We start from the raw sequence: 56,409 nt of genomic DNA, 5'->3' as shown, positions 1-56,409 counted from the left end.
CGACTCCAGGAACGGCACGTCGTGGCTCGCCACCACGAGCGCGCCCTGGTACGACTCCAGCGCGTCGGTCAGCTGCCGCACGCTCGACAGGTCGAGGTTGTTCGTCGGCTCGTCCAGCATGAGGAGCTGCGGGGCGGGCTCCGCCAGAAGCAGCGCCGCCAGTGCCGCCCGGAACCGCTCGCCGCCCGACAGGGTGCCGGCCGGCCGGTCCGCCCGCCCGCCCCGGAAGAGGAAGTGCGCGAGCCGGGCCCGGATCAGGTTGTTGGTGGCCTGCGGGGCGAACCGCGCCACGTTCTCCACGACCGAGCGGTCCTCGTCCAGCACGTCCAGCCGCTGCGGCAGGAACCGCGTGGTCACATGGGTCTCGGCCGTCCCGGACTCCGGTGCTAGCTGCCCCGCGATCGTGCGGAGCAGCGTGGTCTTCCCCGAGCCGTTGCGGCCCACCAGCGCGATCCGCTCCGGGCCCCGGAGCTCCCACTCGCCCCGTACGCGGCCCCCGTGCGGCAGGTGCACATCGCTGAGAGTCAGGACGCGCCGCCCCGGCGGGACCAGGGTCGCGGGCAGTTCGATGCGGATCTCGGCGTCGTCGCGGACCGCCTCCACCGCCTGGTCCAGCCGCTCCTTCGCCTGGGCCAGCTTCTCGGTGTGCATGATCCGGTGCTTGCCGGCCGATTCCTGTGCCGCACGCTTGCGGGCGCCCATCACGATCTTCGGCTCGCGCTTGTTCTCGTACATCTTCTGGCCGTACCGCTTGCGCCGGGCCAATTTGACCTGTGCGTCGGCCAGTTCGCGCTTCTGCCGCTGTACGTCGGCCTCCGCGACCCGGACCATGCGCTCGGCCGCGTCCTGCTCGGCGGCGAGCATCTCCTCGTAGTCGGTGAAGTTCCCTCCGTACCAGCGGACTTCACCGTCGCGCAGGTCGGCGATCTGGTCGACCCGCTCCAGCAGCTCGCGGTCGTGGCTGACCAGGAGCATCACCCCGGACCAGGACTCGACGGCCGCGTACAGGCGGCCCCGGGCGCGCAGGTCAAGGTTGTTGGTCGGCTCGTCCAGCAGCAGGACGTCGGGACGGTCCAGCAGCAGTGCGGCCAGGCGCAGCAGGACGGACTCGCCGCCGGAGAGCTCGCCGACGGTGCGGTCCAGGCCGATCCGGGCGAGACCGAGCTGGTCGAGCGTGGCCAGGGCCCGCTCCTCCACGTCCCAGTCGTCGCCGACGGCGGCGAAGTTCGCCTCCGTGGCCTCGCCCGCCTCGATGGCGTGCAGCGCGGCGCGGGCGGTGCGGATGCCGAGCGCCTCGTCCACGCGCAGCGCGGTGTCGAGGGTGACGGTCTGGGGGAGGTAGCCGACCGAGCCGGCTACGGACGACTGGCCCTCGGACGGGGTAAGTTCACCGGCGATCAGCTTCAACAGGGTGGACTTGCCACTCCCGTTGAGTCCGATCAGGCCGGTACGGCCGGGGCCGACGGCCAGCTGGAACCCGTCGAACACGGGGGTTCCGTCGGGCCAGTCGAAGGACAGGGCGGAACAGGTGATGAATGCAGGGGCGTGGCTCATGGAGGCCTCCAGGTTGCGTGAGTGGTGCGTGCAACGCGGGGAGACAGCCGACGCTCGGATCGCGAACGCGATCACGACAGGGGCGGGACGGCGACCGTGGCCGTGATGTCGATGATCACGGGGGGTTCTTGACGGTCGCGGTGACCGCGGTGGTCGCGGTGGTCGCGCTGGTCGGTGTCTCGGACCTCAGAAGAGCAACGTCCTGCTCCGTTCGACGGCAATGGGGCGTCAACGAAGCTACGGGCGGCCCCCGGCCGCCCGCAAACGATTTACGGCGGGGACAGGGGGGTTCAGCAGGTGTCGCGCATCAGCTCGGCCAGGCTGTGGTCCATGTCGAGGTAGAGGTGCTCCAGGCCGGGCGGGACCACGGCCGCGGCCCGCTCCAGGAATCGGTGCAGCTCGGCCGTCAGCATCAGGACGATCGCGACGCCCTCCACCGCGTGGAACTCGATCGTGGTCCGGTCTCCGTCGTACGGCCGCACGCGCACGTCGCCGCAGCCGGACGGGCGGTCCAGCCCGGACTCCAGCAGCTCGCGCGAGAACGTCCACGAGACCTCGACACCTTCCAGCGTGGCCGGGGCGGGGAAGGCCATGCGAACGGCGAAGGGATCCGCCCGGTCGTAACAGAGGGTGACGGGAACGGTCTCGACCTTCGGCGCGGTGGCGACCAGACGGGCCTGCGCGGCCTGCTCGATGACAGTGATCAAGGCTCACTCCCTTGCGGCGGATCTGCTGCCGGACTGTGGGGTGTGGCCCGGCAACCCGATAGACGCCGGAATCGGCGAATGCGTGCATGGGCGTTTGAGTGAGCTGTGTCACCGACTGGCCGGAACCTGCCTGTGTGATCGCACAGAGTGACCGGGTGGGCGGAAGTGCGCGAAGGTGGGACGGTGTGCCGCGCAGGGCCACGGGGCTCTTCAGAAGGGCCGGTTGTCGCTCACTCCACAGGCGCAACGCACGGGCTGAAGCGCGGGTGCGGCGGTCGGCGGCCGGGCGCCCGGGGGCGGCGGCGAGGCCCCCCGGGGCGGCGGCCGGGCGACCCGGAAGGCGGCGGGGACGCCCTCTGGACGGGCGGATCCGCGGTGCGTTAGCTTCCGGCGCCATGAGACTTCTGGATGTTGGAATTGGCATGTGCGCGGCAATCCTTGCGGTCGGGGTGCTCGCAGGCCCCGCGCACGCCGAAGAGCAGGACCGGGGACAGGACTTACGCGCGAGCGGCTGGGCCCTCAAGGACACCGGGCAGACCTCCCGCTTCCGGGGGCTCGCCGCGGTCAGCCGTTCCACGGCCTGGGTCGCCGGCTCCAAGGGGACCGTGCTGCGCACGCTCGACGGCGGTCGCAGCTGGCAGGACGTCTCGCCGCCCGGCGCGGTCGCGGAGCAACTGGAGCTGCGCGACATCGAGGCCTTCGACGCGCGACGCGCCGTGGCCCTGTCCATCGGCGAGGGCGAGGCCTCCAGGGTGTTGCGCACCGAGGACGGCGGCGCCACCTGGACCGAGACCTTCCGCAACCCCGACCCGCGTGCCTTCTACGACTGCCTCACGTTCTTCGACGCCCGCCACGGGCTGGCCATGAGCGATCCGGTGGACGGCAAGTTCCGCATCCTGTCCACGGACGACGGCGGCCGCCACTGGCGGGTGCTGCCCAGTGAGGGCATGCCCGGGGCGCTGCCGGGCGAGGCGGGCTTCGCCGCGAGCGGCCAGTGCCTGGTCAGCGCCGGCCCGCGCGACGTCTGGCTGGCCACCGGCGGCGCAGCGACCGCGCGGGTCCTGCACTCCGCGGACCGCGGCCGGACCTGGCGGGTGGCCGAATCCACCGTTCCGGCGGGAGATCCCGCACGGGGGGTCTTCGCCCTCGCCTTCCGGGACCGTACGAGGGGCCTCGCCGTGGGCGGCGACTACCGCACCGGGCAGGCCTCCCCGCGAGCCGCGGCGGTGTCCGCGGACGGGGGACGCACCTGGCGCCAGGCGACGACCCCGCCGCCGGCCTACCGGTCGGGCGCGGCCTGGTACCCGTACAGCGGGGGGACGGCCCTCGCGGTCGGGCCCACGGGCACGGACGTGACCACGGACGGGGGCCGCAGCTGGCGGCCGCTGGACGCGGGATCCTTCGACACGGTCGACTGCGCGGCCGACACAGGCTGCTGGGCGGCGGGGGAGAAGGGCCGGGTGGCACGGCTGGAACGCCGCTGACCCCCGGCCGTCCCCGGCCGGAGGTCCGGCCGCGGGCCTCGCCGCAGGCGGTCCCCAGGACGACGCGAGCCCGGCAAGTCCGGACGAGGCGGCCTAGGTGACCGGGTTCTCCCGGACCGTCGCCAGGTCCGCCGAGGTCTTCGTGGCGATGAACTCGGTGATGCGGTAGGCGCAGACGCCCGCGACCACGAAGGGGTCCTCGGCCGCGATCTTCTCGATCTCGGCCCGGGACACCCCTCCGGCCAGGACGACGCCCCCGTCGCGCGGCACCTTGCGTCCCGACGCGAGGAAGACGCCGGTGGCGTAGTAGCCGTCCAGCCAGGCGATGTGGGCGTCCATCTCGTCCTCGACGGCTTCGAGGGGCGCGGTGTAGGTGAGCTCCATGACGAACATGATCGCCAGGCTACTCTCGGTCCATCATGACGAGTGTGAAGACCCCCGCCGACGAGGCCGAGGCCCGGGCGATACAGGACGAACTGCGCCATCACGTCGTGCTCGACGAGCCCGGCCCCCCGCCCGGCCGCGGGCTCGTGGCCGGCGTGGACGTCGCCTACGACGACACGCGCGACCTGGTAGCCGCCGCGGCCGTGGTGCTCGACGCCGCCACCCTGGAGGTCGTCGAGGAGGCCACCGCCGTCGGGCACGTCAGCTTCCCCTACGTGCCGGGGCTGCTCGCCTTCCGCGAGCTGCCGACCGTACTGGCCGCCCTGGACGCCCTGACCGCCGAGCCCGGCCTCGTGGTCTGCGACGGCTACGGCCTCGCCCACCCCCGCGGCTTCGGCCTCGCGTGCCACCTCGGGGTGGTCACCGGGCTCCCGTCCATCGGCGTCGCGAAGAACCCGTTCACCTTCACCTACGAGGAGCCGGGCACCCGGCGGGGCGACGCCTCCACGCTGGTCGCCGCCGACGGCGCCGAGGTCGGGCGGGCACTGCGCACTCAGGACGCGATCAAGCCGGTGTACGTCTCCGTCGGGCACAGGGTCTCGCTCGACAACGCCTGCGCGCACGCCCTGGCCCTGAGCCCTCGCTTCCGGATCCCGGAGACCACCCGCCACGCCGACTCGCTGTGCCGCAGGGCGCTGCGGGAGGCCTCCTGAGCCGGTCCGTCAGCGGGCATCGGCCACCCGGAAGGTGATCCCCGCCTTCTGCAGGCGGTGGATGAGGGCGTCGCCCATCGCCACGGCGGTCGTCACCTGCCCGGCCGTCTCCGGCAGGGCGTCGAGGGCCAGGCAGAGCGCCGACTCCGCCAGCATCTTCGCCGTCTCGCCGTAGCCCGGGTCGCCGCCCGACACCTCGGTGAGCACGCGCCGGCCGCCGCCCTCGCCCACGAACCGCACGGTGAACCAGCTGCGCGCCCGCCGCTCCGCGTCCGGCCCCCGGCCGGGCTCCCAGCGGTTCATGAGCCACCGCCGGGCCGGCGGTACCTGTGCCAGGGCCGCCGTCGCGCCGACCGCCGCCGTGCCGCCCAGTGCGACGGGCAGGTGCTTGACGGAGGCGTAGTGCCGGTAGCGGAAGTCCGGGCCGTAGCGCTCCAGCGCGGCCGCCGACCGGGTCACGATCCGCGGGTCCAGCGAGGGCAGCGGGAGCGCCCAGGTGCCGGTCTCACGGCTGAACCGCGGCACGCCCAGCGGGCCGCGTGCCCGCCGCCCCCGCAGCCGGGGCTCGTGCAGGCGGCGGGCGTGCGCGGCCGCCAGGGTCTGGGGGCCGCGGCCCAGCGCGGTCAGCGCGGAGGCCAGGGTCCCGCCGGAGAAGAAGGCGTTGGACCGCATGAACCCGTCGACCGTCAGCGGGACCCCCTCCGGCAGCTGCCGGACCGTGAAGTACGCGCCGAGGTCGGCCGGGATCGAGTCGAAGCCGCAGGCGTGCACGAGCCGGGCGCCGGTCTCGCGGGCCCGCGCGTCGTGCTCCACGTACATCCGGTCCACGAACTCCGGCTCGCCGGTGAGGTCCACGTAGTCCGTGCCCGCCTCGGTGCAGGCGGCCACGAGCCCGGCCCCGTACCAGACGTACGGTCCCACGGTCGTGGCCAGCACCCGGGTGGACGCGGCCAGTTCGCGTACGGCGGCGGCGTCCTGGGCGTCGGCCCGCAGCAGCGGCAGCGTGGCGCACGCCGGATCGATCGAGGCCAGCCGTTCGCGCAGCCGCTCCAGCTTCGCGAGGTCCCGGCCGGCGAGGGCCCACCGGCAGCCGGCGGGCGCGTGCGCGGCGAGGTATTCCGCGGTCAGCGCCCCCACGAACCCGGTGGCGCCGAAGAGCACGACGTCGTAGGCCCGTTCCGGTCGGTCCTGCGGGACCCCTGCGTTCATGAGAGCTCCTCCGAGTGGGTGGTGTGGGTGGCCGAGGCTAGCGCGGTGCTCCGGCGTCCGCGCGGGCAGGTGCCGGACGGGTGCGGCGGATGACCCGCCACGAAGGGACGGCACGACGACGGCGCCCCGGGAACGGCCGTGCGGCCGCGCCCGGGGCGCCGTGGGGTTCACCTGCCGGTGGATCAGCCCTGCTGGTACAGGCCGAAGAGGTCGACGATCAGGTCGACGTCGTCCCAGCCCCGGTTCCAGAGGTCGATGATGCCGTTGCTTCCGGTGCTCGCCTGGACCAGGTTCGGGACGGTGGCGCCCTTCGTCCAGTTCAGGTTCGAGGAGTTCGGCGGCGTCGGCCAGCTCGCCGTCTCGTTGATGTAGTCGTCGATCGAGTTCGGGTCCGGGGTGACCGTGAGGTACCCGTCGCCCTCCGGGTTGGTGACCGTGCTGTTCAGCACGAAGCCCGTGATGCTCGGGTCGTCGAAGGACATCGGCATGTAGATGTAGCTCTGGCCCCACAGCTTCCCGTAGACCGGGTCCTGGGGGTCGCGGGTGTCCAGCAGACGCTCGGGCGAGAGCGGCAGGAAGGCGCTCTTGCTGTCGGCGCTGTAGTAGCCGACGACGTCGACGACGACGTCGGTGCCCGCCCAGGCGCCGTTGAAGACGCTGATCTTGCCGTCCGCGCTGACGGGGACGATCACCGAGTTGGCGATGGTCTGGCCCGGGGTGAAGTTCAGGTTGGACGCGGTCGGGGTGGCGCCGCCGCCCGGGAAGACCGACAGGTGGCCGGCCTCCTTCGGGTTGGTGACCGTCACGTTCAGCGCGACGGCGCTGATGCCCTGGGGCACGCCGCGCAGGCCGCTGATCTGGGTGGAGAAGGTCTTCCGGCCGCCGAGCTGGCCCTGCGCCGTGCCGAGGCCCTCGCGGGTGTCGACGAAGCGCGACGGGGTGACCGGCGTGTAACCGCTGGACGCGGTCTTGGAGAAGTAGCCGGTGACGTCGGCGATCAGGTCGACCGGGGCGCCGCCGCGGTTGGCGATCTCGACGTAGCCGTTCTTGCCGACCTTCACGATGACCAGGTTCGGGACGCTCTGGCGGGCCTTGTAGTTGACGTTCGACGTGGTCGGACGCTCGGTGCCCTCGGGGAAGGCGGTGATGTGGCCTTCGGTGGAGGTGTTGGTGACCGTGATGTTGAGGACCACGGCGGTGACGCCGGCCGGGATCCCGCCGTTGCCGCCGACCTTCACGCGGGTCGAGCTGTACGGCTGGACCATGCCCATCGGTGCGCCGGTCCCGTTGCGGGTGTCCAGCAGGCGGGTGGGGGCGTACGGGGTGAAGTCCGCGCCGGCGGTGACGAAGACGACCTCGTTGACGGCCGAGACGGCGTTCGCGGCGTCCGTCACGGTGACCTTGACCGTGTAGGAGCCGACCTCGGCGTAGGTGTGGGCCGTGGTCCGGCTGTCGGAGCCGTAGGCGTCGAAGACGTCCGACTTCCCGTCGCCCCAGTTGATGGTGACCTTGAGCGCCGTGTCCACGCTCGTGATGGTGGTGTCCACCTCGGTGCCGTGCGCCGTGACGCCGTACGCGGTCAGGCCGACCGCGAGGTCCGGGTTGGCGGAGGCGACGGACTGCGCCGCGGCCGCTCCGGTCTTGGCAGACGGGGCGGTGGCCTTGCGGACCGTGCGGTCAGCGGGGCTGGTGAAGGTGTTGCTCTTGGACTTGGCGTCCTTGCCGAGACCCAGGTCCAGGTCCGGCGCGGTGGTGCCGCGTGCGTCCGGCTTGGCCGGGTCGGCCTGGGCCACGCCCGGGATGAGACCAACGCCCGCCGCGATGGCGGCAGCGGAAATTACAAGACGGCGACGGCGCACCGATCCCCCACTTATCTGATTGAAAGCTTGATCAGCTCGAAAGCTCGTTCAGAGTACATAGTCGCGGGACGATCTATCAGGGGGGTGCGCCCCTGGATCTCGCGCTCTTCTCGAGGGGTGGAACCTCCCCTTCCGGACGATCCCGCCGGAGCGCGGCCCGGGGGCTTGTGCTCGGTGGAACACGTTCCTAGCATCACCGGTGTTACATCAGTTGTGTCACACAGTCCGCACACCAGGCACACCAGACACACCAGGCACACCACCCACACCGCAGACGCTGGGGGCTCGATGGCAGTGACAGGGAACGGGACCGGCACCGGCACCGGCACCGGGACGGCGAGCGGCAGCGGCCCGCTCGCCGGAGTGCGCGTCGTGGAGCTGGCCGGCATCGGCCCGGGACCGTTCGCCGCCATGCTCCTCGCCGACCTGGGGGCGGACGTCGTACGCGTGGACCGGCCCGGCGGCGGCGGGCTCGCCGTCGACCCCGCCTACGACATCACCAACCGCGGCAAGCGCTCCGTCCTGGTCGACCTCAAGTCCCCCGACGGGCCCGCACGCGTCCTGGACCTGGTCGAGCGGGCCGACGTCCTCGTCGAGGGCTTCCGCCCCGGGGTCGCCGAGCGGCTCGGCGTGGGCCCGGCCGAGTGCCACGCCCGCAACCCCCGCCTCGTCTACGGGCGGATGACCGGCTGGGGCCAGGAGGGCCCGCTCGCGCACACCGCGGGCCACGACATCGCCTACATCGCCGTCACCGGGGCCCTTGGCATGATCGGCAACCCGGGAGAGCCCCCGGCGGTTCCGGCCAACCTGGTCGGGGACTACGCGGGAGGCTCGCTCTACCTGGTGATCGGCGTCCTCGCCGCCCTCCAGCACGCCCGGGCCACCGGCACCGGCCAGGTCGTCGACGCGGCCATCGTCGACGGCACCGCCCACCTCACCGCCATGATCCACGGGATGATGGCGGCGGGCGGCTGGCAGGACCGGCGCGGAGCCAACCTCCTCGACGGCGGCTGCCCCTTCTACGGCACCTACGAGACCTCCGACGGCGGGTACATGGCGGTCGGCGCGCTGGAGCAGCAGTTCTACGACACCTTCACGGAGCTCCTCGGCATCGGGGACCGGGCGCCGGCCCGCAAGGACATCGCCCGCTGGGGCGAACTGCGCGAGGCCGTCGCCGCACGCTTCCGGACCCGTACGCGCGAGGAGTGGACGGCGGTCTTCGAGGGCACCGACGCCTGCGTGGCCCCGGTGCTGTCGCTGCGCGAGGCTCCCGGCCACCCCCACCTCGCCTCCCGGGGCACCTTCACGGACTTCGGCGGGATCGTGCAGCCCGCGCCCGCTCCGCGGTTCTCCGCGACCCCGGTCGCCGTCACCGCGGGCCCCGCCCGGCCGGGCGCCCACACCGAGTCGGTGGCCGCCGACTGGGACGTCCCGGCCCTGCTCCCGAAAGAGGCCTGATGGAACTGTCGATGATGCTCGACTACGCGGGGGACCCGCGCCGGGCCGCCGACGAGGCGGCCGCGCTGGAGTCCGCCGGCCTCGACGCCGTGTGGGTGGCCGAGGCCTGGGGCTTCGACTCGCCGACGATCATGGGCTACCTCGCCGCCCGCACCGAGCGGCTGAAGATCGGCTCGGCGATCATGAACGTCTACTCGCGCACCCCCGGCCTGATCGCGCAGACGGCCGCCGGCCTGGACGCCCTCTCGGGGGGCCGGGCGCTCCTCGGCCTCGGCGCCTCCGGCCCGCAGGTCGTCGAGGGCTGGCACGGGAAGCCGTACGACAAGCCGCTCGGCCGCACCCGGGAGACGGTCGAGCTCTGCCGGCGCATCTGGCGCCGCGAGACGATCGACCACCACGGCATCACGGACATGCCGCTGCCGCCGGACAAGGGCGGCCGGCACGGCAAGCCGCTGAAGATCCTCACCCGGCCCGTGCGCGACGCGATCCCCGTCTACATCGCCTCGCTCGGCCCGGCCAACGTACGGCTGACCGCCGAGATCGCGGACGGCTGGCTGCCCACGCTCTTCATCCCCGAGAAGGCCGCCGCGGTGTGGGGCGGCCCGCTCGCGCAGGGCGCGGCCGGGCGCGCCCCCGGGCTCGGCCCCCTGCAGACCGTGGCGGGCGGCCTGCTCGCCATCGGCGAGGACGCGGCCGCCGTACGAGAACGCGCCCGCCCGCAGATCGCGCTGTACGTCGGCGGCATGGGCGCGGTCGGCAAGAACTTCTACAACGACCTCGCGGTCGCCTACGGCTACGAGGAGGAGGCCCGGAAGATCCAGGAGCTCTACCTCGCCGGACGCACGCGCGACGCCGCGGCCGCCGTGCCGGACGAGTTCTGCGAGCTGATGACCCTGTGCGGGCCTGAGGGCTACGTGCGCGAGCGTGTCGAGGCCTTCCGCGAGGCGGGCGTCACCATGCTCAACGTCACACCCGTCGGCCCCGAGCCGGCCCGTCTGATCGAAACCGTCAAGAACTGGCTTTGAGGAGCCCTTCCGATGAAGCGAGCCGCCCGATGAAGCGAGCCGTCCGATGAAGCGCCTTGTCTTCGACGCCGACCACGAGGCGTTCCGTGAGACCGTCCGCACCTTCCTCACCAAGGAGGTGCTGCCGCACTACGAGCAGTGGGAGAAGGACGGCATCGTCAGCCGCGAGGCGTGGCGGGCCGCCGGCCGCCAGGGGCTGCTCGGGCTGGCCGTCCCGGAGGAGTACGGGGGCGGCGGGAACACCGACTTCCGCTACGCCGCCGTGATCGCCGAGGAGTTCACCAGGGCGGGCACGCCCGGGATCGCCATCGGCCTGCACAACGACATCATCGGGCCGTACCTGACCTCGCTCGCCACCGAGGAGCAGAAGCGCCGCTGGCTGCCCGGCTTCTGCTCCGGCGAGACCATCACCGCCATAGCGATGACCGAGCCGGGCGCGGGCTCCGACCTCCAGGGGATCCGGACCACCGCCGAGGACCGCGGCGACCACTGGCTGCTGAACGGCTCCAAGACCTTCATCTCCAACGGCATCCTCGCCGACCTGGTGATCGTGGTCGCCAAGACCACCCCCGAGGGCGGGGCGCACGGCCTGTCGCTGCTGGTCGTCGAGCGCGGTGCGGAGGGCTTCGAGCGCGGCCGCAACCTCGACAAGATCGGCCAGAAGGCGCAGGACACCGCCGAGCTGTTCTTCCACGACGTGCGCGTCCCGAAGGAGAACCTGCTCGGCGAACCGAACGGCGCCTTCGTCCACCTGATGACCAATCTCGCGCAGGAGCGGATGGGCATCGCGATGGCCGGGATCGCCGCCGCCGAGTACCTGCTGGAGATCACCACGCAGTACGTGAAGGAGCGCGAGGCCTTCGGGCGTCCGCTGTCCAAGCTCCAGCACATCCGTTTCGAGATCGCGGAGATGGCCACCGAGGTCGCCGTCACCCGGACCTTCCTCGACCGGTGCATCACCGACCACTCGAACGGCGAACTGGACCACGTGCACGCCTCGATGGCCAAGTGGTGGGCCACCGAGCTGCAGAAGCGCGTGGCGGACCGCTGCCTGCAACTCCACGGCGGGTACGGGTACATGACCGAGTACCGGGTGGCGCGGGCCTTCACCGACGGCCGGATCCAGACGATCTACGGCGGTACGACCGAGATCATGAAGGAGATCATCGGCCGGTCCCTCCTCAGCTGAACCTCCTCAGCCGAACCTCCTCGTCCCAGCCTCCTCGTCCCGCCCTCCTCGTCCCACCAGGACCTTCCAGCACACCGAAAGGCTTGACCAGTGAGCACCGAAGCTTACGTATACGACGCGATCCGCACCCCGCGCGGCCGCGGCAAGGCCAATGGCTCCCTGCACGGCACCAAGCCGATCGACCTGGTCGTCGGACTCATCGACGCGCTGCGCGAGCGCAACCCGGGCCTGGACCCGGCCACCATCGACGACATCGTGCTCGGCGTCGTCGGCCCGGTCGGCGACCAGGGCTCCGACATCGCCCGTATCGCGGCCATCGCCGCCGGGCTCCCGGACACGGTGGCCGGCGTACAGGAGAACCGGTTCTGCGCCTCCGGCCTGGAAGCCGTCAACCTGGCCGCGGCGAAGGTCCGTTCCGGTTGGGAGGACCTGGTCCTCGCGGGCGGCGTGGAGTCCATGTCCCGCGTCCCGATGGCCTCGGACGGCGGCGCCTGGTTCGCCGACCCGATGACCAACTGGGACACCGGCTTCGTGCCGCAGGGCATCGGCGCCGACCTGATCGCCACCATCGAGGGCTTCTCCCGGCGCGACGTCGACGAGTACGCGGCCCTCTCGCAGGAGCGCGCCGCCGCCGCGATCAAGGACGGCCGCTTCGCGAAGTCCGTCGTCCCGGTCACCGACCGCAACGGCCTCGTCGTCCTGGACCACGACGAGTTCGTCCGCCCCGGGACCACCGCCGACACCCTCGCCAAGCTGAAGCCGTCCTTCGCGGACATCGGCGAGCTCGGCGGCTTCGACGCCGTCGCGCTCCAGAAGTACCACTGGATCGAGAAGATCGACCACGTCCACCACGCGGGCAACTCCTCCGGCATCGTCGACGGCGCCTCGCTCGTCGCGATCGGCTCCCGCGAGGCGGGGGAGCGAAACGGCCTCACCCCGCGCGCCCGCATCGTCTCGGCGGCCGTCTCCGGCTCCGAGCCCACCATCATGCTCACCGGCCCCGCCCCGGCCACCCGCAAGGCCCTCGCCAAGGCCGGCCTGACCATCGACGACATCGACCTGGTCGAGATCAACGAGGCCTTCGCCGGCGTCGTCCTGCGCTTCGTCAAGGACATGGGCCTCTCCCTCGACAAGGTCAACGTCAACGGCGGCGCCATCGCCCTGGGCCACCCGCTCGGCGCCACCGGCGCGATGATCCTCGGCACGATCGTCGACGAGCTGGAGCGCCAGGACAAGCGCTACGGGCTCGTCACCCTCTGCGTCGGCGGCGGCATGGGCGTCGCCACCATCGTCGAACGCCTCTGAACCGTCCTGTATCCCCCGACCCCTCCGACACGGAAGTAGCGAACATGAGCGAGTCCACCACGATCCGCTGGGAACAGGACGAGACCGGCGTCGTCACCCTGATCCTCGACGACCCGGGCCAGTCCGCCAACACGATGAACCAGGCCTTCAAGGACTCCATCGCCGCGGTCGCCGACCGCGCCGAGGCCGAGAAGGACTCCATCCGCGGCATCATCTACACCTCCGCCAAGAAGACCTTCTTCGCCGGCGGCGACCTCAAGGACATGATCCGGCTGCGCCCCGAGCACGCGCAGCTCGCCTTCGACACCGGCACCGAGATCAAGCGGTCCCTGCGCCGCATCGAGACCCTCGGCAAGCCCGTCGTCGCCGCCGTCAACGGTGCCGCGCTGGGCGGCGGTTACGAGATCGCCCTCGCCTCCCACCACCGCGTGGCCCTCGACGCGCCCGGCTCCAAGATCGGCCTGCCCGAGGTCACCCTCGGCCTCCTCCCGGCGGGCGGCGGCGTCACCCGCACCGTGCGCCTGATGGGCATCGCCGACGCGCTGCTGAAGGTGCTGCTCCAGGGCACCCAGTACACCCCCCAGCGCGCCCTGGACAACGGCCTCGTGCACGAACTGGCCGCCACGCCCGAGGAGATGCTGGCCAAGGCCCGCGCCTTCATCGACGCCAACCCCCAGTCGCAGCAGCCCTGGGACGTGCCCGGCTACAAGATCCCCGGCGGCACGCCGTCCAACCCGCGCTTCGCCGCGAACCTCCCGGCCTTCCCGGCCAACCTGAAGAAGCAGCTCAACGGGGCCCCGTACCCGGCGCCGCGCAACATCCTGGCCTGCGCCGTCGAGGGCTCCCAGGTGGACTTCGAGACCGCGCTGACCATCGAGGCCCGCTACTTCACCGAGCTGGTCACCGGACAGACCGCCAAGAACATGATCCAGGCGTTCTTCTTCGACCTCCAGGCCGTCAACGCCGGCCGCAGCCGCCCGCAGGGCATCGAGCCGCGGCGGGTCCGCAAGGTCGCCGTCCTCGGCGCCGGCATGATGGGCGCCGGCATCGCCTACTCCTGCGCCCGCGCGGGCATCGAGGTGGTACTCAAGGACGTCACCGCCGAGGCCGCCGCGAAGGGCAAGGCGTACTCCGAGAAGCTGCTCGACAAGGCGCTGTCCCGCGGCCGGACCACCGAGGCGGGGCGCGCCGAGCTGCTCGCCCGGATCACCCCGACCGCCGACGCGGCCGACCTAGCGGGCTGCGACGCCGTCATCGAGGCCGTCTTCGAGGACACGGCCCTCAAGCACAAGGTGTTCCAGGAGGTCCAGGACGTCATCGCGCCCGACGCCCTCCTGTGCTCCAACACCTCGACCCTGCCCATCACCGGGCTGGCCGAGGGCGTCGAGCGGCCCGCCGACTTCATCGGACTGCACTTCTTCTCGCCCGTCGACAAGATGCCGCTCGTCGAGATCATCAAGGGGGCGCAGACCGGCGACGAGGCCATCGCCCGCGCCTTCGACCTGGTCCGCCAGATCAACAAGACCCCGATCGTGGTCAACGACTCGCGCGGCTTCTTCACCTCGCGCGTCATCGGCCAGTTCATCAACGAGGGCGTGGCGATGGTCGGCGAGGGCGTCGAGCCCGCCTCGATCGAGCAGGCCGCCGCCCAGGCCGGCTACCCGGCCAAGGTCCTCTCCCTGATGGACGAGCTCACCCTGACGCTGCCGCGCAAGATCCGCAACGAGAGCCGCAAGGCCTTCGAGGCGGAGGGCCGGACGTGGACCGAGCACCCCGCCGACACCGTCATCGACCGGATGGTCGACGAGTTCGGCCGCCCCGGCCGCAGTGGCGGCGCCGGCTTCTACGAGTACGACGAGTCAGGCAAGCGCGCCCGCATCTGGCCGGGCCTGCGCGAGCACTTCGCCAAGCCGGGCCACGAGGTCCCCTTCGAGGACATGAAGGAGCGGATGCTCTTCTCCGAGGCCCTGGACACCGTCCGCTGCCTCGACGAGGGCGTCCTCACCTCGGTCGCCGACGCCAACATCGGCTCCATCATGGGCATCGGCTTCCCGGCCTGGACCGGCGGCGTGATCCAGTACATCAACGGCTACGAGGGCGGCCTCGCCGGCTTCGTGGACCGCGCCCGTGAGCTCGCCGGGAAGTACGGCGAGCGGTTCACCCCGCCCGCCTCCCTCGTGGAGAAGGCCGAGCGCGGCGAGACGTACGCCGACTGACCCCGAACGGACGCCCCGGGCCCCTGGGAGGGGGCCCGGGGCGTCTCGGTCAGCGCTCGAAGGCGGCCAGGTGGGCGAACGGCCCGTGCTGCCGGGCGCCGTCCGGGTCGGACCAGTCGGCCAGCACCCGTCCCGCCGCGCCGTCACCCTCCGGGGCGGGACCAGGCCGGAGCACCCGGTACACCGTCAGGGTGGACACCGGGCCCTCCGCCGCCGGCGGGCCCACCGTGACGAGGCTCGCGTCGGCGGATTCCGTCACGGTCCCGGGGCCGGTCAGGCCCTGCGGCACCCCGGACCCCTCGGTACGGACCTCGACCGTCGGGTCGGGCGAGTCGCTCGTGTTCTGGTCCTGGGCGGTCGTACGGCCCGCCAGCAGGGCGAGCAACTGCTCCACCAGGACCACGTCATGGGTTCCGTCGTAGATCCAGCGACGACCCAGCACACCGTGCTCGGAGGTGCCGATCAGGCCGTCCGCGGCGGACGCCAGCGGCATCCCGCGGTACGTCATCGGGACCTGGTAGGTGACGGGGGAGTCCCCCGAGGTGTCGGTGACCACCATGAACTCGATGCCCACCTCGCCCGCCGGGTCGTCGAGCCGGAAACCGCCGGCCTTGGCGAGCAGCGGCGCGTCCCCGCCCCGGTACCAGGGCTTCGACGGCATCCAGGCGGCGAGCAGTTCGAGCTTGCCGGGTGACATGGTGGTGCGGTGAATGACTGCCATGATCCATAAACTACCCGGGCGGCACGGGTGTTGACCGGTGACCCGGCCCGGGTCACGCGGGCGCGGTCACGGGGTGTTCCCGGACGGCGATCCTGGCCAGTTTCGTCAGCATCATGCCGTTGCGCACGGCGACGAGGTAGTCCACCGGCAGCCCGTGCATGCGGGTGCCCGGACCCCGCAGCGGATGCCAGTCGAGGGTGAAGAGCGTGCTCCTGCCCCAGGGGCCAGGTTCATGGCGATGCGCGCCGCGCCGAACGTCCAGCGGCGGACCGGGACCCGTCACCCGGGATCCGAGACGAAGGCTGCCCGCAGCTCCTCCCGCAGCGACCGCTGGAAGGCCGTCACCAGCGCCTGCACCACCATCGGCTGCATGTGCGCCGACAGCGCCTTCATCGACTCCACCCGCTCCGGATCGCTCTCGCCCTCCGTGAACGGCCCCCACACCTCGTCCCGGAAGAGTGCCGTCAGCTCGTGCGCCGCCGACCGCGTGTGCTCCACCAGCACCTTGCGCGCCGCCAGGATCGTCTCGTGGGCGATCGGCACGTCGAGCAGCGCGACCCCCAGCCGCAGCAGCCCCACGTCCACCCGGAACCCGTCGCCCGAGGCGGCGAGCACGTTCATGGCCGTCAGCCGCCGCACGTCGGTGTCCGACAGGCTCCGCCCCGCCCGCTTCTCCAGCTCCTCCCGCGAGACCTCCCGGGCCGCGTCCGGAGCCCAACTGGCCACCATCGCCCGGTGGATCGCGAGATCGTGCGCGCTGAGGTCGTCGGGCAGCGCGTCCAGGTAGCGCTCGATGGCGGACAGCGTCATGCCCTGGTGCTGGAGTTCCTCGATCAGGGCCAGCCGCGACAGGTGCTCCGGCCCGTAGTGCCCCACCCGACGCGGACCGATCACGGGAGGGGGCAAAAGGCCGCGGGTGCTGTAGAACCGTACCGTGCGCACGGTGACGCCCGCCCGGGCCGCCAGCTCGTCGACGGTGAGCATCGGCTCGGGTGCCTGGTCGGCCATCGTCTGCGCCTCGCTCTCTGCTCCACAGCTTGGGTTCAACAGTATTGCTGTCGCACCAACGATGTGAAACGGCCAGGAGCTGCCCATGACCACGAACCTGCGACTGCCCGGACGACCCGAAGAGATCACCTTCTCGACCCTGCTGGCCCGCAACGCCGCCGAGCACGGGGACCTCCCCGCCCTCTCCTGGCGCGCCGGCCCCGACGCGGCCGGGTGGACGACGCTCACCTGGAGCGAGGTCCGCCACAAGGTCGCCGTCCTCGCCGCCGGCTACGCCGCCCTCGGCGTCGAGCGCGGGGAGCACGTCCTGCTGATGATGGGCAACCGCCCCGAGCACTGGCTCAGCGACCTCGCCCTCTTCCACCTCGGCGCCGTGCCCGTCACCGTGTACGGGACCTCCGCGCCCGAGCAGATCGCGCACATCGCCCGCCACAGCCGGGCCCGGGTCGCCGTCGTCGAGGGCGCCCGCGAACTCGCCCGGTGGGAGCCGCTGCTGGCCGCCGAGGACCTCCCCCTGGAGCGCCTCGTCGTCGCCGAGGCCGCCGAAGCCGGCCGGCACGGCACCTACGGCTCCCTGTACGCGAGCGGCGCCCGGATCCACCGCGCCGACGCCTTCGAGAAGGCCTGGCAGGAGACCCGCCCCGAGGACCCGCTCACCGTCGTCTACACCTCGGGCACCACCGGCGACCCCAAGGGCGTGCGCCTGACCCACCGCAACCTGATCCTCCAGGCGGTCCGCCTCGACCGCGGCGTGGACCTGCCCGAGCACGCCGAGCACATCTGCTACCTGCCCTTTGCGCACATCGCCGAACGGGTCCTCGGCATCTACCTGCCCCTGTTGCGGGCCTCGCACGTCAGGCTGTGCGCCGATCCCACCGCCGTCTCGGCGGCCGTCCGCGAACTGCGCCCGGTGCAGTTCTTCGGCGTGCCCCGGGTGTGGGAGAAGTTCGCCGCCTCCGTCCGCGCGGTCCTCGCCCAGCTCCCCGAGGACCAGAGGAACGCCATAGAGGCCGCCAACGACCTCGCCCGGGCCCGGGCCGGCCACCACGAGCGGGGCGAAGGGGTGCCGGCCGAGCTCGAAGCCTCGTACGCCTCGGCCAAGGAACGGACGCTGGACCCGCTGTTGCGCCTGGCGGGCATGGACCGGCTCGCCTGGACGGCCAGTGCCACCGCGCCCATGCCCATCGACGTCGTCCGCTTCTGGGCCGGCTGGGGCATCACGATCATGGACGCCTGGGGGCTCACCGAGACGTCGGGCGTGTGCACGCTCAACAGCGCCGAGGGCTTCCGGCTGGGCTCGGTGGGCCGGCCGATCGAGGGACTGGAGCTGAGGATCGCCGAGGACGGGGAGGTCCTCACCCGCGGTGCGACCGTCTTCGGCGGCTACCTGCGGCCGGACGGCTCGGTGGAGAGCGCCTCCGACGCGGAGGGCTGGTTCCCCACGGGGGACGTCGGCCGGATCGACGAGGACGGCTTCCTCTGGATCACCGACCGCAAGAAAGAACTGATCATCACGTCTACGGGCAAGAACGTCTCGCCGGCGCTGGTGGAGAACACGGTCAAGGAGCACCCCCTGATCGGCCAGGCGCTGGTGCACGGCGACGGCCGCTCCTACCTCGTCGCCCTGCTCGTCCTGGACGCCGAGCTCGCCCCGGTCTGGGCGGCCGCCCGGGGCATCGAGGCCGGTTCGGCGAGCGCCCTCGCCGAACACCCCGCGGTGCGGGAGGAGATCGCCCGCGCGGTCGAGGCGGCCAACGCCCGGCTCAACCGGACCGAGCAGATCAAGCGCTACCGGCTGCTGACGCAGGAGTGGGGCCCCGAGACGGGCGAGCTCACCCCCTCCCTCAAGCTCCGCCGCCGGATCGTCCGTGACAAGTACGGCGCCCTGATCGACGGCCTGTACGAGGAGCCGTACGACGCGGTCTGACCCGAACGCCCCTGCCGGTCAGCGGATAGCGGTCGCTCGATTCCCGTCCTGAGCATGCGTAGGGCCAGGCGAATGCGGCGACGCCTCGACCAGCGTCCTTGCGGGGACGAGGGTCGGGGCGTCGCTGCGGCCGGGCGTGGGCGGGGCGGGCTCAGATCAGCGCGTGACAATGAACCCGCGCTCGGCCCGCTGCGCACGCGCTGCGGCAACCCTGGCGAGGGCGGCAGCCGTCACGTCCCGGCCGCCCGCATCGAGAACGATCCACGTGCTCTCCGGATCGTCCGGCGTCACGGGGGTGACGGTCCCCGCAATGCCGTGCTGACGCATTGCGGCGTACACCTCGAAAGCTGTGTCCGTGTTCATGTCCTCGCCTCTCTGCCGTACGGGGCGCCGAGCCTATTCCCCGCCGCCGTGGGTCGCGCAGTTCCCGGGATTGATCGGGCCGCAGCCGCCGGGGACCGGGGTGTGGCTGCAGTTCGCTGCCACCGTGACGAGCGAACTGTCCGGGCCCACCCACAGCTCGGCGTCCGGCGTGTACCCGGTCCGCTCGATCAGGGCGACCGTGCGGGTCAGGACGTCTGGGTCGTGTCGGGAGGCGTCCGGCCGCTCCGGGTAGTGGTGGACGGACCGGCCGAGCCGGCTGCACAGGGTGGCGTACAGGTGCGTGTGCAGGATGAGCGCATGCCAGCCCTCATCGACCTCGCGGGTCGGAGCGATCCGCACCGACGGGAACCGGGCCGCCGATACGACGAACTTCAGGGCCTCGATGAGGAGCCGGCCGGCCATTTCCGGTTCCATCCCCGTGTTGTTGTCCAGGATGGTTGCCCGGACGTCGTTGAACTGGGCGTCGGTGAGGAGGGTGCGGGGCGGCGGGGGCTTCTGCGGGCCGGTGGCGCATGCAGCGGTCATGATGTGCTCCTCGGTGATGAGTTCCGATGGTGCGGGACCGGCACAGCGCGCGGCGGTGCCGGACGGGAGTCTGATCGGGATCAGCGGATCCCATTACGGCCACCCGCTGTGCAGCCCTGTTTGTGGATCGTGGCGCCACCTTCCGGGCCGCCGCCTGGTACCGGGATGGCCCCGCACTTCGCGCAGCTGCGGGCGGCGAGCGGCGAGGCGTCGGACACTAGGTCGTGTCGTCAAAGTCCCGTCTGGCCGGCGGGGCCGCCGGCCCCGCCCTTCGGGCGGCCGACGCTACTGTGACGACACTCCCTAGAGGGCCTCGACGTTTGCGACGGCTGTGGACAGCTCGACGCCCCCGCCATCCGGGCGGATGTAGGCGATCTCCGCCCAGCGCTCCGGGAAGCCGGCGCTTGAGGTGTTCTCGACGAGCACCGCCATGAGCGTGCCCTCGGTGCCGGACGCGATGTCGCGGACCGGCCGCCGGAGGAGCAGGTGCGGCACCTCGGTAAGTGCGTCGTGCGGGGTGGCCATGCAGGGCTCCTTCTACCGTCGTCAGCGGGTGATGGAGACGAGCCTAGGTAGGCGGAGGAGCGCCGCGAAGTGACCCCGAGTACCAGTAGTTTGGGCTCTCGGCAGGTAGAGGAGGCGCCATGGGCATCAACGGCCAAACCACCCTGACCCACAGTCAGGGAACCCCCCGGCGAAGCCGCACCGGCATGGTGTCCGGCTACGTGTTCCGCGTGATCCGAGAACAGCTCGACCACACCCAGGACTCCCTCGCCGAGGCCTTCGGGGTGTCTGCGGACACCGTCGCCGGCTGGGAGTCCGGGCGGCGTCCCCTCACCTCGCTCGCGGTCGGGCAGATGCTGGCTCACCGGCACCGCCTGATGCGCATGGGCGTCACACCGGCCCTGCTCCACGCCCTCGACAAGGCCCTCGAAGCGGACGTTCTCCTCTCCGGCGCCCTCAGCGACGACGAGCCCACCGGCCACAGCCCGCTCGGTGCCTGGGTGATGCAGCGCGACCTCGTCGAAGTACTGGCCTGGCCACTTAACGGCGTTGCCCCCGAACCGATGCGAGGCCTGGACAGTCCGCTCGCGCCCGCCGCGGCCCCGCCCCCGTCCGGCCCGAGTTACCGGCCGAAGACCGGCGCCGCTTCTTCCACCGGATGCGACGCACCGCCGAGGAGGCCCGCGGCGGAGACTTCCTCGTACGCCGCCAGGCCCTCTACCTCGCCGGGTACGACGACGCACCCGACACCCCGGCCTGGCTGACCCACGAGCAGCGTGCGGAAAGGCGAGGAGACTGGCTCACCGAATGGCTCACCGCCCGCTCCGTCGCAACCGTCGCCGCTCGCCGCGGGGACCGCGACCGCATGCAGCACTTCATCACGACCACCCTCGACGGTGACGACGCCGGCGAAGCCGCGAACCTGAACTACTGGGCCTACTGGATCGGAGAGAGCCCGCACCTCCAGCCCACGGACGACTTCATCGCCACCACCGGGACGCCTACCTGGCACGGCCACAAGCTGCTCCACCACCTCGTTGCCGGCCTCGCGCCCGACCGCGGGTTCTTCGATCTGAACACCCACACTCTCTGGGCGTTGCTCGCCGCACGCCCCGGCCTCCTGCGTACCGCCCCCGCCGGACGTGCTCTGCGGGACCGGCTGCCCGTGCTGTTGGATGGCACAGAGCCCTCGACGCGTGCGCGCCGAGAACTCGAAGGCATCCGGTACGCAATCCGCCTCGCAGAGGCGTGAAGGAGACACGCAGTGGCTGACGACCTGTCCGCGGTAGCCCGGTTCCTCTACGAGGTGGGCACCCTCAAGAACACAGCCCGTACGGGCTGGTGGATGGCGGGCGTCAAGCAGCCCGAGAGCGTCGCCGAACACTCGTGGCGGACGTCGCTCATCGCGTCGATCATCGCGAAGCTGGAAGGTGCCGACCCGGCGCGGGCCGCGTTCCTGGCGGTGTGGCACGACACCCAGGAGAGCCGCACCGGAGACGTCAACCACCTCGGCAAGCGGTACTCGCCCGCAGCCGACCCGGAGGCAGTGACCGCCGACCAGACGGCGGGGATGCCTGAACTGCTGGCGTCCACGCTGCAGGAGCTGGTGGCCGAGTACGAGGGCAAGGACTCCGCCGAGGCAGTCTGCGCTCGCGACGCGGACAAGCTGGAGTGCATGCTGCAGGGCCTGGAGTACAAGGCGCAGGGCTACGCCGGCGCCCAACGGTGGATCGACAACAGCCGGGCCCGGCTCACGACCGAGACCGGCCGGAGGCTGGCTGAGGAACTGCTGGGGCAGGGCCCTCTCGACTGGCTGCGGGCCGCCCTGGGAGAGAAGGGCTGAGGGTACGCACGAAAACGCCCCCTTCCGACCCCGTTGGGCCGGAAGGGGGCATCGACTGCCCGGCAGGTCCCCCGCAGACGCTGCCCCGCCCTCGGCGAGCGGCCTTGGCGACGAGTCGAGGATCAGGACCAGCGCCCGCCGGGTTCAGGAGACGCCGGCTGATCTCGCCCGGCCGTCCTGCGGGACGGGGAGCCCGTGGGTCAGCGGCCGATCAGCGGGTAGTGGTCGGAGAGGTTGGTGTAGGTGTAGGAGGTGCCCCAGCTGGAGACCGTCCAGGGCGCCGACTCCTCCTTGACCACGTTGTTCTCCCAGCCCGCCGGGCGGGCGTTGCCCTTGCGGTAGAGCACGTAGTCCAGGTCCTCGCGCGGGTCCGTCGGATAGCGGTACTTCGCTATCGAGTTCAGCGCGGTGTCGAAGGAGTACGGGTGGCCCGTGCGCGTGTCGGAGTCCGCCAGGTCGGCGTTGGCGAGCATGCTCGCGTACTCGGGGGTGCGCGAGTCGACGTTGAGGTCGCCCGCCAGGATGACCTGCTCGTTCGCCGGGATGTTCTTGCCGTCAAGGAAGGCGTCGACGGCCCGGAACTGGCGGGCGCGCATCTGGGCCGCCTCGCCCGCACCGCAGCCCGGGTCGGTGGACTGCGCGTGCGTGCCGACGACGTGCACCTTCGTGCCGTTCACGTTCAGCACGACGTAGGCGAAGCCCTTGTTGGACCACCAGTCCGCCCCGCAGGCGTCCTTGAAGACGAACTGCTCCTTGCGGACGATCGGCCACTTGCTGAGGATCGTGACGCCGCCGTCCTCCGGGGTGGTGGAGGAGTAGGCGCCGCCCGTGGCGTCCCAGCCGCTCTTGCTGCGGCCGACGACCGGGGTCTGGTACGGGTACTGCGCGGCGGAGTTCGCCTTCAGCGCGTCCGAGGAGCTGTTGTCGAAGGCCTCCTGGAGCACGACCACGTCGTGGCCCTTGTAGAAGGAGGTCTTGGGGATCTCCGCGGCCCGGTGGTCCTGGCCCCAGTTCGGGTAGAGGTTCTTGCTCATCAGGAACACGTTGTACGACAGGACGCTGAGCCGGGGGGCGGCGGCGTTCTCCGCGGCCGTGGCGGCGGGCGCGGTGGTGGCGGCCAGTGCGCCTGCGGCGACCGCGGCGACGGCCGTGGCGGCGGCGCGGCGCGAGCGGGTCGTGGAAAGCAGCATGAAGGTCTCCGTCATTCCTGCGGGGGAAGATCGACGCCGTCATACAAGCAGCAGCAGTTACCTCTGGGTAACACCCGTGCAGAGACTTTCTGTCCGTGAGACGGCCGTCCGGTGCTCGCATACTTGTCATATGACGAAGACGGACCCGGCACACCCCACCGGACCTGCGGCCACGCGCCGCACCGACCCCGAGCCTCCCCCGCCGGGCGGGGTGCTGTGGACCATCGCCGGCGACGTCCGCGCGCTGCTGATGCTGCCCGCCGCCTTCACGATGCAGGTCGCGCACCCGGCCATCGCGGCCGGCGTCGACGAGTACTCCGTCTTCCGCACCGACCCCTGGGGCCGCGGCGAGCGCTCCCTGCGCTCGGTCCAGCTGTGGGTGTACGGCGGGGAGGACGCCGCCGAGGAGGGCCGCCGGGTCCGCCGCCTGCACAAGGACATCCAGGGCACCGACACCCGCGGCCGGCGCTACCACTCCCTCGACCCCGCCTGCTACGCGTGGGTCCACGCCACCGGCTTCCCGGTCTACCTCTACGCCGGGCGCTACCTGCTGCGCCGCTTCACCCCCGCCCAGGAGCAGCAGCTCTACCGGGAGTGGCTCCAGGTCGGACGGATCCTCGGCCTGCACGACCGGGACATGCCGCAGACCATCGAGGAGTACTGGACGTACTGGGCCCGGATGCTGGCCGAGGAGATCGAGCCGACCGCGGTCGCCCGCGAGCTGGTCGCCACCGACGTGCCGCTGCCCCGGCCCGAGGTCGGCCCCCTGCCCGTACGGCTGCTGCTGCGGCTGACCTGGCCCGCGCTGCGGGCGGCCTTCCTGCGCCTGCGGGCCTTCGTCACCGCCGGGTACATGCCGCCCGAGGCGCGGGCCGCGATCGGGCTGGAGTGGAGCCCGGCCCAGGAGCGCAGGCTCCGCCGGTTCAGCACCGCCGTACGGCTCCTCGTACCGCTGCTGCCCGAGCGGCTGCGCTACCTGCCGATCGCCTACCGGGCGCGCGCCGCGTGGCGTGCGGGCCGCCGCTGACACCAGCGCACGCGGCCCCCGCGGGGATCGGGAGCCGCGTGCGGGAGCCGCGTGCGGGGGTCGGCGGGCGGCGCGGACTCAGTGCCGGTGGCCGGGCCCGGAACCGTGCTCGGTGTCGTGGATCGTGTCGGTCTGCGCGATCTTCTTCCAGGACTTCGGCTCCGCTGCGGCCCTCGCCGGCACGGACTGCGCCGGGGCCGACGGGGCCGAGCGGGCCGCCGGCTTCGCGGCCGCCGGGTTCAGCGCCGACGCGTCGGGCTTGCCCGGGGTGTAGAGCCAGGTCTCGAACAGCTGGGCCAGCGGCTTGCGGGAGACCTTCTCCGCGTAGCGGACGAAGTCCCCGACCTTGGCGTTGCCGTAGGCCCGCTCGGTCGGCCAGCCCTTGAGGATCTGGAAGAACTTCTCGTCGCCGATCTCGTTGCGCAGCGCCTGCAGGGCGATCGCGCCGCGGTCGTAGACGGCACCGTGGAACTGGTTCTCCGGACCGGGGTCACCCGGCTTGACCTGCCAGAAGGCGTCCTCCGCCGGGCGCAGCGAGTAGGCCCAGTCGGCGAGCTCCTGAGCGGTGCCCTCGCCCTCCTTCTCCGACCACAGCCACTGGCTGTAGCGGGCGAAGCCCTCGTTGATCCAGATGTCCTTCCAGCCCTCCACGGACACGCTGTCGCCGTACCACTGGTGGGCCAGCTCGTGCACGACCACCGAGACGTTCGCGCCGTTCTGGAACTGGCGCGGGCCGTAGAACGGCCGCGTCTGGGTCTCCAGGGCGAAGCCGGCGTTCACGTTCGGCACGTAGCCGCCCAGCGCGTTGAAGGGGTACGGCCCGAAGACCCCTTCCAGCCACTCGGTGACCTCGCCGGTCCGCTCCACGCTCGCGCGCGCCGCCCCCGCGTTGTCGCCGAGGTCCTTGCTGTAGGCGTTGACGATCGGCAGGCCGCTCGCCGTCCGGTCGGTGGTGATGTCGAACTTGCCGACGGCGAGGGTGGCCAGGTAGGTGGCCTGCGGCTTGTTGGAGCGCCAGTTGTACCGGGTCCAGCCGAGCCGCGAGGTCTGTGACTGGAGCACGCCGTTGCTGATGGCCTGGGTGCCGTCGGGAACGTTGACGGAGACGTCGAAGGTGGCCTTGTCCAGCGGGTGGTCGTTGCTGGGGAACCACCAGACCGCAGAGTCGGGCTCCTGCGCCGCCACACCGCCGTCCGGGGTGCGGTGCCAGGCCGTCCAGCCGTCGACCTTCAGCTCCGACGGCTTGCCGGCGTACGTGACGACGACGGTCAGCGGGGTGTTGCGCGCCAGCGGCTTCGCCGGGGTCACCTCCACCTCGTGGGCGCCGGACGTGGCGAACTTCGCCTTGGCGCCGTTGACCCGGATCTCGCTGACCTTCAGGCCGAAGTCGAGGTTGAAGCGCGACAGGTCCTGCTTGGCGGTGGCGATCAGCGTCGCGGTGCCCTCCAGCAGGTCCGTCGTCGGCTGGTACTTCAGGCGCAGGTCGTAGTGCGACACGTCGTATCCGCCGTTGCCGCTGGCCGGGTAGTAGGGATCGCCGATACCCGGGGCGCCCGGACCGGAACTCGCCGCCGACGCCGGGATCACCAGCAGGAGGGAGGCGGCGAGCACGCTCGGGACGATGACTTTGCGGTGCACGAATGACTCCAAGTGGTAGGGGAGACAGCTCGGTTCAAGGTCGTCGCTCGACCGTATTCACCCCTGGCCGCTCAGGTCATGTCCATGGCCCCTGCTGTCACACGATCGCCATTCGGCCGTCACGCGGACGCGCGCGGAACGCTGCCGACGCGCCCGCGCGGGCCTGCCCGCTCCCGCCCGCACCCGCTCCGGCCTGCGGCCCGACCACCCGGCGGCCCGACCCCGCCACCCCCGCCGACCGCCCCGCCCCCACCGCCGGATCGTCCGGATCGGACCACCGGCCCGTGGTCGGCCGGGGCGGCGGGGGCCGGGCTCGGGGACCGCCCTACCCGGCGTACCGAACAGTCGGTACCGTGCCGCGCATGACCCTTCACCCTCGCGCCGCGCGGCGCTGTTGGCACTCCGCCGTCAACCCGCTGCACTCCACCGTCTACTTCTCGCCGGAGATCGCCGAGGAGTTCGCCGCGCTCGGGATAGCCGACCCGGTCGCCGTCAACCTGGCGCACCGCTCCGCCGCGATGGGCGCCGTCGGTGCCGGCGCGGTCACCGCCGCCTTCTACAACTACCGGCACGACCTCGTCGCCCGGCACCTGCCCGCCGTCTGGAACACCGTCACGCCCGAGCAGGCCCTCGCCGCCCGGCTGCGCGCCGCCGACGCCGCCCTGACCCGGCTCCTCGGCGCCGACACGGTGAAGTCCCCCGAGGTGGCGGAAGCCGCCGACCTGGCGATGCGCGCCACCGAGGGCTGCACCCGGCACGCCCGCACCCTGTACGCGGCCCACGCCGACCTCCCCGTACCCGAGGAGCCGCACCTGCGGCTGTGGCACGCCACCACCCTGCTGCGCGAGCACCGCGGCGACGGCCACCTCGCCGCCCTGCTCCTCGCGGGCCTGGACCCGGTCGAGGCGCTGGTCAGCCACACCGCCACCGGCAAGGGCATGACCCCGAAGTGGCTCAAGGGAATGCGCGGCTGGACGCAGGACGAGCTCGACGCCGCGACCGGCCGGCTGCGCGAGCGCGGTGTCCTCGACGCCGCGGGCGGGCTGACCGAGGAGGGCACGGCCCTGCGCGAGCGGCTGGAGAGCGACACCGACCGCCTCGACGCCGCCCCCTACGAGCACCTCGGCGCGGACGGCCTGGCCCGCCTCACCGAGCTCGGCGGCGCCCTCGTCGTCAAGGCCGTGACCGCCGGGGCCTTCCCGAGGGACCTCATGGGCAGGGCCTGACGGGCAGGGCTCCCGCGGTCCGTCACGACCACCTGCCACAATTGGCAGCCTTCCAGTGCAAACGAAGGCAGGCGGGACCCGATCGTGACGATGTCCATCGAAGGCAGGATCGCCGAGGAGCTCGGCGTACGGGAGCGGCAGGTCGAGGCCGCCGTCGAGCTGCTCGACGGCGGCTCCACCGTGCCGTTCATCGCGCGCTACCGCAAGGAAGCGACCGAGATGCTCGACGACGCCCAGCTGCGCACCCTGGAGGAGCGGCTGAGGTATCTGCGCGAGCTGGAGGACCGGCGCGCGGCGATCCTGGACTCCGTACGGGAGCAGGGCAAGCTCGACGCCGAGCTGGAGGCCCGGATCAACGCGGCCGACACCAAGGCGCGCCTGGAGGACATCTACCTCCCCTTCAAGCCCAAGCGCCGCACCAAGGCGCAGATCGCCCGCGAGGCCGGCCTGGAACCGCTCGCGGACGGCCTGCTGGCCGATCCGTCGGTGGACCCGGCCGCCGCGGCGGCCGCGTTCGTCGACGCCGACAAGGGCGTCGCCGACCCGGCGGCCGCCCTGGAGGGCGCCCGCGCCATCCTCACCGAGCGGTTCGCCGAGGACGCCGACCTGATCGGCGAGCTCCGCGAGCGCATGTGGGGCCGCGGCCGGCTCGCCGCGAAGGTCCGCGAGGGCAAGGAGGAGGCGGGCGCCAAGTTCGCCGACTACTTCGACTTCGCCGAGCCGTTCACCGCACTGCCCTCCCACCGGGTCCTCGCCATGCTGCGCGGCGAGAAGGAGGACGTCCTCGACCTCAACCTGGAGCCCGAGGCCCCCGAGGACGCCGACGCCCCCGGCCCCTCCACGTACGAGGGCATGATCGCGCGCCGCTTCGGCGTCGCGGACCGCGGCCGGCCCGGCGACAAGTGGCTCGCCGACACGGTCCGCTGGTGCTGGCGCACCAAGGTCCAGGTGCACCTCGGCATCGACCTGCGGATGCGGCTGCGCCAGGCCGCCGAGGACGAGGCCGTACGCGTCTTCGCGTCGAACCTGCGCGACCTGCTGCTCGCGGCGCCCGCGGGCACCCGGGCCACCCTCGGCCTCGACCCGGGCTTCCGCACCGGTGTGAAGGTCGCCGTCGTGGACGCCACCGGCAAGGTCGTGGCGACCGACGTGATCTACCCGCACGTGCCCGCCAACAAGTGGGACGAGTCCCTCGCCAAGCTGGCCCGCCTCGCGAAGGAGCACGCGGTCGAGCTGGTCGCCATCGGCAACGGCACCGCCTCCCGGGAGACCGACAAGCTGGCCGGGGACCTGATCTCCCGCCACCCCGACCTCGGGCTCACCAAGGTGATGGTCTCGGAGGCGGGCGCCTCCGTGTACTCGGCCTCCGCCTTCGCCTCGCAGGAACTGCCCGGCATGGACGTGTCGCTGCGCGGCGCCGTCTCCATCGCCCGCCGCCTCCAGGACCCGCTCGCCGAGCTCGTCAAGATCGACCCGAAGTCCATCGGCGTCGGCCAGTACCAGCACGACCTGTCCGAGGTGAAGCTGTCGCGCTCCCTCGACGCGGTGGTCGAGGACTGCGTGAACGGCGTCGGCGTGGACGTCAACACCGCCTCCGCGCCGCTGCTGTCGCGGGTCTCCGGCATCAGCGGGACCCTCGCCGAGAACATCGTCGCCCACCGCGACGCCAACGGCCCCTTCCGCAACCGCAAGGGCCTCAAGGACGTGGCCCGCCTCGGCCCCAAGGCGTACGAGCAGTGCGCGGGCTTCCTGCGGATCCGCGGCGGGGACGACCCGCTGGACGCCTCGTCCGTGCACCCCGAGGCCTACCCGGTGGTCCGGGCGATGGGGAAGACGGCGGGCGGCGAGGTGGCCGCGCTGATCGGCAACACCGGAATCCTGCGCTCCCTGCGGCCCGAGCAGTTCGTCACCGAGGCCTTCGGCCTGCCCACGGTCACCGACATCCTGCGCGAGCTGGAGAAGCCGGGCCGTGACCCGCGTCCGGCGTTCAAGACGGCGACCTTCAAGGAGGGCGTCGAGAAGATCGGCGACCTGGCCCCCGGGATGATCCTGGAGGGCGTGGTCACCAACGTGGCCGCCTTCGGCGCCTTCATCGACATCGGCGTCCACCAGGACGGCCTCGCGCACGTCTCGGCACTGTCGAAGAACTTCGTCAAGGACCCCCGGGACGTGGTCAAGCCGGGAGACATCGTCCGCGTCAAGGTCATGGACGTGGACATCCCGCGCAAGCGGATCTCGCTGACCCTGCGCCTGGAGGACGAGGCCGGGGCAGAGCGCGGCGCCGGTGCCCCGCGCCAGCGCGAGGAGCGGCGCGGCGGCGGCCGTCCCCCGCAGCAGCGCGGCGGAGCGGGCGGCCAGGGCGCAGGCCGGAACCAGGGCGACCGAGGCCAGGGCGCAGGCCGGAACCAGGGCGACCGAGGCCAGGGCCAGGGCGGCGGCCAGGGCCGGCGGCAGGGCGGCGCGGCCCCCGCGCCCGCGAACAGCGCGATGGCCGACGCCCTGCGGCGGGCCGGGCTCACCGGACCCGAGGAGCGCCGGGGGCGCTGACCCCCGGCGTCGGGGCCGTGCGGGAGGGATCCCGCAATCCCGCACGGCCAGGGGCGGCCCCCGGCCACCCGGCGCGTGAAGGTCCTCGTACGTGATGGCCGAATAGGTTCCCCACCTGGGGACTTTCCTTGCCAACTCCCGTACAAGATCTGTAGGCATGGTGGAACGCCCGTTCGTCACCCGGCGGACGGGCTTCCGCGTTTCCCCCCTCAGGACTGCATTCCCCGAGGCCGCCTTGAAGGCACAGGACGTCATGCCCATGCCCACACACGCCTACCGACGCTGCCCCGGAAAGGGTCCGAAGAGGGATCACATGCCCCACCGGCAACTCAGCATTCGCAAAAGGTGCGAGAACATTCTCGGCCATCTGGATCTGACCCACCCGTTCTCCCTCGACGTCCTGTGCGGGCGGATAGCCGAGCAGCGCGGCCGCCCCATCCGGCTCCACCCGCTCCCCAAGGAGGCGGCGGAATCCGGGGTCTGCGGCCTGTGGGTGGGCACCGCCAGCGTCGACTACGTCTTCTACGAGGCCCAGACCACCCCGCTGCACCGGGAGCACATCGTCCTCCACGAGCTCGGCCACATCCTCTTCGGGCACAACTCGCTGGAGGGCGAGGAGACCGGCGGCGACGCCCCCGTCGTCCTCGGCCGCACCAACTACACGACCCGCCAGGAGCAGGAGGCGGAGATGCTCGCGAGCATGATCCGCATCCGTACCGCGAACGCCGGCCCGCGCACCCCCGCCCGGGACCGGGGCACCCTGGCCCGGCTGGAGTCCGCCATGGGGTACGAGCGGGGCACCGATGGCGGCTGACCTGACCGACTTCGGCAACTGGCTCGCCGTCCCGAGCGTGGTCTGCCTGTGGCTCGCCGTCCTGCTGCGCGCCCCGGGCGCCCTGCGCTCGCCCCAACAGCGCGGCCTGTGGCTGGCCGTCGCGACCGCCGCCGCCGCGATGACCCTGAACCTGCCGGACGTCGTCACCTACGCGATGACCCGAGGCGCCGCCTACGCCCACACCATCGGCCTCGTCCGCAACCTCATCGGAGTGCTGTCGGCGGGCGCCGTGCTCTACTTCGTCGCCGCCACCACCCGCGGCCGCCGCCTCCAGCTCGCCTCCTGCGCCGCCACCGCGGCCTGGCTGAGCGCACTCGTGGCCCTGGACGCCGCGGCAGCCGGCCACGGCACCCACGCCATGCCCCCGGTCGGCGACCCGGTGCCGTCCCTCGCGTACTGGCTCGTGCTGATCTCGGCCCACGTGGTCGCCAACACCGTCTGCGTGTCCCTGTGCTGGCGCTACAGCCGGCGCACCGAGAGCCGCGGACTGGCCGCCGGCCTGCGCCTCTTCGGCCTGGGCACCGCGCTCGCCGGACTGTTCTGGCTGGCCTACCTGCTCAAGGCCCTGTTCGCCAGCACCTGGGCGATGCCCGCCCTCCCGCTGCTGATGAACCTGCACGGCCTGCTGCGCGCCGCCGCGATCCTCGTTCCCACCCTGTTCACCCTCCGCCGCACCTGCGCCGACATCGCCACCGCCTGGCGGCTGTGGCCGCTGTGGCGCGACCTCGTCGAGGCGGTCCCGCACGTCGCCCTCAACGAGCCGCGCTCGGGCCGGGTGATGGAGCTGCTGTGGCCGCCGGTCCCGCGCAACCTGCTGGTCTACCGCAAGGTCATCGAGACGCGCGACGCCATCCTGATCCTGGGGGAGTACGTCCGCCCGGGCGCAATGGAGCAGGCCCGCAGCCATGTCGCCGGCCACGGGATCCCCGAGCAGCGGCGCACCGCGGCCGCGCTGGCCCGCGTACTGAAGGACGCGCGGCGGGCCAAGCTCGCCGGCCTGCCCGGGCAGACGGGTGAGGCGGCCGGGCTGGAACTGCCCGAGGCCATCCAGAGTTCGAACGCAGGCGGGGACCTGGCGGACGAGGCCCGGTTCCTCGTCGACGTCGCCGAGGCCTACACCTCGCCGGCCACCACCGAGGAAGTGAAAGTGCCGTGACCACCGTACTGATCACCGGAGCCAGCACCGGACTGGGCGCCGCCTTCGCCCGAGGATTCGCCGCCAAGGGCTGCGACCTGGTCCTCGTCGCCCGCGACAAGGACCGGCTCGACGACGTCGCAGGGGCGCTGGCCCGCGAGTACGGCACCGCCTCCGAGGTGCTGCCCGCCGACCTGCTGGACGCGGGCGGCCTCGCGGTGGTCACCGAGCGGCTCGCCGCCCGCGCCCGGCCCGTGGACATCCTGGTCAACAACGCGGGCTTCGGGCTCCCCGCACCCTTCCCGTACAACCCGGTCGAGGACGAGGAGCGGATGCTCGACCTCCTGGTGAAGGTCCCGCTGCGGCTCACCCACGCCGCGCTGCCCGGCCTGCGCGAGCGCCGCCGCGGAGCCGTCGTCAACGTCTCCTCGGTGGCCGGACTGCTGCCCACGGGTACCTACGGGGCCGCCAAGGCCTGGGTCACCGCGTTCAGCGAATCCCTCCGGGTGGACATGGAGCCGTACAACGTACGGGTGCTGGCCGTCGTCCCCGGCTTCACCCGCACCGAGTTCCAGGAACGCGCCGGGATGGACGTCAGCGCGCTGCGCGACGCGGTCTGGCTGGAGCCGGAAGCCGTCGTCGAGCAGGCGCTCAAAGACCTGGCCCTGCGCCGCCCGGTCAGCATCACCGGCCGCCGCTACCAGGCCTACGCCCTCGCCGCCCGCCACCTCCCGCGCGCCTTCGTCGCCCGGAAGATGGCCCGCAAGCGCCGGCCGCCGGCCGACCCGGACGCATGACGGGCACCGTGGAGCGGGCCCGCGAGGCCCTGCGGTCCGGCCTGCGGCCCGTCGACGTGTACGTCGAACTCGCGGCCGGCACGTCCGACCTGCGGGGCGTCGCCCTCGCGGTCTGCGACGCGCTCGGCATCCCGCGCCCGGACGCGGAGCAGCGGCTGCGCGGCAGCGAGGAGCTGTGGGACGGGTTCGGCCCCGGCGAGGAGGGGCTCGTCGGGGAACTCCTCGACCTCGCCGGGCTGTTCGACGTGCACGCCACCCTGGACGAGCGCGGCGAGCGGATCTGCGGACTGATGCACCGGGCCGTGGGCGCGCTGGGCGGCATCGCCGGCGGAGTCGCCTTCAACCTCCACCGGAAGCTGGCCACAGGCCGGCTGCCCGAGGCGTACGCCCTGCTCGTACGGGCACCGGTCCGCGAGCGAGGGGACCCGGCCCGCTACTGGGCGCTGTTGACCACGGTCGGCGAGGAGTTGGCGGCGTGGCTGCCGCCCGGCGACGACGAGGCCGCCGGGCGGGTGGGCGAGGCGCGCGCACGCTGCGCCCGGGAGGCCGCGGCAGCCGCTAGAGCTCGGTGACCTTGCCGTCCGAGACCTGCAGGCGGCGGGTCACCTGGACCGCGTCGAGCATCCGGCGGTCGTGCGTGACCAGCAGGAGGGTGCCCTCGTAGGACTCCAGGGCGGCCTCCAACTGCTCGATCGCCGGCAGGTCGAGGTGGTTGGTCGGCTCGTCCAGGACCAGCAGGTTGACCCCGCGGCCCTGGAGCAGCGCGAGCGCGGCACGGGTGCGCTCACCGGGGGAGAGGGTCGCCGCCGGGCGCAGGACGTGGGCCGCCCTGAGGCCGAACTTCGCCAGCAGGGTGCGCACTTCGGCGGGCTCGGTGTCGGGAACGGCCGCGCAGAACGCCTCCAGCAGCGGTTCGTCCCCCAGGAACAGGCCGCGGGCCTGGTCGACCTCGCCGACCAGAACGCCGGAGCCGAGGGTCGCGGAGCCGGAGTCCGGGGCCAGCCGCCCCAGGAGCACGGCGAGGAGGGTGGACTTGCCGGCGCCGTTGGCCCCGGTGATCGCCACCCGGTCCGCCCAGTCGATCTGCAGGCTGGCCGGGCCGAAGGAGAAGTCCCCGCGCTTGACGGCCGCCTCGCGCAGGGTCGCCACCACGGAGCCCGAGCGCGGGGCCGCCGCGATCTCCATGCGCAGCTCCCACTCCTTGCGGGGCTCGTCGACGACCTCCAGCCGTTCGATCGCGCGCTGCGTCTGGCGGGCCTTGGCGGCCTGCTTCTCGCTGGACTCGCCGCGCAGGTTCTTGCCGATCTTGTCGTTGTCGGTGGCCTTGCGGCGGGCGTTGCGCACGCCCTTGTCCATCCAGTTGCGCTGCATCTGGGCCCGGCCCTCGAGCGCGGCCCTCTTGTCCGCGTACTCCTCGAACTCCTCGCGCGCATGGCTGCGGGCCCGTGCGCGCTCCTCCAGGTAGGAGTCGTAGCCGCCGCCGTAGAGGTTGATCTGCTGCTGCGCCAGGTCGAGTTCGAGCACCTTGGTGACGGTCCGCGTCAGGAACTCGCGGTCGTGGCTGATCACGACGGTTCCGGCGCGCAGCCCCTTGACGAACCGCTCCAGCCGTTCCAGACCGTCCAGGTCCAGGTCGTTGGTGGGCTCGTCGAGCAGGAAGACGTCGTAGCGGGAGAGGAGGAGCGAGGCCAGGCCCGCACGGGCCGCCTGGCCGCCGGACAGCGCCGTCATCGGCAGGTCGAGGCCCACCGCCAGGCCCAGGTCGTCGGCGACCTCCTCGGCGCGCTCGTCGAGGTCGGCGCCGCCGAGGTCCAGCCACCGGTCGAGCGCGGTCGCGTACGCGTCGTCCGCGCCCGGCGTCCCGTCCACCAGGCCCTGCGTCGCCGCGTCGAGCTCCGCCTGGGCGGCGGCCACGCCGGTGCGCCGGGCCAGGAACTCCCGGACCGACTCCTCGGGCCGGCGCTCCGGCTCCTGCGGGAGGTGGCCGACGGCGGCGGTGGGCGGCGAGAGCCGCAGCTCCCCGGTCTCGGGGGTGTCCAGCCCGGCGAGCAGGCGCAGCAGGGTCGACTTCCCGGCGCCGTTCACGCCGACGAGGCCGATGACGTCGCCGGGCGCGACGACGAGGTCGAGATCGGCGAACAGCGTGCGCTCACCATGAGCGGCGGTGAGCTTCTTGGCGACGAGGGTTGCAGTCATGATGTGCCGATCCTATCGGCGCGCGGGCCCGACCCCGACGTGGCCGGATAGGTGGGAAGCACGTCATTGCGGCCACCGCGGGGGCGGCACACCATGAAGCCATGGGGTCATCGCCGCGCAACGTACTCGTCCTCCTCTACGACGGGGTCCAGAGCCTGGACGTGACCGGCCCGGTGGAGGTGTTCGCCGCGCTCGCCCACTTTCCCGGGCGGGCAGGCTACGCGATCCGGACGGTGTCGCCGGGAGGGGAGCACGTCCGTACCGGCAGCGGGCTGACGCTGCTGCCGGACGGGGAGCTGGAGGGCGCCCGGCCGGGGCCCGGGACCACGGTGCTCGTGCCCGGGGGACGCTTCACCGCGGACTTCGAGCCCAGGCTCACCGACTGGCTCCGTACCCACGGGGGTGGCGCGGAGCGGCTGGTCTCCGTGTGCACGGGAGGACTGCTCCTGGCCGAGGCGGGGCTGCTGGACGGGCGGCGGGCGACGACGCACTGGAACGCCTGCGAGCGGATGGCGCAGGACTACCCGGCCGTCGCCGTCGAGCCGGACCCGATCTACGTACGGGACGGGCCGGTGGCCACCTCGGCCGGGGTGACGGCGGGCATCGACCTCGCGCTGGCGCTGGTGGAGGAGGACCACGGGCAGGACGTCGCCCTGACGATCGCCCGGCACCTGGTGGTCTTCCTGCGCAGGCCCGGAAACCAGGCGCAGTTCAGCGCCCAGCTCGCGGCCCAGACGGCCCGGCGGGACCCGCTGCGGGACGTGCAGCAGTGGATCACCGAGCACCCGGGGGAGGAGCTGGGCGTCGAGCACCTCGCCGCCCGTGCCCGGCTGTCGCCGAGGCACTTCGCCCGGGCCTTCCGGGCGGAGACCGGGGTCACGCCCGGAAGGTACGTCGAACGGGTGCGGGTGGACCACGCCCGGCGGCTGCTGGAGGAGAGCGGGGAAGGGATCGCACAGATCGCCCGGGCCTGCGGGTACGGGAACCCGGAGGCGCTGCGCCGGGCCTTCGTGCGCACCCTCGGCCAGCCGCCCGCCGAGTACCGGCGCCGTTTCGGCACGTCCCGCTCCTGAGGGCAGGACCCGGCCCGCGCAGCCGGGCACCCCGAAGAAGGCTCCGCCCCGCCGGGGCGTAGCCGTGTTCCGACCGACGCTTGCGGAGTAGCCATGCAGATCGCCGTACTTCTCTACGACCACTTCACCGCCCTCGACGCCATCGGCCCCTTCGACACCCTCGGCCGGCTGACCGACGCCGAGGTCGTCTTCGTCTCCGAGCGGCCCGGGCCGGTGCGCACCGACAACGGGGCGCTGGCGCTCGTCGCCGACAAGGGGCTCGACGAGGTCACGCGGCCCGACATCGTCATCGTGCCGGGCGGGCCGCATCCCGAGCGGGAGATGGCCAATCCCGTGGTCATGGACTGGCTGCGCACGGTCGACGCCACCACCACCTGGACCACTTCCGTGTGCACCGGATCCCTGTTGCTGGCCGCCGCCGGGCTGCTCGACGGCCGGAAGGCCACCAGCCACTGGCTGTACCTGGAACAGCTGCCCGAGCACGGGGCCCGGCCCACCGGAGAGCGCGTGGTGTTCGACGGGAAGTACGTCACCGCCGCGGGGGTGTCCTCCGGGATCGACATGGGGCTCACCCTGCTCGGCCGGATCGCCGGCGACGACTTCGCCAGGGCGGTGCAGCTGATGACCGAGTACGATCCCCAGCCGCCCTACGACGCGGGCTCGCCCCAGAAGGCCCCGGCCGCCCTCGTCGAGATGCTGCGGGGGAACAACCTGCCCGCCTGAGGGCCGTCCGTCACGGGGTCCAGGTGAAGCGGGGCGCCCGGCGCTCCAGGAACGCGGCGACGCCCTCGGCGGTGTCGTCGCTTCCGGCCGCCTGCTCCTCCCAGTACCCGTCCCGGTCCGTGCGGCCGTCGGCGAATTCCTTGGCCGCCGCCTGCGTCAGCTGCGAGCGGGCGGCGAGGACCCTCGTGAACTCGGCCACGCGCTTGTCCAGCTGACCGGCCGGCAGCAGCTCGTTCAGGAACCCGGCGCGCAGCGCCTGCTCCGCCCCTATCAGCTCCGCGGAGAAGAGGAGGTACTTGGCCCAGGCCGGGCCGACCAGGGAGGCGAGCCTGCGGGTGGAGGACGCCGGGTAGACGATGCCCAGCTTCGCCGGGGTGACCCCGAAGGACGCCCCCTCCTCGGCGAAACGCAGGTCGCAGGCGGCCGCCAGCTGGCTGCCGCCGCCGACGCAGAACCCGCGGATCGCCGCCAGCGTCGGCTTCGGGAAGGCCGCCAGGGCCTCCTCGGCCGCCACGGCGAGGGCCCGCGGGTCCTCGCCGCCGGTGAGGGAGGAGATGTCGGCGCCCGCGCAGAACGTCGGCCCGGCTCCGGTGAGGACGAGCACCCGTACGGCCGGGTCGCCCGCCAGGCCGTCCAGCAGCCCGGGCAGCGCCCGCCACATCGCGGCGGTCATGGCGTTGCGCTTGGCGGGGTGCGAGACGACGACGGTGGCGACCCCGTCGGAGACCGTGTGCAGGAGGGTTGCTTCCAGGGCTGCGTCCATGCGCCGGATGCTATCCCGGGTGGTGAAACCTATGATCAAGGGAGTCCGTCGGGGTGCGAGGAGGTGGCACGTCCATGGGCGCAGACCGTCAGGAGAAGAAGAAGGTCAACCGCAGCTTCGGGCTGATGGCCGTGCTCGGGGTGCTCCTCGTGCTCGCCGGCCTGGTCGGTCTGGTCTACACGGGCCTCGCCACGCTCACCTCGATGTTCCTCTTCGGCTGGCTGCTGCTCATCGGCGGCGTGGTCGGGCTGGTGCAGGCGGTGCAGTCGCGGGGGAGCAGCTACTTCTGGCTCGCCGTCATCGTCGCTGCGATCAACATCGCGGCGGGCTTCGTGATCCTGCGGCGCCCCGAGGCGAGCGCCGAGGCGCTGACCATGTTCGCGGCCCTGCTCTTCCTCACCGGGGGACTGTTCCGGCTGGTCGGCGCGCTGGTGGTGCGCGGAGCCAACTTCGGGCTCGCGCTCGTCCAGGGTGCCTTCGGCGTGCTGCTGGGCTTCCTGATCCTCTCCAACTGGCCCGGCAACAGTCTGTACGTGATCGGAACCTTCTTCTCGCTCGCCCTGCTGTTCGACGGCCTGAGCCTCATCGCGATGGGCATGGGAGCTCGGCGCATCCTGGGGTTGGTCAGGGAAGACGAGCCGGGGACGGAAGCCGGCGCCGCGCAGGGGACGCGCGAGGCGGACGAGAAGCGTCCGGCAGAAGATCAGGAACAGACCAACAACTGACGCTGTCATACGCCAGCGGTCAGAAAGCGTCCGATTGACGCTGACTTCTGGTCAGCAGTCCGGTCCGGACCTACCCCTTCCCCACTCTTGTCGCGTGGAGACGATCGAGCGTGAAGACGGGGGCCGGAAGATGGACGCCAGCGGGAGCGGCCCACGAGCCAGGGAAGGTCTGCCGGAGGCCCCGGCAGACCCCCTCGCCTACGAGGGCGTGTGGAGGTTCACCGCTCCCGCCGTAGAAGAATCCGTTCCGCAGGCCCGCCGGGCCGTCCGGGACCTGCTCGGGCGCCAGGGGGTGCCGGCCCATCAGGACCTCGTGTACTCCCTGCTCCTGATCGTCTCCGAACTGGTGACGAACTCGGTCCGGCACGCCGCCCTGCTCTCGCCCGAGGTCGCGGTCGAGGTCGCGATCGGCCGCGAGTGGGTACGGGTCGCCGTCGAGGACAACCACCCCTACCGCCCCAAGGCGCTGGAGGCCGACTTCGGCCAGACCGGCGGCCGCGGCCTGCTGCTCGTCCGGGAGATCACCCTGGAGGCCGGCGGGGTCTGCGACGTCGAGCACACCTCGACCGGCGGCAAGGTCATCTGGGCGGCCCTCCCGCTCGCCACCCCGCCGACCGTCCGCTGAGCGGCGGACGGCTGCGGACGGCGGGGGAGCGGCGAGGGCGGCGTACGGGGCTACCAGCCCGCCGCGTCGCCGGTCAGCTCGCGGATCGCGGGCCGCGCCGCGTCCAGCACGGTCATGAACCAGGCCGAGAACGGCACCTCGGCGTGCCGCTTCGCCAGCTCCTCGGAGGTGACGAAGGCGGTGTCCTCGACCTCCTCCGGGTCCGGCCGCACGGCAGCCTGAGCAAGTCCCACGAACAGGTGATTGAACTCCTGCTCCACGAGGCCCGACGCGGGGTCCGGGTGGTTGTAGCGAACCGTTCCCGCCTGCGCGAGCAGCGAGGGCGACAGCCCCAGCTCCTCGTGGGTCCGCCGGGCCGCGGCCGCGAACGGCGACTCCCCGGGATACGGGTGACCGCAACAGGTGTTCGACCAGACGCCCGGCGAGTGGTACTTGCCGAGGGCCCGCTGCTGGAGCAGCAGACGGCCCTGCTCGTCGAACAGGAACACGGAGAACGCCCGGTGCAGCTGCCCGGGCGCCTGATGGGCGGAGAGCTTCTCCGCCGTGCCGATGGTGTTGCCGGACTCGTCGACCAGTTCGAGCATGATCGGTTCTTGAGTACCGGTGCCGTTGGACGCGCTGTTCGCGGCGGTGGCTGGTGTGGTCGGCATACCCATCCTTCGCTTCGGACTTCGGCCTTCAGTCTGCCGTACAAAAGAGGCTTGTCCCCACTTCGGACATCCGTGCATGTCCGCCCCCCGCCGCGTGCTAGGCGGGGGGGCGGACCACTGCGGATCACCTCACACGGCGCTCACGCGCGTCAGACTCCGAACGGAGCCGGATACGTGATCGTTCCCGCCGGGACCGGGACGGAACCGTCCAGCACCAGCGCCATCATCGCCTCGTCCGGAACCTCGAAGGGCGCCCGGATCCCGAAGCGCGACGCCGCCGTGAAGCCGAAGCGCGGGTAGTACGACGGGTGCCCCAGGACCAGCACCAGCGACTCCCCCCGCTCCCGGGCCGCCGCGAGCAGCGCACGCACGACGGAGCTCCCCGCCCCCGAGCGCTGGTACGCCGGATCGACGGCCACCGGGGCGAGCGCCAGTGCCGGGGCGCCGCCGACCTCGCACCGGGTGAGCAGGGCGTGCGCCGCGACCGACCCGTCGGGGGCCTCGGCCACGTACGACAGCCCGGCCAGCCAGGAGCCGTCCGCGCGGAGCGCGTCCACGAGATCCGCCTCCAGCGGGGTCTCGAAGGCGGCCAGGTTGACCGCCCGTACCGCGGCGGTGTCCGCCGCGGTCTCCGGCCGGGCCGGCCAGGCGGCGCCGTCGCCGGCCTCCACCGGCCGCAGGACATAGCCGGTGTAGCCGTACTCGTGCCCGTGGCGGGCCCGTACGCCGAGCTCCTCGCGGGTGGCGGCCAGCGCCCGCGCCATGGCGGGGGAGCCGTCCCCGGCGCGGTCGCGGACCCGCTCGGCGAGCGGGCCGTAGTACTCGTCCCAGTCGGAGTCGGGCAGCGGGTGCACGCCGAGGACCCGGTAGCCGGCGGACTGGGCGGCCGCGACGTTGGCGGCGGTGGAGCGCAGCGGGTACTGCGCGTCCCAGAAGGCGCGCGCTCCGGCGGACGGCTCCGCGGCCGTCCACTCGCACTCGGTCAGCACGAGGGTGCCGCCCGGGGCGAGGAGCCGCTTCCACCGCGCGAGCGCGGTGTCGAAGCCCGCGATGTAGGCGGAGCCCTCCGCCCACACGAGGTCGAAGGAGCCCTCTGCGACCTCCTCGGCGGGAAGCGCGTTCATGTCCGCCTCGACGGTGCGGACCCGGTCGGCGAGCCCGCGGGCCGCGGCGGCCGTGCGGAGCTCGTCGAGGAAGGGGCCGTGCAGGTCCACGGCGGTCACCTCGGCGCCGTCCTGGCCGTGCCCGCCCGCTTCGGCGGCGAGCAGCAGCGCGCTGCGGCCCGGACCGCAGCCCAGGTCGAGGACGCGGGGCCGCCGGGGCAGCGGTCCGCACAGGGACAGCAGGGCGCGGGTGCTCGCGTCGGAGCCCGGAGCCTGTCGGGGCAGTCCGTGGTGGAGAGTGAGAAAAGCCTCGAAGAAGGCGTTGTCGGTGTTACCGGCATCGCCGAAGTCGTCGGTCAACGTGAACCCTTGGAAAAGGGGCTCCGGCCGATCTGCGGGTTCCCCTCGGCCCATGCCGGGGAAACGGTGGATCAGGCCCGGCCGGTCGCCCGGGGGAAATGGGAGATGCACCGGAGTGCGCAGCGCTCGGCCGCGACCACTGCGACGGTCATCAACCCACCTCGTTTCCACTCAACACCTTCAGGGGCGTGTCCACCGTAACATCCAGGCCGTTTGTGGTACCGCGTCGTGATCACCGATGATGATCGCGACCCAGCCCGGAGCCGGGATATTCGGCTTATCAGGGCGTAAACGGGTGATGAACCCCTGCTTCCCTTCATCCGATAGCCTCTGCCGACGTGCCGCCCCACGGGCGCGCCCGTTCGGAATCCGTTACAAGGAGTGAGTTCGTCTGCCGACCGTCATCCTCACCGGCCTGCCGGTCCCCGGATCGCCGCTCGCGGACGAGCTCCGCTCACTCGGCTTCGAGGTCCGCCCGGCCGCCGGTCCCCAGGACGCCGCCGCCGCGCTGGCCGGCGTACCCGTCGATCAGCGGGTGGCCGTCGTGGACGCCGCCTTCGTCGGGCACGTGCACGCGCTGCGGCTCGCGCTGACCGACCCGCGCTTCGACGCCTGTGCCGTCACCGGCGCCCTCTCCGTGCAGGCGGGTGCCCGCGAGGCCCTCGACAAGGCCGTCGCCACCGAGGGCGCCCACGGGTCCGGCCCCTACGCCGACCGGCTCGCCGCCGCCGTCGAGGCCGCCGGGACCGCCGTCCAGCGGCCCGAGCTCGGCAGCCTGGTCGCCGCCGTCCCCGCCGACGCCGACGAGCGCGCGGAGGCGTCCGCCGCCGTCGCCGCCGTGGACGAGGAGGCCGTACGGCTGCGCTCCGCCGTGAAGTCCCGCGACGGGTTCTTCACCACCTTCTGCATCAGCCCGTACTCGCGCTACATCGCCCGCTGGTGCGCGCGCCGCGGCCTGACCCCGAACCAGGTCACCACCGCCTCGCTGATCACCGCGCTGATCGCGGCCGGCTGCGCGGCCACGGGCGAGCGCTGGGGCTACGTCGCGGCCGGCGTGCTCCTCATCGTCTCCTTCGTCCTGGACTGCACCGACGGGCAGCTCGCCCGCTACTCCCTGCAGTACTCGACGATGGGCGCGTGGCTCGACGCGACCTTCGACCGGGCCAAGGAGTACTCCTTCTACGCCGGCCTCGCGCTCGGAGCCGCCCGGAACGGGGACGACGTCTGGGGCCTCGCCCTCGGCGCCATGATCCTGATGACCTGCCGCCACGTCGTGGACTTCTCCTTCAACGAGGCCAACCACGACGCCACCGCCAACACGAGCCCGACCGCCGCCCTCTCGGACAGGCTCGACAGCGTCGGCTGGACGGTATGGGTCCGGCGGATGATCATCCTGCCGATCGGCGAGCGCTGGGCGATGATCGCGGTCCTGACCGCCTTCACCACCCCCCGGATCGTCTTCTACGCCCTGATCGTCGGCTGCGCCTTCGGCGCGCTCTACACCACCGCGGGCCGCGTCCTGCGGTCGCTGACCCGCAAGGCCCGGCGCACCGACCGCGCCGCCCAGGCGCTCGCCGACCTCGCCGACTCCGGTCCGCTCGCCGAGCTCCAGGCCCGGCTGCTGCGCGGCCGCGCCGGATCCTTCGGATCCGTCCACGTCGCCGCCCTCGGCACCGTGCTGATGGCCGGAGCCGCGCTGTACCTCCCCTTCGGCGACCCGCGGCTCGTCGCCGTCGCCGTGATCTACGCCATGACCGCCGGCCTCGCCGTCGCAGCCCCGCTGGGGGGAGCGCTCGACTGGCTGATCCCGCCGCTGTTCCGCGCGGCCGAATACGTGACGGTCCTCGCGCTCGCCGCCAAGGCCGACGTCCCCGGGGCCCTTCCGGCGGCATTCGGCCTGATCGCGGCGGTCGCCTACCATCACTACGACACGGTGTACCGCATTCGCGGCGGCACCGGCGCGCCCCCGCACTGGCTGGTGCGGACGATCGGCGGCCACGAGGGCCGGGTCCTGCTGACCACGGTCCTCGCCGCCGTCCTCGTGGACCGCGCATCGGACTTCCCCGTCGCGCTCACGGCCCTGGCCGTGTTCGTGGCACTGGTGGTGCTCGTGGAGAGCATCCGCTTCTGGGTCTCCTCCGGGGCACCCGCCGTACATGACGAAGGAGAACCAGCATGATCGGCCTTGTCCTCGCTGCCGGTGCGGGACGCCGCCTGCGTCCCTACACCGACACCCTGCCCAAGGCCCTCGTGCCCGTCGGCCCCGAAGGCGACGAGGAGAGCCTGACGGTCCTCGACCTGACCCTCGGCAACTTCGCCGCGGTCGGCCTCACCGAGGTCGCGATCGTCGTCGGCTACCGCAAGGAGGCCGTCTACGCGCGACAGGCCGCGCTGGAGGCCAAGTACGGCCTGAAGATCACGCTGATCGACAACGACAAGGCCGAGGAGTGGAACAACGCCTACTCCCTGTGGTGCGCGCGTGAGGTGCTGGGGCGCGGTGTGATCCTCGCCAACGGGGACACCGTCCACCCGGTCTCCGTCGAGGAGACCCTCCTCGCCGCCCGCGGCAACGGTCAGAAGATCATCCTCGCCCTGGACACCGTCAAGGTCCTGGCCGACGAGGAGATGAAGGTCGTCGTCGGCGACACCGGCGTGCAGAAGATCACCAAGTTGATGGACCCCGCCGACGCCACCGGCGAGTACATCGGTGTCACCCTGATCGAGGCCGAGGCGGCCGAGGCCCTCGCCGAGGCGCTGAAGACCACCTTCGAGCGCGACCCGGACCTGTACTACGAGGACGGCTACCAGCAGCTCGTCAACGACGGCTTCGTGGTCGACGTGGCCCCCATCGGCGACGTCAAGTGGGTCGAGATCGACAACCACGAGGACCTCGCCAAGGGCCGGACGATCGCATGCCAGTACTGACGAGGCTCATCCCCTCGCCCGTCGTCGTCGACATCAGTCGCGGGGCGATGGACGACCTGGCCGGCCTCCTGGCAGACCAGCGGATCTCCGCCTCCGGCAAGCTCGCCATCGCGATCAGCGGGGGCTCCGGCGTGGCGCTGCGCGCCAAGCTGGAGCCCGTGCTCCCGCACGCCGACTGGTACGCCGTCGTCGACGGCACCATCGACTCCGCGGTCAAGCTGGCCGACGACATAAAGGGCCGCCGCTACGACGCCGTCGTGGGCCTGGGCGGCGGCAAGATCATCGACGTGGCCAAGTACGCCGCGGCGCGGGTCGGGCTGCCCATGGTGGCCGTCGCCACCAACCTCTCGCACGACGGCATCTGCTCGCCGGTGTCCATCCTGGACAACGACAACGGCCGCGGCTCCTACGGCGTCCCCACGCCGATCGCCATGGTGATCGACCTCGACGTCATCAAGGAAGCCCCGGTGCGGTTCATCCGCGCCGGCATCGGCGACGCGATCTCCAACATCTCGGCGATCGCCGACTGGGAGCTCTCGCACAAGACCACCGGCGAGCCCGTCGACGGCCTGGCCGCCGCGATGGCCCGTACCGCGGGCGAATCCGTGCTGCGCCACCCGGGCGGCTGCGGCGACGACGAGTTCCTCACCGTGCTCTCCGAGGCGCTCGTGCTCTCCGGCATCGCCATGTCGATCAGCGGGGACTCCCGCCCCTCCTCCGGCGCCTGCCACGAGATCAGCCACGCCTTCGACCTGCTCTACCCGGGGCGCTCCGCGCTCCACGGCGAGCAGGTCGGCATCGGCGCGGCCTTCGCGATGCACCTGCGCGGGGCCGCGGACGCCGCCGGCCACTTCGTCGAGGTGCTGCGCCGGCACGGCCTGCCGGTCGCGCCCGAGGAGATCGGCTTCAGCATCGACGAGTTCGTCGCGGCCGTCGAGTACGCCCCCCAGACCCGCCCGGGACGCTTCACGATCCTGGAGCACCTCAACCTGTCCGCCGCCGAGATCAGGGACGCATACGCCGACTATGCCAAGACCATCCGTAGCTGAACTGAGGCCCGTCGTCCACCCCGCGGGTGTGAAGGACCGGGTCAGCGGCGAGCACTGGGGCGGGCGCCTCTACATGCGCGAGATCTCCCTGCGCATCACCCGCGTCCTGGTCACCACCAAGGTCACGCCCAACCAGCTGACCTACCTGATGACCCTCGCCGGCGTCCTCGCCCTCCCGGCCCTGCTGGTGCCGGGCATCCTGGGCGCCGTCCTCGGCGTGGTCGCGGTCCAGATGTACCTGCTGCTCGACTGCGTCGACGGCGAGGTCGCCCGCTGGAAGAAGCAGTACTCGCTCTCCGGGGTCTACCTGGACCGGGTCGGCGCCTACCTGTGCGACGCGGCGGTCCTGGTCGGCTTCGGCCTGCGCGCCGCCGACCTGTGGGGCACCGGAGGCGCCGACTGGCTGTGGGCCTTCCTCGGCACGCTCGCCGCGCTCGGCGCCATCCTGATCAAGGCCGAGACCGACCTGGTCGGCGTCGCCCGCCACCAGGCCGGCAAGCCCGTGGTCAAGGACGCGGCCGCCGAGCCGCGCGCCAAGGGCATGGCCCTCGCGCGCCGGGCCGCCGCCGCGCTCAAGTTCCACCGCCTGATCCTCGGCATCGAGGCCTCGCTGCTCATCCTGTTCCTGGCCGTCCTGGACCAGATGCGCGGCGACCTGTACTGGTCCCGGGTGGGTGTGGCCGTGCTCGCGGGCATCGCGATGCTGCAGACCGTGCTGCACCTGGTGTCGATCCTCGCCTCCAGCAGGCTCAAGTGACCGCCGCGATGCGGCTGGGCGCCGTGATCATCACCATGGGCAACCGGCCCGACGAGCTCAAGGCGCTCCTCGACTCGGTGGCCCGCCAGGACGGCGACCCGGTCGAGGTCGTCGTCGTGGGCCAGGGCGTGCGGGTCTCCGAGGTGGCTGACCTGCCGCCGGGGGTCCGCTGCGTCGACCTGCCCGAGAACCTGGGCATCCCGGGCGGCCGCAACGTCGGCATCGAGGCCTTCGGACCCGGCGGCCGTGACGTGGACGTGCTGCTCTTCCTCGACGACGACGGGCTGCTGGAGCGCACCGACACCGCCGAGCTGTGCCGGCAGGCCTTCGCCGAGGACCCCGCGCTCGGGATCATCAGCTTCCGGATCGCCGACCCGGACACCGGGCAGACGCAGCGCCGCCACGTGCCGCGGCTGCGGGCCTCGGACCCGATGCGGTCCTCGCGCGTGACCACCTTCCTGGGCGGTGCCAACGCCGTCCGCACGAGGGTGTTCGAGCAGGCCGGAGTCCTGCCGGGGGAGTTCTTCTACGCTCACGAGGAGACCGATCTGGCCTGGCGCGCACTCGACGCGGGGTGGCTGATCGACTACCGGGCGGACATGGTGCTGCTCCACCCGACAACTGCCCCCTCCCGGCACGCGGTCTACCACCGTATGGTGGCCCGTAACCGGGTGTGGCTCGCCCGCCGCAACCTGCCCGCACCGCTGGTACCGGTCTACCTGGGCGTCTGGCTCCTGCTGACGCTCGTACGGAAGCCCTCGGGACCCGCGCTCAAGGCCTGGTTCGGCGGATTCCGAGAGGGATGGACCACTCCCTGCGGACCCCGCCGCCCGATGAGATGGCGTACGGTCTGGCGGTTGACCCGTCTGGGCCGACCTCCCGTCATCTGACCAGCCCGCGTCTGGGAACATGGCGCGATCACGGGCCTCGAGCCACCAGCCTGATGCCCACCTGGCCGCATCTTGAAGACGAAAGTTTCAACTTGTGAGTGACACAACCCACGACGGCGCCCTCGCCACGAGCAGGCCGCCGTCCGCAGACGCGGGGCTCAGCGCCGCCGAGCTCGCCAGGAAGTACGGCCTCTCGGTCAGCGGCGCCCGGCCCGCTCTGGGCGAGTACGTGCGGCAGCTCTGGGGCAGGCGCCACTTCATCCTGGCCTTCTCCCGGGCCAAGCTGGTCGCGCAGTACAGCCAGGCGAAGCTCGGCCAGGTCTGGCAGGTGGCGACCCCCCTGCTGAACGCGCTCGTCTACTGGCTGATCTTCGGCCTGATCCTCGGCGCGGGCAAGGAGATGCCCAAGGACGTCTACGTCCCGTTCCTCGTGATGGGCATCTTCGTCTTCACCTTCACCCAGAGCTCGGTGATGGCGGGCGTCCGGGCGATCTCGGGGAACCTCGGGCTGGTGCGCGCGCTGCACTTCCCGCGCGCCTCCCTGCCGGTGTCGTTCTCGCTCCAGCAGCTCCAGCAGCTGCTGTACTCGATGATCGTCGTCTTCGTGATCGCCGTCTCGTTCGGCAACTACCCGCAGCTCTCCTGGCTGCTCGTCATCCCGACCCTGGCGCTCCAGTTCGTCTTCAACACCGGCCTCGCCATGATCTTCGCGCGGATGGGCTCCAAGACCCCCGACCTGGCGCAGCTGATGCCGTTCGTGATGCGCACCTGGATGTACGCCTCGGGCGTCATGTTCCCGATCGGGATCTACCTCAAGGACCACCCGCAGTGGATCAGCGACGTGCTGCTGTGGAACCCGGTCGCGATCTACATGGACCTGATCCGCTTCGCGCTGATCGACGACTACGGGAGCAGCAACCTGCCCCCGCACGTGTGGCTCTTCGCCGTGGGCTGGGCCGCGGTGATCGGCCTCGGCGGCTTCGTGTACTTCTGGAAGTCTGAGGAGCGTTACGGCCGTGGCTGACAACACCCAGGGGCGCGTCCCCACAGTGATCGCGGACGGCGTCCACATCGTCTACCGCGTCAACACCGGCAGCGGCGGCAAGGGCGCGGCCACCGCCGCGCTCAGCAAGATAGTCCGCCGGAAGAAGGGCGACGCCCCGGGCGTACGCCGCGTCCACGCCGTGCGCGGGGTCTCCTTCACCGCCTACCGCGGCGAGGCAATCGGCCTCATCGGCTCCAACGGTTCCGGCAAGTCCACCCTGCTGCGCGCCATCGCCGGCCTGCTGCCCTGCGAGGAGGGCAAGGTCTACACCGACGGCCAGCCCTCGCTGCTGGGCGTGAACGCCGCGCTGATGAACGACCTCACCGGTGAGCGCAACATCGTCCTCGGCGGTCTCGCCATGGGGATGAGCCGCGAGCAGATCAAGCAGCGTTACCAGAGCATCGTCGACTTCTCGGGCATCAACGAGAAGGGCGATTTCGTCTCGCTGCCGATGCGCACCTACTCCTCCGGCATGGCGGCGCGACTGCGGTTCTCCATCGCGGCGGCCAAGGACCACGACGTCCTGATGATCGACGAGGCCCTGGCCACCGGTGACCGCTCCTTCCAGGTGCGTTCGGAGAACCGAATCAAGGAACTCCGTCAGAAGGCCGGCACGGTCTTCCTGGTCAGCCACAACAACAAGTCCATCCGGGACACCTGCGACCGGGTGCTGTGGCTGGAGAAGGGCGAGCTCCTGATGGACGGGCCCACGGAGGAAGTCGTCTCGGCATACGAGAAGGCCACCAACGGCTGACCTCCGGGCCGCGCGGCGCCCTCCGAGGCGCTTCCCCGCTTCACCGAAGGCCCCCGCCGCTCAGCGCGGCGGGGGCCTTAAGCATGTACGTGCATTACGTCGCATGCGCGTTCTCGTATTGCGCGACGACATTCGGTGGCGCGGTGAATACCCGAGCGGCCTCGGCGGCGTTCTACAGCGTAAGCTGAGGCGGTCCTGAATCGCAGCAAGAGGGGACGATTCCCCGCAGGTGAGCGGCCCTGGGGCAGCCCCGGGAAAACCCCGGCGGCGTGTCCGAAATAGGATGTAATGGGTTGGCAGTGTAGAACGGGAGATGTGACGGCAATGGCTACGGGAATTCTCCGGCCCCCAGGGACGGCGGCCGTCCCCGCCCCGGGCGGCGGGCGGTGAACCCGGGGCACGGCACCCGACCCCTGTCCGACACGGTCCACGTGAGCGCCACCCTCGACAAGGCGACGGCGGAGAACTTCCCCGTTGCCCCCGCCTTCCTGCCCCGCGCCTGGCGCGACGGGCTGACGGCCGTCTACGGATACGCCCGCCTCGTCGACGACATCGGCGACGGCGACCTCGCCCCCGGCGGACACGACGCCGTACTGCTCGGCCTCGAACCCGAAGCGGTGGACGACCGGCTCGCCATGCTCGACGCCTTCGAGACCGACCTGCTGCGCGTGTTCGGCTCCGCGGACGGCCCCCCGCGCCACCCGCTGCTGCTCGCCCTGCAGCCCGTGGTGCGCGCCCACGGCCTGACCCCCGAACCCTTCCTCGGGCTCATCGAGGCCAACCGCCAGGACCAGCGCGTCACGCGCTACGAGACCTACGCGGACCTCGTCGCGTACTGCGAGCTGTCCGCCAACCCGGTCGGCCGCCTCGTGCTGTCCCTCACCGGCACCAGCACCCCCGAACGGATCCGCCTCTCCGACTCCGTCTGCACCGCCCTCCAGATCGTCGAGCACGTCCAGGACGTCGCCGAGGACCTGGGCCGCGACCGGATCTACCTGCCCGCCGAGGACATGCGGCGCTTCCACGTGTCCGAGGCCGACCTGGCGGCCCCGTCCGCCGGCGCCTCCGTACGCGCCCTCGTCGCCTTCGAATCAGAGCGCGCACGCGCGTTGCTGAATGAAGGCGTCCCGCTCGTGGGTAGCGTGCACGGCAGACTCCGGCTGCTGCTCGCGGGCTTCGTGGGAGGGGGGCGCGCCGCCCTGCGAGCCGTCACCGCCGCCGGCTTCGACGTACTCCCCGGCCCGCCCAAATCCACCAAGAGCGGCCTGCTCCGCGAGGTTGCCGCCGTCCTGCGCACAGCGCCGAGAAAGAGGTGAGCCCGACCGTGGAGGGCCCCACACACGCTTCCGCACAGACTGCGGTCTCCGCACCGGTCTCGGCGGCCTACAGCTACTGCGAGGCCGTCACCGGTTCACAGGCGCGCAATTTCGCGTACGGAATCCGGCTGCTGCCCACCGACAAGCGCCACGCGATGTCCGCGCTCTACGCCTTCTCCCGGCGGGTCGACGACATCGGCGACGGAACGCTGCCCACCGAGGCGAAGTTCGCGCGCCTGGAGGAGACCCGGGCCGTCCTCGGGCGCATCCGGGCCGGCGCGGTCGACGAGGACGACACCGACCCGGTCGCCGTCGCCCTGGCCCACGCCGCCCGCCGCTTCCCGATCCCGCTCGGCGGCCTCGACGAGCTCATCGACGGCGTGCTGATGGACGTCCGCGGCGAGACCTACGAGACCTGGGACGACCTCAAGACCTACTGCCGCTGCGTGGCCGGCGCCATCGGCCGGCTCTCGCTCGGCGTCTTCGGCACGGTCAACGCGCCGGGCACGCCCGACGCCGCGCGCGCCTCCGAGTACGCCGACACGCTCGGCCTCGCCCTGCAACTGACCAACATCCTCCGCGACGTTCGCGAGGACGCGGGCAACGGACGCACCTACCTGCCCGCCGAGGACCTGGCCAAGTTCGGCTGCTCGGAAGGCTTCCAGGCCGGCCGGGCGGCCCCCGGCGCCGACTTCGCCGGACTGGTCCACCACGAAGTCCGGCGCGCCCGCTCGCTGTTCGCCGAGGGCTACCGGCTGCTGCCGATGCTCGACCGGCGCAGCGGCGCCTGCGTGGCCGCCATGGCCGGCATCTACCGGCGCCTCCTCGACCGCATCGAGCGGGAGCCGGAGGCGGTCCTGCGCGGCCGCGTCTCGCTGCCGCCGCACGAGAAGGCGTACGTGGCCGTGCGCGGCCTGTCCGGACTCGACGCGCGCACCGTGTCCCGCCAGGCCGTCCGGAGGCGGATGTGACGATCCGGACGAAGGCGGTCCCGCGGCGCGCCGCCACCGCCCACCCGGCGTGCGCCGGCGGCGCCCGGCGCACGGGCGCGGCGTGCCGTCCGGGCCGAGCGCCGGCCGGGGCAACCACGCCGACGGCGGGCGCGTCCCTTCCTGCGGACCGGAGCCTGCCGACCGGCCCGGAGGGCCAGCGCACCACGGGGGAGGGCGCATGACGGGCACCGAAGACCACGCCGTCGTAGTCGGCGGCGGACTCGCCGGCGTCACCACCGCCCTCGAACTCGCCGACGCCGGGCTCCGCGTCACCCTGCTCGAAGGCCGCCCCCGGCTCGGCGGGCTCGCCTTCTCCTTCAAGCGCGGCGACCTCAACGTCGACAACGGCCAGCACGTCTACCTGCGGTGCTGCACGGCCTACCGGTGGTTCCTCGACCGCGTCGACGGCGCCGCCCTCGCCCCGCTCCAGGACCGGCTCGACGTACCCGTCCTCGACGTCGCCCACCCCGGCGGGCCGCGCCTGGGACGGCTGCGCCGCGGCGGCCTGCCCGTGCCCCTGCACCTTGCCGGAGCACTCGCCCGCTACCCGCACATGTCCCTCGCCGAGCGCGCGAGCGTCGGCCGCGCCGCCCTCGCCCTGCGCCGCCTCGACCCGGCGGACCCGGCCCTGGACGGCCTGGACTTCGCCACCTGGCTCGGCCGCTACGGGCAGTCCGCCCGCACCATCGAGGCCCTGTGGGACCTCGTCGGCATCGCCACCCTCAACGCCACCGCAGCACACTCCTCGCTGGGCCTGGCCGCCATGGTCTTCAAGACCGGCCTCCTCTCCGAGAAGAGCGCGGCGGACATCGGCTGGGCCCACGTACCGCTCGGCGACCTCCACGACACCCTCGCCCGCAAGCAGCTCGACGCGGCCGGGGTACGGACGGAGCTGCGCACCCGCGCCACGGCCGTGACCCGTACGCCCGAAGGGGCCTGGCGGGTCGACACCGAGGAGGAGTCCCTCGAAGCGGGCACCGTCGTCCTCGCCGTACCGCAGCGCGAGGCGCACGGGCTGCTGCCCAGCGGCGCCCTCGCCGACCCCGACAAGCTCCTCGACATCGGCACCGCGCCGATCCTGAACGTCCACGTCGTCTACGACCGCAAGGTGCTCAAGCAGCCCTTCTTCGCCGCACTCGGCTCCCCGGTGCAGTGGGTCTTCGACCGCACCGAATCCTCCGGACTGCCCGACGGCGGCCAGTACCTGGCACTGTCCCAGTCCGCCGCCCAGGACGACATCGACGAACCCGTCTCGGTGCTGCGCGCCAAGTACCTGCCCGAACTGGAGCGGCTGCTGCCCGCCGCGCGCGGGGCCAAGGTACGGGACTTCTTCGTCACCCGGGAGCGGACGGCGACCTTCGCGCCCACACCCGGGGTCGGCCGGCTGCGCCCCGGGGCGCGGACCGACACGCCGGGGCTCTACCTGGCCGGTGCGTGGACTGCCACGGGTTGGCCCGCGACCATGGAGGGCGCCGTCCGGAGCGGACTGAGCGCGGCCCAGGCCGCCCTCGCTGCACTCGGCCGCCACCGCGAACACCCTCTGCAGGAGGCGGCATGACGACCACCACCACGACGACCGGCACCACCGGTGTCACGAGCACCACGAGCACAGCACGTACAGGAACAAGAGGAGAGCCAGTGAACCCGGGGAATCCGGCTGTCGAGAACACGGATGCCAGTGTGGGCGCAGCCGGAAGGGGCGTGGAGAAGGCCGACACCGTCGCCCTCCTGGAACGCGGCCGTACGATGTCGACCCCCGCGCTCCGCGCGGCCGTGGACCGGCTCGCCGCGCCCATGGACACCGTCGCCGCCTACCACTTCGGCTGGATCGACGCCCAGGGCCACCCGGCCGACGGCGACGGCGGCAAGGCCGTCCGCCCCGCCCTCGCCCTGCTCTCCGCCGAGGCCGCGGGCGCCGCGCCGGAGGTCGGCATCCCCGGCGCCGTCGCCGTCGAGCTCGTGCACAACTTCTCGCTGCTCCACGACGACCTGATGGACGGCGACGAGCAGCGCCGCCACCGCGACACCGTGTGGAAGGTGCACGGACCGGCGCAGGCGATCCTGGTCGGCGACGCCCTCTTCGCCCTCGCCAACGAGGTCCTGCTGGAACTCGGCACCGTCGAGGCCGGCCGCGCCACCCGCCGCCTGACCACCGCCAGCCGCAAGCTCATCGACGGCCAGGCCCAGGACATCTCCTACGAGCACCGCGAGCGCGTCAGCGTCGAGGAGTGCCTGGAGATGGAGGGCAACAAGACCGGCGCCCTGCTCGCCTGCGCGGTCTCCATCGGCGCCGTGCTCGGCGGCGCGGACGACCGCACGGCCGACAAGCTGGAGGAGTACGGCTACCACCTCGGCCTCGCCTTCCAGGCCGTCGACGACCTCCTCGGCATCTGGGGCGACCCGGAGTCCACCGGCAAGCAGACCTGGAGCGACCTGCGCCAGCGCAAGAAGTCCCTGCCGGTGGTCGCCGCCCTCGCCGCCGGCGGGCCGGCCTCCGAGCAGCTCGCCGAACTCCTCGCCGCCGACGCCAAGAGCAGCGACTTCGAGAACTTCTCGGAGGAGGAGTTCGCCGCCCGCGCGGCGCTCATCGAGGAGGCCGGCGGCCGCCAGTGGACCGCGGACGAGGCGCGCCGCCAGCACGCCGTCGCGATCCGGGCCCTGGACGACGTCGACATGCCGCAGCGGGTGCGCGAGCAGCTCGTGGACCTCGCCGACTTCGTCGTCGTACGCAAGAGGTGACCGCCACCCGACAGCGGATATGAATCGCGAGTCGCCGGCCGGCGCCGCCACCTGAACGTGGCGCGCACCGGCCGACGGCAGACCCCAGCACAGCACAGGACACTGTTCTAAGGGGAAGCCATGACAGCGACGACCGACGGCAGCGCGGAGAGCGCCGGCGCCGGCAGCGAATCCACCCCGGGCGCCCCGCCGCCCGGCCCCGCCGGGGCGGCCGCCCCGGGGACCGAGTACGGGCTCGCGGGCCCGCCCGACCCGGCCGGTCCGGCGGCCGGCGGCGCACCCACCGCACCGGTGGCGGTCACGGAGCGGATCGCCGCCCCGCCCGACCCGGCCCGGCGACCCGGCCCGCCGCCCGCCTACCGGCAACCGGGTGCGCCAGGCGCGGGACGCACCGCGGCGGACCTGCCCGAACCGCCGGACGGCTGCCCGCGCGAGGTGTACGAGGCCACCGCGCGCGCGACCCGGCACCTCCTGGACCGCCAGGACCCCGCGGGCTGGTGGAAGGGCGACCTGGAGACCAACGTCACCATGGACGCCGAGGACCTCCTGCTGCGCCAGTTCCTCGGCATCCGGGACGAGGCCACCACGTACGCCGCCGCCCTGTTCATCCGCGGCGAGCAGCGCGAGGACGGCACCTGGGCCACCTTCCACGGCGGACCGCCCGAACTGTCCGCCACCATCGAGGCCTACGTCGCGCTGCGCCTGGCCGGGGACGCGCCGGACGCCCCGCACATGAGCCGTGCCTCGGCCTGGATCCGGGCCAACGGCGGGATCGCCGCCGCCCGCGTCTTCACCCGGATCTGGCTCGCCCTCTTCGGCTGGTGGAGCTGGGACCACCTGCCCGAACTCCCGCCCGAGCTGGTGTTCCTGCCGTCCTGGGTGCCCCTGAACATCTACGACTTCGGCTGCTGGGCCCGCCAGACGATCGTCCCGCTCACCGTGGTCTCCGCGCTGCGCCCGGTCCGCCCGGGCCCCTTCGCCCTCGACGAGCTGCACACCGACGCGCGGACGCCCTGGCCCGCACCCCGCCTGGCCCCGCTGACCAGTTGGGACGGCGCCTTCCAGCGGATGGACAGGGCCCTGCACGTCTACCGCCGGTTCGCCCCGCGCCGGCTGCGCAAGGCGGCCATGGGCACCGCCGCCCGCTGGATCGTCGAGCGCCAGGAGAACGACGGCTGCTGGGGCGGGATCCAGCCGCCCGCCGTGTACTCCGTCATCGCGCTGCACCTGCTCGGCTACGACCTCGGGCACCCGGTGATGCGCGCGGGACTGGAATCCCTGGACCGGTTCGCGGTCCGGCGCGAGGACGGCGCCCGGATGATCGAGGCCTGCCAGTCCCCCGTGTGGGACACCTGCCTCGCCGCGATCGCACTCGCCGACGCGGGCGTGCGCCCCGACCATCCGGCCCTGGTCAAGGCCGCGGACTGGATGCTCGGCGAGGAGATCACCCGCACCGGCGACTGGGCGGTGCGCCGGCCCGGCCTGGCGCCCGGAGGCTGGGCGTTCGAGTTCCACAACGACACCTACCCCGACATCGACGACACCGCCGAAGTCGTCCTCGCCCTGCGCCGGATCAGACACCCGGACCCGGTCCGGGTCGACGCGGCCATCGCCCGCGGCGTGTCCTGGAACCTCGGCATGCAGTCGAAGGACGGCGCGTGGGGCGCCTTCGACGCCGACAACACCAGCCCCTTCCCGAACAGGCTGCCCTTCTGCGACTTCGGCGAGGTCATCGACCCGCCGTCGGCCGACGTCACCGCCCACGTGGTGGAGATGCTCGCCTTCGAGGGCCGGGCGGGCGACGCCCGCACCCGGCGCGGCATCGCCTGGCTGCTCGACGCACAGGAGCCGGACGGAAGCTGGTTCGGCCGCTGGGGCACCAACTACGTCTACGGCACCGGGTCGGTGGTGCCCGCGCTCACCGCGGCCGGCATCGCGCCGGGCCACCCCGCGGTCCGGCGGGCCGTGCACTGGCTGGAATCCGTGCAGAACGACGACGGCGGCTGGGGGGAGGACCAGCGCTCCTACAAGGACCGCTCGTGGGCCGGGAAGGGCGCCTCCACGCCCTCGCAGACCGCGTGGGCGCTCATGGCCCTGCTGGCGGCCGGGGAACGGGACGGCAAGGCCGTCGAACGGGGCGTCGCCCACCTGGTCCGGACCCAGCGGGCGGACGGCTCCTGGGACGAGCCGTACTTCACCGGCACCGGCTTCCCCTGGGACTTCTCCATCAACTACCACCTGTACCGGCAGGTGTTCCCGCTGACCGCGCTCGGCCGCTACCTGTACGGGGAACCGTCCGCCCCGGCAGGCTCACCCGCCGGGAACCCCTGATGTCCGCCGCCGGGGGCGACCGGGCGGACCGGGCCGGCCCGCTGCTCGTCGCGTGCGCCCTGCGCATCGAGCAGGTGGCGCTGCGCAGCGCGGGGCGCGGCTCCGTACACGGTACGGACCGTGCGCAGGCCGGGGCTTACACCCTCCTGCGCACCGGGATGGGCCCGCGCGCGGCCGAACGGGCCCTCCGCCGGGCCCTCGACCGGCCCGGGGCGGAGCGGGCCGCCGTCCTCGCCACCGGGTTCTGCGCCGGGCTCCTCCCCGGCATGAACCCGGGCGACCTCGTCGTCGCGGAGGAGATCCGCGACCCGCGGGGGACCGTCCCCTGCACCGGGACCGCGCTGCTCGCCGAGGCGCTGGCCCGGGCCGTCCCCGGCCGGACCGTGCACACCGGCCCGCTGACCGGGTCCGACCACGTCGTCCGCGGCCAGGAGCGCGCGCACCTGCGCGCCACCGGCGCCGTCGCGGTCGACATGGAATCCGCGGCGACCCTCTGGGCCGCGGTCCGGGGCGGCGACCGCCCCGTTGCGGCCGTCCGGGTGATCGTGGACGCCCCGGAGCACGAGCTCGTCCGAATCGGCACGTTGCGCGGGGGAATATCGGCCTTCCGTGTTCTGCGTGCCGTACTGCCCGCGTTTTTCGAATGGCACCGTTCTTCGCTGCTCCCCAGGAGGTGAGCCAGATGGCCATGCCGCTGCGCCAGACCATCAGGGTCGGGACCTATCTGCTCGAACAGAAGCTCCGCAAGCGTGAGAAGTTCCCGCTGATCGTGGAGCTGGAGCCCCTCTACGCGTGCAACCTGGCCTGCGAGGGGTGCGGGAAGATCCAGCACCCGGCAGGAGTGCTCAAGCAGCGCATGCCGGTGGCCCAGGCGGTCGGGGCCGTGCTGGAGTCCGGTGCGCCCATGGTGTCCATCGCGGGCGGGGAGCCCTTGATGCACCCGCAGATCCACGAGATCGTGCGGCAATTGGTGGCGCGGCGGA

The 56,409-nt window shown here is 72.5% G+C and carries 50 protein-coding genes and 2 pseudogenes (2 of these 52 cut by a window edge); 35 read left to right on the top strand and 17 right to left on the bottom strand.

Annotated features, from left to right (window positions below):
- Together OHA91_RS07670 and ssgD are read right to left on the bottom strand one after the other, a co-directional pair.
- Positions 1-1,554: the 5' portion of an ABC-F family ATP-binding cassette domain-containing protein gene (locus OHA91_RS07670; RefSeq protein ID WP_031157908.1), read on the bottom strand. Its footprint begins 87 nt before the window's first position; the window shows 1,554 of its 1,641 coding nt (coding positions 1-1,554); the start codon lies at positions 1,552-1,554; its stop codon lies beyond the left edge, outside the window.
- 290 nt (positions 1,555-1,844) lie between these two features.
- Positions 1,845-2,261, bottom strand: coding sequence for a spore wall synthesis regulator SsgD (gene ssgD, locus OHA91_RS07665; RefSeq protein ID WP_266493560.1), 417 nt, complete (start codon positions 2,259-2,261; stop codon positions 1,845-1,847).
- Between the two features lie 422 nt (positions 2,262-2,683).
- Here ssgD and OHA91_RS07660 point away from each other — a divergent pair, with 422 nt between their 5' ends.
- Positions 2,684-3,745 (top strand): WD40/YVTN/BNR-like repeat-containing protein, encoded by a 1,062-nt coding sequence (locus OHA91_RS07660; protein ID WP_037634155.1) that lies wholly within the window; start codon positions 2,684-2,686, stop codon positions 3,743-3,745.
- Between the two features lie 93 nt (positions 3,746-3,838).
- On the opposite strand, the gene OHA91_RS07655 is transcribed toward OHA91_RS07660, so the two are convergent.
- Complete coding sequence (locus OHA91_RS07655; RefSeq protein WP_031157901.1) at positions 3,839-4,138, bottom strand: YciI family protein; 300 nt, start codon at positions 4,136-4,138, stop codon at positions 3,839-3,841.
- 26 nt (positions 4,139-4,164) lie between these two features.
- Here OHA91_RS07655 and OHA91_RS07650 point away from each other — a divergent pair, with 26 nt between their 5' ends.
- Complete coding sequence (locus OHA91_RS07650) at positions 4,165-4,842, top strand: endonuclease V (RefSeq protein ID WP_328738905.1); 678 nt, start codon at positions 4,165-4,167, stop codon at positions 4,840-4,842.
- Between the two features lie 9 nt (positions 4,843-4,851).
- On the opposite strand, the gene OHA91_RS07645 is transcribed toward OHA91_RS07650, so the two are convergent.
- Entirely contained in the window at positions 4,852-6,051 is a 1,200-nt protein-coding gene (locus OHA91_RS07645) for a saccharopine dehydrogenase family protein (protein ID WP_328738904.1), read from the bottom strand.
- A 182-nt stretch (positions 6,052-6,233) separates the two neighbouring features.
- Positions 6,234-7,844, bottom strand: coding sequence for a PKD domain-containing protein (locus OHA91_RS07640; protein ID WP_063835673.1), 1,611 nt, complete (start codon positions 7,842-7,844; stop codon positions 6,234-6,236).
- Positions 7,845-8,198: 354 nt separating this feature from the next.
- Here OHA91_RS07640 and OHA91_RS07635 point away from each other — a divergent pair, with 354 nt between their 5' ends.
- The 5 genes from OHA91_RS07635 to OHA91_RS07615 all read left to right on the top strand — a co-directional run bounded on the left by OHA91_RS07635 (position 8,199) and on the right by OHA91_RS07615 (position 15,103).
- A complete protein-coding gene (locus OHA91_RS07635; RefSeq protein WP_051893902.1) occupies positions 8,199-9,368 on the top strand; it encodes a CaiB/BaiF CoA transferase family protein in 1,170 nt (389 codons plus the stop codon).
- Positions 9,368-10,393, top strand: a complete 1,026-nt coding sequence (locus OHA91_RS07630; RefSeq protein ID WP_031157889.1) for an LLM class F420-dependent oxidoreductase — start codon at positions 9,368-9,370, stop codon at positions 10,391-10,393. The genes OHA91_RS07635 and OHA91_RS07630 overlap by 1 nt, the downstream gene beginning before the upstream one ends.
- Before the next feature lie 46 nt (positions 10,394-10,439).
- Positions 10,440-11,582 carry an acyl-CoA dehydrogenase family protein gene (locus tag OHA91_RS07625; RefSeq protein WP_031157886.1) on the top strand — a complete coding sequence of 381 codons (1,143 nt, stop codon included), beginning with the start codon at positions 10,440-10,442 and terminating at the stop codon, positions 11,580-11,582.
- A gap of 90 nt (positions 11,583-11,672) precedes the next feature.
- Positions 11,673-12,887 (top strand): acetyl-CoA C-acetyltransferase, encoded by a 1,215-nt coding sequence (locus OHA91_RS07620; RefSeq protein WP_031157883.1) that lies wholly within the window; start codon positions 11,673-11,675, stop codon positions 12,885-12,887.
- Between the two features lie 44 nt (positions 12,888-12,931).
- Positions 12,932-15,103, top strand: coding sequence for a 3-hydroxyacyl-CoA dehydrogenase NAD-binding domain-containing protein (locus OHA91_RS07615; protein ID WP_031157880.1), 2,172 nt, complete (start codon positions 12,932-12,934; stop codon positions 15,101-15,103).
- A 49-nt stretch (positions 15,104-15,152) separates the two neighbouring features.
- Here OHA91_RS07615 and OHA91_RS07610 read toward each other — a convergent pair whose 3' ends face one another.
- From OHA91_RS07610 to OHA91_RS07605, 3 genes and pseudogenes are all read right to left on the bottom strand, one after another.
- Positions 15,153-15,824, bottom strand: coding sequence for a maltokinase N-terminal cap-like domain-containing protein (locus tag OHA91_RS07610; protein ID WP_266493571.1), 672 nt, complete (start codon positions 15,822-15,824; stop codon positions 15,153-15,155).
- A 52-nt stretch (positions 15,825-15,876) separates the two neighbouring features.
- A pseudogene (locus OHA91_RS39840) lies at positions 15,877-16,079 on the bottom strand (SRPBCC family protein); the annotation flags it as partial.
- A 24-nt stretch (positions 16,080-16,103) separates the two neighbouring features.
- On the bottom strand, positions 16,104-16,832 hold the full coding sequence (locus OHA91_RS07605) for a MerR family transcriptional regulator (RefSeq protein ID WP_031157876.1): 729 nt from the start codon (positions 16,830-16,832) through the stop codon (positions 16,104-16,106).
- 85 nt (positions 16,833-16,917) lie between these two features.
- Between OHA91_RS07605 and OHA91_RS07600 the strand changes: the two genes are divergently transcribed.
- Positions 16,918-18,759 carry an AMP-dependent synthetase/ligase gene (locus OHA91_RS07600; protein WP_328738902.1) on the top strand — a complete coding sequence of 614 codons (1,842 nt, stop codon included), beginning with the start codon at positions 16,918-16,920 and terminating at the stop codon, positions 18,757-18,759.
- A gap of 156 nt (positions 18,760-18,915) precedes the next feature.
- On the opposite strand, the gene OHA91_RS07595 is transcribed toward OHA91_RS07600, so the two are convergent.
- The 3 genes from OHA91_RS07595 to OHA91_RS07585 form a co-directional block, all read right to left on the bottom strand.
- On the bottom strand, positions 18,916-19,122 hold the full coding sequence (locus tag OHA91_RS07595) for a hypothetical protein (RefSeq protein WP_328738901.1): 207 nt from the start codon (positions 19,120-19,122) through the stop codon (positions 18,916-18,918).
- A 33-nt stretch (positions 19,123-19,155) separates the two neighbouring features.
- Positions 19,156-19,668 (bottom strand): glycine-rich domain-containing protein, encoded by a 513-nt coding sequence (locus OHA91_RS07590; protein ID WP_328738900.1) that lies wholly within the window; start codon positions 19,666-19,668, stop codon positions 19,156-19,158.
- 303 nt (positions 19,669-19,971) lie between these two features.
- Positions 19,972-20,193, bottom strand: a complete 222-nt coding sequence (locus tag OHA91_RS07585) for a hypothetical protein (RefSeq protein WP_328738899.1) — start codon at positions 20,191-20,193, stop codon at positions 19,972-19,974.
- Between the two features lie 119 nt (positions 20,194-20,312).
- Between OHA91_RS07585 and OHA91_RS07580 the strand changes: the two are divergent.
- Together OHA91_RS07580 and OHA91_RS07575 are read left to right on the top strand one after the other, a co-directional pair.
- Positions 20,313-21,424: pseudogene (locus OHA91_RS07580) on the top strand (helix-turn-helix domain-containing protein).
- A gap of 12 nt (positions 21,425-21,436) precedes the next feature.
- On the top strand, positions 21,437-22,015 hold the full coding sequence (locus tag OHA91_RS07575) for an HD domain-containing protein (RefSeq protein WP_328738898.1): 579 nt from the start codon (positions 21,437-21,439) through the stop codon (positions 22,013-22,015).
- Between the two features lie 200 nt (positions 22,016-22,215).
- Here the strand turns inward: OHA91_RS07575 and sph are convergent, their stop codons facing one another.
- Positions 22,216-23,205 (bottom strand): sphingomyelin phosphodiesterase, encoded by a 990-nt coding sequence (gene sph / locus OHA91_RS07570; RefSeq protein WP_266493575.1) that lies wholly within the window; start codon positions 23,203-23,205, stop codon positions 22,216-22,218.
- A gap of 130 nt (positions 23,206-23,335) precedes the next feature.
- Here sph and OHA91_RS07565 point away from each other — a divergent pair, with 130 nt between their 5' ends.
- Positions 23,336-24,232, top strand: a complete 897-nt coding sequence (locus tag OHA91_RS07565; RefSeq protein ID WP_031157866.1) for an oxygenase MpaB family protein — start codon at positions 23,336-23,338, stop codon at positions 24,230-24,232.
- 78 nt (positions 24,233-24,310) lie between these two features.
- On the opposite strand, the gene OHA91_RS07560 is transcribed toward OHA91_RS07565, so the two are convergent.
- Positions 24,311-25,870, bottom strand: coding sequence for a M1 family metallopeptidase (locus OHA91_RS07560; protein WP_031157863.1), 1,560 nt, complete (start codon positions 25,868-25,870; stop codon positions 24,311-24,313).
- A 362-nt stretch (positions 25,871-26,232) separates the two neighbouring features.
- Here OHA91_RS07560 and OHA91_RS07555 point away from each other — a divergent pair, with 362 nt between their 5' ends.
- From OHA91_RS07555 to OHA91_RS07530, 6 genes are all read left to right on the top strand, one after another.
- Positions 26,233-27,096 (top strand): SCO6745 family protein, encoded by an 864-nt coding sequence (locus tag OHA91_RS07555; protein WP_031157861.1) that lies wholly within the window; start codon positions 26,233-26,235, stop codon positions 27,094-27,096.
- Positions 27,097-27,180: 84 nt separating this feature from the next.
- Positions 27,181-29,643 carry a Tex family protein gene (locus tag OHA91_RS07550; protein ID WP_031157858.1) on the top strand — a complete coding sequence of 821 codons (2,463 nt, stop codon included), beginning with the start codon at positions 27,181-27,183 and terminating at the stop codon, positions 29,641-29,643.
- A gap of 313 nt (positions 29,644-29,956) precedes the next feature.
- Complete coding sequence (locus tag OHA91_RS07545; protein ID WP_031157855.1) at positions 29,957-30,457, top strand: ImmA/IrrE family metallo-endopeptidase; 501 nt, start codon at positions 29,957-29,959, stop codon at positions 30,455-30,457.
- Positions 30,447-31,634: an MAB_1171c family putative transporter gene (locus OHA91_RS07540; protein ID WP_328738897.1), complete on the top strand. Its 1,188-nt coding sequence runs from the start codon at positions 30,447-30,449 to the stop codon at positions 31,632-31,634. Before OHA91_RS07545 ends, OHA91_RS07540 begins: the two co-directional genes overlap by 11 nt.
- Positions 31,631-32,410 (top strand): SDR family NAD(P)-dependent oxidoreductase, encoded by a 780-nt coding sequence (locus OHA91_RS07535; RefSeq protein WP_328738896.1) that lies wholly within the window; start codon positions 31,631-31,633, stop codon positions 32,408-32,410. The genes OHA91_RS07540 and OHA91_RS07535 overlap by 4 nt, the downstream gene beginning before the upstream one ends.
- Positions 32,407-32,982 (top strand): hypothetical protein, encoded by a 576-nt coding sequence (locus tag OHA91_RS07530; protein WP_328738895.1) that lies wholly within the window; start codon positions 32,407-32,409, stop codon positions 32,980-32,982. Before OHA91_RS07535 ends, OHA91_RS07530 begins: the two co-directional genes overlap by 4 nt.
- Here the strand turns inward: OHA91_RS07530 and OHA91_RS07525 are convergent.
- Positions 32,969-34,606 (bottom strand): ABC-F family ATP-binding cassette domain-containing protein, encoded by a 1,638-nt coding sequence (locus OHA91_RS07525; protein ID WP_031157847.1) that lies wholly within the window; start codon positions 34,604-34,606, stop codon positions 32,969-32,971. The genes OHA91_RS07530 and OHA91_RS07525 overlap by 14 nt on opposite strands.
- 101 nt (positions 34,607-34,707) lie before the next feature.
- On the opposite strand from OHA91_RS07525, the gene OHA91_RS07520 reads away from it, so the two are divergent.
- Together OHA91_RS07520 and OHA91_RS07515 are read left to right on the top strand one after the other, a co-directional pair.
- Positions 34,708-35,679, top strand: coding sequence for a GlxA family transcriptional regulator (locus OHA91_RS07520; protein WP_031157845.1), 972 nt, complete (start codon positions 34,708-34,710; stop codon positions 35,677-35,679).
- Positions 35,680-35,772: 93 nt separating this feature from the next.
- Positions 35,773-36,402: a DJ-1/PfpI family protein gene (locus tag OHA91_RS07515; RefSeq protein WP_328738894.1), complete on the top strand. Its 630-nt coding sequence runs from the start codon at positions 35,773-35,775 to the stop codon at positions 36,400-36,402.
- Between the two features lie 10 nt (positions 36,403-36,412).
- Here the strand turns inward: OHA91_RS07515 and OHA91_RS07510 are convergent, their stop codons facing one another.
- Positions 36,413-37,153 carry an enoyl-CoA hydratase/isomerase family protein gene (locus tag OHA91_RS07510; RefSeq protein ID WP_031157840.1) on the bottom strand — a complete coding sequence of 247 codons (741 nt, stop codon included), beginning with the start codon at positions 37,151-37,153 and terminating at the stop codon, positions 36,413-36,415.
- An 86-nt stretch (positions 37,154-37,239) separates the two neighbouring features.
- Between OHA91_RS07510 and OHA91_RS07505 the strand changes: the two genes are divergently transcribed.
- Together OHA91_RS07505 and OHA91_RS07500 are read left to right on the top strand one after the other, a co-directional pair.
- On the top strand, positions 37,240-37,890 hold the full coding sequence (locus tag OHA91_RS07505; protein WP_031157838.1) for an HdeD family acid-resistance protein: 651 nt from the start codon (positions 37,240-37,242) through the stop codon (positions 37,888-37,890).
- Positions 37,891-38,020: 130 nt separating this feature from the next.
- Positions 38,021-38,515 (top strand): ATP-binding protein, encoded by a 495-nt coding sequence (locus tag OHA91_RS07500; RefSeq protein WP_328741100.1) that lies wholly within the window; start codon positions 38,021-38,023, stop codon positions 38,513-38,515.
- Positions 38,516-38,565: 50 nt separating this feature from the next.
- On the opposite strand, the gene idi is transcribed toward OHA91_RS07500, so the two are convergent.
- The gene (gene idi / locus OHA91_RS07495) at positions 38,566-39,165 is read right to left on the bottom strand and encodes an isopentenyl-diphosphate Delta-isomerase (RefSeq protein WP_266493601.1); all 600 of its coding nucleotides are present in this window, start codon (positions 39,163-39,165) and stop codon (positions 38,566-38,568) included.
- A 149-nt stretch (positions 39,166-39,314) separates the two neighbouring features.
- Entirely contained in the window at positions 39,315-40,628 is a 1,314-nt protein-coding gene (locus tag OHA91_RS07490; protein WP_328738893.1) for a bifunctional class I SAM-dependent methyltransferase/N-acetyltransferase, read from the bottom strand.
- A gap of 544 nt (positions 40,629-41,172) precedes the next feature.
- Here OHA91_RS07490 and OHA91_RS07485 point away from each other — a divergent pair.
- From OHA91_RS07485 to hpnH, 14 genes are all read left to right on the top strand, one after another.
- Positions 41,173-42,807 carry a DUF5941 domain-containing protein gene (locus OHA91_RS07485; RefSeq protein WP_328738892.1) on the top strand — a complete coding sequence of 545 codons (1,635 nt, stop codon included), beginning with the start codon at positions 41,173-41,175 and terminating at the stop codon, positions 42,805-42,807.
- Positions 42,804-43,553: a phosphocholine cytidylyltransferase family protein gene (locus OHA91_RS07480; protein WP_031157824.1), complete on the top strand. Its 750-nt coding sequence runs from the start codon at positions 42,804-42,806 to the stop codon at positions 43,551-43,553. Before OHA91_RS07485 ends, OHA91_RS07480 begins: the two co-directional genes overlap by 4 nt.
- Positions 43,541-44,602, top strand: a complete 1,062-nt coding sequence (locus OHA91_RS07475) for an iron-containing alcohol dehydrogenase family protein (RefSeq protein WP_031157822.1) — start codon at positions 43,541-43,543, stop codon at positions 44,600-44,602. The genes OHA91_RS07480 and OHA91_RS07475 overlap by 13 nt, the downstream gene beginning before the upstream one ends.
- Positions 44,580-45,359 carry a CDP-alcohol phosphatidyltransferase family protein gene (locus tag OHA91_RS07470; RefSeq protein WP_078959641.1) on the top strand — a complete coding sequence of 260 codons (780 nt, stop codon included), beginning with the start codon at positions 44,580-44,582 and terminating at the stop codon, positions 45,357-45,359. Before OHA91_RS07475 ends, OHA91_RS07470 begins: the two co-directional genes overlap by 23 nt.
- 8 nt (positions 45,360-45,367) lie before the next feature.
- Entirely contained in the window at positions 45,368-46,249 is an 882-nt protein-coding gene (locus OHA91_RS07465; RefSeq protein ID WP_031157816.1) for a glycosyltransferase family 2 protein, read from the top strand.
- Positions 46,250-46,343: 94 nt separating this feature from the next.
- On the top strand, positions 46,344-47,273 hold the full coding sequence (locus tag OHA91_RS07460; protein WP_031157813.1) for an ABC transporter permease: 930 nt from the start codon (positions 46,344-46,346) through the stop codon (positions 47,271-47,273).
- Positions 47,266-48,048, top strand: a complete 783-nt coding sequence (locus OHA91_RS07455; RefSeq protein WP_031157811.1) for an ABC transporter ATP-binding protein — start codon at positions 47,266-47,268, stop codon at positions 48,046-48,048. The genes OHA91_RS07460 and OHA91_RS07455 overlap by 8 nt, the downstream gene beginning before the upstream one ends.
- Before the next feature lie 431 nt (positions 48,049-48,479).
- Positions 48,480-49,364 carry a squalene synthase HpnC gene (gene hpnC / locus OHA91_RS07450; RefSeq protein WP_245240303.1) on the top strand — a complete coding sequence of 295 codons (885 nt, stop codon included), beginning with the start codon at positions 48,480-48,482 and terminating at the stop codon, positions 49,362-49,364.
- The gene (gene hpnD / locus OHA91_RS07445; RefSeq protein WP_031157806.1) at positions 49,361-50,335 is read left to right on the top strand and encodes a presqualene diphosphate synthase HpnD; all 975 of its coding nucleotides are present in this window, start codon (positions 49,361-49,363) and stop codon (positions 50,333-50,335) included. The genes hpnC and hpnD overlap by 4 nt, the downstream gene beginning before the upstream one ends.
- Before the next feature lie 199 nt (positions 50,336-50,534).
- Entirely contained in the window at positions 50,535-51,914 is a 1,380-nt protein-coding gene (hpnE, locus tag OHA91_RS07440; protein WP_328738891.1) for a hydroxysqualene dehydroxylase HpnE, read from the top strand.
- Positions 51,911-53,095, top strand: coding sequence for a polyprenyl synthetase family protein (locus OHA91_RS07435; protein ID WP_209441569.1), 1,185 nt, complete (start codon positions 51,911-51,913; stop codon positions 53,093-53,095). The genes hpnE and OHA91_RS07435 overlap by 4 nt, the downstream gene beginning before the upstream one ends.
- 120 nt (positions 53,096-53,215) lie before the next feature.
- A complete protein-coding gene (gene shc, locus OHA91_RS07430) occupies positions 53,216-55,426 on the top strand; it encodes a squalene--hopene cyclase (RefSeq protein ID WP_245240302.1) in 2,211 nt (736 codons plus the stop codon).
- On the top strand, positions 55,426-56,103 hold the full coding sequence (locus tag OHA91_RS07425) for a phosphorylase family protein (RefSeq protein WP_037634141.1): 678 nt from the start codon (positions 55,426-55,428) through the stop codon (positions 56,101-56,103). The genes shc and OHA91_RS07425 overlap by 1 nt, the downstream gene beginning before the upstream one ends.
- A gap of 5 nt (positions 56,104-56,108) precedes the next feature.
- Positions 56,109-56,409 carry the start of an adenosyl-hopene transferase HpnH gene (gene hpnH, locus OHA91_RS07420; protein ID WP_031157795.1) on the top strand. It continues 731 nt past the right edge of the window, so 301 of the gene's 1,032 nt are visible here — the first part of the coding sequence; the start codon lies at positions 56,109-56,111; the stop codon falls past the right edge of the window.

Origin of the sequence: Streptomyces erythrochromogenes, assembly GCF_036170895.1 — a bacterium.
In the GTDB taxonomy this organism is placed as follows: domain Bacteria; phylum Actinomycetota; class Actinomycetes; order Streptomycetales; family Streptomycetaceae; genus Streptomyces; species Streptomyces erythrochromogenes.
This window is presented reverse-complemented; position numbering and strand designations above follow the sequence as displayed.

Bases quoted from the DNA above. Each gene is read 5' to 3' on its own strand.
- OHA91_RS07660 (WP_037634155.1), top strand. From the start codon at position 2,684: ATGTGCGCGGCAATCCTTGCGGTCGGGGTGCTCGCAGGCCCCGCGCAC.
- OHA91_RS07655 (WP_031157901.1), bottom strand. From the start codon at position 4,138: ATGTTCGTCATGGAGCTCACCTACACCGCGCCCCTCGAAGCCGTCGAG.
- OHA91_RS07650 (WP_328738905.1), top strand. From the start codon at position 4,165: ATGACGAGTGTGAAGACCCCCGCCGACGAGGCCGAGGCCCGGGCGATA.
- OHA91_RS07645 (WP_328738904.1), bottom strand. From the start codon at position 6,051: ATGAACGCAGGGGTCCCGCAGGACCGACCGGAACGGGCCTACGACGTC.
- OHA91_RS07635 (WP_051893902.1), top strand. From the start codon at position 8,199: ATGGCAGTGACAGGGAACGGGACCGGCACCGGCACCGGCACCGGGACG.
- OHA91_RS07630 (WP_031157889.1), top strand. From the start codon at position 9,368: ATGGAACTGTCGATGATGCTCGACTACGCGGGGGACCCGCGCCGGGCC.
- OHA91_RS07625 (WP_031157886.1), top strand. From the start codon at position 10,440: ATGAAGCGCCTTGTCTTCGACGCCGACCACGAGGCGTTCCGTGAGACC.
- OHA91_RS07615 (WP_031157880.1), top strand. From the start codon at position 12,932: ATGAGCGAGTCCACCACGATCCGCTGGGAACAGGACGAGACCGGCGTC.
- OHA91_RS07610 (WP_266493571.1), bottom strand. From the start codon at position 15,824: ATGGCAGTCATTCACCGCACCACCATGTCACCCGGCAAGCTCGAACTG.
- OHA91_RS07605 (WP_031157876.1), bottom strand. From the start codon at position 16,832: ATGGCCGACCAGGCACCCGAGCCGATGCTCACCGTCGACGAGCTGGCG.
- OHA91_RS07600 (WP_328738902.1), top strand. From the start codon at position 16,918: ATGACCACGAACCTGCGACTGCCCGGACGACCCGAAGAGATCACCTTC.
- OHA91_RS07595 (WP_328738901.1), bottom strand. From the start codon at position 19,122: ATGAACACGGACACAGCTTTCGAGGTGTACGCCGCAATGCGTCAGCAC.
- OHA91_RS07590 (WP_328738900.1), bottom strand. From the start codon at position 19,668: ATGACCGCTGCATGCGCCACCGGCCCGCAGAAGCCCCCGCCGCCCCGC.
- OHA91_RS07585 (WP_328738899.1), bottom strand. From the start codon at position 20,193: ATGGCCACCCCGCACGACGCACTTACCGAGGTGCCGCACCTGCTCCTC.
- sph (WP_266493575.1), bottom strand. From the start codon at position 23,205: ATGCTGCTTTCCACGACCCGCTCGCGCCGCGCCGCCGCCACGGCCGTC.
- OHA91_RS07565 (WP_031157866.1), top strand. From the start codon at position 23,336: ATGACGAAGACGGACCCGGCACACCCCACCGGACCTGCGGCCACGCGC.
- OHA91_RS07555 (WP_031157861.1), top strand. From the start codon at position 26,233: ATGACCCTTCACCCTCGCGCCGCGCGGCGCTGTTGGCACTCCGCCGTC.
- OHA91_RS07545 (WP_031157855.1), top strand. From the start codon at position 29,957: ATGCCCCACCGGCAACTCAGCATTCGCAAAAGGTGCGAGAACATTCTC.
- OHA91_RS07540 (WP_328738897.1), top strand. From the start codon at position 30,447: ATGGCGGCTGACCTGACCGACTTCGGCAACTGGCTCGCCGTCCCGAGC.
- OHA91_RS07530 (WP_328738895.1), top strand. From the start codon at position 32,407: ATGACGGGCACCGTGGAGCGGGCCCGCGAGGCCCTGCGGTCCGGCCTG.
- OHA91_RS07525 (WP_031157847.1), bottom strand. From the start codon at position 34,606: ATGACTGCAACCCTCGTCGCCAAGAAGCTCACCGCCGCTCATGGTGAG.
- OHA91_RS07520 (WP_031157845.1), top strand. From the start codon at position 34,708: ATGGGGTCATCGCCGCGCAACGTACTCGTCCTCCTCTACGACGGGGTC.
- OHA91_RS07515 (WP_328738894.1), top strand. From the start codon at position 35,773: ATGCAGATCGCCGTACTTCTCTACGACCACTTCACCGCCCTCGACGCC.
- OHA91_RS07505 (WP_031157838.1), top strand. From the start codon at position 37,240: ATGGGCGCAGACCGTCAGGAGAAGAAGAAGGTCAACCGCAGCTTCGGG.
- OHA91_RS07500 (WP_328741100.1), top strand. From the start codon at position 38,021: ATGGACGCCAGCGGGAGCGGCCCACGAGCCAGGGAAGGTCTGCCGGAG.
- idi (WP_266493601.1), bottom strand. From the start codon at position 39,165: ATGCCGACCACACCAGCCACCGCCGCGAACAGCGCGTCCAACGGCACC.
- OHA91_RS07480 (WP_031157824.1), top strand. From the start codon at position 42,804: ATGATCGGCCTTGTCCTCGCTGCCGGTGCGGGACGCCGCCTGCGTCCC.
- OHA91_RS07475 (WP_031157822.1), top strand. From the start codon at position 43,541: ATGCCAGTACTGACGAGGCTCATCCCCTCGCCCGTCGTCGTCGACATC.
- OHA91_RS07470 (WP_078959641.1), top strand. From the start codon at position 44,580: ATGCCAAGACCATCCGTAGCTGAACTGAGGCCCGTCGTCCACCCCGCG.
- OHA91_RS07465 (WP_031157816.1), top strand. From the start codon at position 45,368: ATGCGGCTGGGCGCCGTGATCATCACCATGGGCAACCGGCCCGACGAG.
- hpnE (WP_328738891.1), top strand. From the start codon at position 50,535: ATGACGGGCACCGAAGACCACGCCGTCGTAGTCGGCGGCGGACTCGCC.
- OHA91_RS07435 (WP_209441569.1), top strand. From the start codon at position 51,911: ATGACGACCACCACCACGACGACCGGCACCACCGGTGTCACGAGCACC.
- shc (WP_245240302.1), top strand. From the start codon at position 53,216: ATGACAGCGACGACCGACGGCAGCGCGGAGAGCGCCGGCGCCGGCAGC.
- OHA91_RS07425 (WP_037634141.1), top strand. From the start codon at position 55,426: ATGTCCGCCGCCGGGGGCGACCGGGCGGACCGGGCCGGCCCGCTGCTC.